The sequence below is a fragment of the Streptomyces sp. NPDC007971 genome, from assembly GCF_042958635.1.
Classification (GTDB): Bacteria; Actinomycetota; Actinomycetes; order Streptomycetales; family Streptomycetaceae; genus Streptomyces.
Map to the genome: position 1 here is coordinate 1 of NZ_JBIBJK010000006.1, position 57,671 is coordinate 57,671.

Below are 57,671 nucleotides of genomic sequence, written 5' to 3' on the forward strand. Positions count from 1 at the left end.
GCCAAGGAACTGACGGGCGTCTGCGCGGCGCGCGGCGCGCGCGCGCCCGGGGGGGGGGGGGGGGGGGGGGGGGGCGGGGGGGCGGGGGGGGGGGGGGGGGGGGGGGGGGGGGGGGCGGCCCCCCCCCCCCCCCCCCCACCGCGGGGGAGGAGTCAGCCTCCGGCCGGAACCTGGGTGCGCAGCAGCGTCTGCAGACGCGTCGTGCGGGGCCTGGCCGGCACCTCCGCCACCGCCTTGGGAAGGGCCTGCTCCACACCGTGCACCACCGAGAGGTGGCGCTCGGCGCGGCCGAACGCCGTGTACACCCACGGTCTGCTGAGAGTCTGGGCGGCGTCGCCCGGAAGCACCACCACCGCGGCCGGCCAGCGGCTGCCCACCGCCTGGTGCGCGGTCAGCGCCCAGCCGTGCCGTACGCACTGCTCCACCCGCTCCCGCGGCACGACGACGGGGGCGCCCGCGCACTGCAGGTGCAGGCCGTCGGCGTCGGCGTTCACCACCCGGCCCGGCACCGAACGGCCCGGTGCGGGGGCGTAGGCGATCCGGTCGCCGGGGTCGAAGCCGCCGAAGCGGCCGGGGCCGGGGTTGAGGCGTTCCTTGAGAGCGGCGTTGAGCGCACGGGTGCCCGCGGCACCCCCGTGGCCCGGTGTGATCACCACGGTCTGCTCGGGGGGCACCCCGATCGCCCGCGGCACCGAGTCGGCGACCAGCTGCACGGTCCGGTGCACCGCCTCTCCGGCGTCCCGCACCGGAACGATGACGATCTCCTTGCCGGGCGCCTCCACCTGGTTCAGCTCACCGATGCCGATGCCCGAGACCAGCTCGCCGAGCGGCCCGGGGTCGGGGATGCGGGAAGCGACCTGCGGGCACGCACGGGAGGCGAGCAGGTCGGCGAAGACCCGCCCGGGCCCGGCCGACCACAGCACCGCCGCATCGCCGCTCAGCACGAGCCGTGCCCCGTCGGGCAGCGCCTCCACCAGCATCGCGGCGCTCTCCACATCGAGTTGTGGGGCGTCCAGCACGATCAGCAGATCAAGGTCCAGGGCGCCGTCCGGGTCCCGTCCGGGCCCCTCGGCGCCGGCGAGCAGGCCCGCAACCGTGCCCGCGGCACCCTCCCCGGCCTCCTCGCCCGGCAGCGCGGTGAGGCGGCTGCACCCGTCGGGGGTGTGGCAGACAGCGAACGCACGCAGGCCCGCGGCACGGGCGGCGCCGAGCAGCGCGGCCGGTTCGCGACGGGACGCCTCACCGCCGGTGTGCAGCACCAGGCCGTTCTGCGCGAGGGCCCGGGCCAGCTCGGCGGCACTGCCCGACGCCCCGGCCGCGGCCGCCTCCCACCGCTCGGCGTCCTCGGGGGACAAGGAGTTGAGCAGGCGGGCCAGGCCGTCGGCGAGGCTCTCCTCGGCGAGCGCATAGCGCTCCAGGCCGACCAGGACACGGACCGGTGGCTCCTCGTCCCCGTCCTCCTCGCCGCCGCCCGCGGGCGGCGGCGCGCCCGGCTCTTCCAGAGCGTCCTGGAAGGCCAGCGCCTCGCCCTCCGCGAGCGTGCTCTGCACGGCCGCGTCCGGGTCCGGCACGCCCAGCTGGGCCAGTGCCGCGGTGAGCGCCGGCAGCTCCAGAGCGGTGTGCCCGGCGAGCGCCGCCTGCTCCAGCAGCCGGCCGGTCAGCGCGCGGCCGCGCCGCTCGTCGTCAGGGCCGCATGCCGCCCCGAGCAGGGCTCGCGCGAATCCGTCGGCCTGCTCCGGCCGTACACCGGCGACACGCAGCAGCTGCCAGGGGTCCTCCCGGAGCGCGGTGGCCGCACCCTCGCCGAGGGCCGCGGCCACCTGGGGCGCCAGGGTCTCGGGTGCCCCGCCCTCGCCCAGGACCCGCCGGACGGCCTCGACGGCCTCGGGGCCGAGGGCGGCGGGCGCGACTGCGGCGGGGGTGGGGACGGGGGCGGGCTGCGGCCGGGGTACCGGCGCGGGGGCGACGGGGCGAGGGACAGCCTCGGGCTTGGTCTCGGGCCCGGGCTCGCGGAAGACCGTGACGGCCGGCTTCCGGCCGCTCTCCACCGCCCGGACCGCGGCGAGCAGGTCGGCCGCCTTGCCGCTCAGCCCGGCACCGCTCTCGATGGGGGCCTGCTTGTCGGCCCTGCGCTGCTCGATCCGCTCCCGCTCGATCCGCTGCGCGGCCAACTCGGCCTGAGCCTCGGACAACTGCGAGGAGCCGTCGCCCGCGCCTCCTTCAGCATCCGCGGCTCCTTCGGAGCCCTCTGCACCCTCGGCCCCTTCAGCGACCGTGGCCCCCACGGCTCCCTCCGTGCCCCCGGCTCCCGCGGCTCCTTCAGCACCTGCGGCTCCTTCAGCGACCGTGGCGCCCTCCGCTCCCGTGGCTGCTTCGGTGCCCTCCGTACCCGCGGCCGCTTCGGTGCCCGCGGTTTCCCGGGCTCCGTCGGCGCCTTCGGAGTCACCAGCGCTCTCCGCAGCCCCGGCTCCGGCCGCACGGCTGTCGTCGGGCGCCGTCTCCTGTCCCTGGGCCTCCAGGACCTCCGGGGCGTCCGGGGTCCGCGGCCCGGCTTCCTCCGTGGTCTCCGGCTCCGTGCTCACAGCGTGCTCCAGTCGTGATCGGGATAGCGGTGCACCGGCGCCGACACGTCGTCGAGCGCCCGGCAGATCTCGTCAGGAAGACTAAGGGCCTCCACTGACAGAGCCGCCGTGAGCTGCTGCGCGGTGCGCGCGCCGATGATCGGGGCGGCCACGCCGGGCCGGTCCCGGACCCAGGCGAGGGCCACCTGGAGCGGGGTGACCGCGAGCCCGTCGGCGGCCGTCGTCACGGCGTCGACGATGCGGCTCGCCGTGTCGTCCAGGTACGGCTCGACGAAGGGCGCGAGGTGCTCGGAGGCACCGCGCGAGTCCGGGGGAGTGCTGTGCCGGTACTTGCCGGTCAGCACACCGCGGCCCAGCGGCGAGGAGGGCAGCAGGCCGACGCCCAGGTCGAGCGCGGCCGGCAGCACCTCGCGCTCGACGCCGCGCTGCAGCAGCGAGTACTCCAGCTGGGTGCTGGCCAGCCGGGTGCGGGTGCCCGGTGCGGCGAGCTGCCAGGTGGCCGCCTTGGCCAGCTGCCAGCCGCAGAAGTTGGAGACTCCTGCATACCGTGCGCGTCCGCTGCTGACCGCCAGGTCCAGCGCCTGGAGCGTCTCCTCCAGCGGGGTGCCGGGGTCGAAGGCGTGTATGTGCCACACGTCGACGTAGTCCGTGCCGAGGCGGGCCAGGGAGGCGTCGAGGGCGGCGAGCAGATGGCCGCGCGATCCGTCGAAGCGGCGGTCGGGATCGGGGACGCTGCCCGCCTTGGTGGAGACGACCAGGTCCCGGCGCGGCACCAGGCCTTCCATGAGCTGCCCGAGCAGATACTCCGCCTCCCCGTCGCCGTATACGTCCGCGGTGTCGACGAGGTTTCCGCCGGCCTCCCAGAACGCCTTCAGCATGTCCGCGGCGGCGTGCTCGTCGGTGTCCCGGCCCCAGGTGAGGGTGCCGAGTCCGATCCGGGACACGCGCAGGCCTGTGCGGCCGAGATGCCTCTGCTCCATGACCGCGAGATTACTGGCCAGAACTGGTGCCGTGGGTTGCCTGTGGATAACTCCGGTCACGGTGATCGACCGGGTGAACGGACCCTGATCCCGGCCGCGCTCTGCCCGAGGGCCCCGACGCCGCGCTAAGGTCTCCCGCCAAAGGACGTTACTCGTGAGTAAGGGGAATCGGCCATGCAGCTCGGGATCAACCTCGGCTACTGGGGTGCCGGGATGGACGCGGACAATCTGGCCGTGGCGCAGGAGGCCGAGCGGCTGGGCTACTCCGTGTGCTGGGCCGCCGAGGCGTACGGATCGGACGCGGCCACGGTGCTGAGCTGGGTCGCCGCCCAGACGGAGCGCATCGACGTGGGCTCGGCCATCTTCCAGATCCCGGCCCGGCAGCCGGCGATGACCGCGATGACCGCGGCGACGCTGGACTCGTTGTCCAAGGGCCGTTTCCGGCTCGGTCTCGGCGTCTCCGGACCGCAGGTCTCCGAGGGCTGGTACGGCGTCAAGTTCGACAAGCCGCTGGCGCGCACGCGCGAGTACGTGGAGATCGTGCGGAAGGCGATGACGCGCGAGCGGCTGTCGTACGAGGGCGCCCACTGGACGCTGCCGCTGCCCGGCGGCCCGGGCAAGCCGATCAGGCTGACCGTGCACCCGGAGCGCGAGCACATCCCGCTCTACATCGCCGCCATCGGGCCGAAGAACCTGGAGCAGACCGGCGAGATCGCGGACGGCGCGCTGGTGATCTTCCCCTCCGCCGAGCACCTGGAGGAGACCACGGTCAGCCACCTGCGCGCCGGGCGGGAGAAGGCCGGCAAGACCCTCGAAGGGTTCGACATCTGCCCGACCCTGCCGCTCGCGGTCGGCGACGACAAGGACGTGTCCCGGCTCGCCGACACCTTCCGCCCCTACACCGCCCTCTACGTGGGCGGCATGGGCAGCGCCAAGCAGAACTTCTACAACCAGCTCGCCCGGCGCATGGGCTATGAGAAGCAGGCCGCCGAGATCCAGGAGATGTACCTGTCCGGCGACAAGCAGGGCGCCGCGGCCGCCATCCCGCAGGACCTCATCGACAAGACCACGCTGCTCGGCTCGGTGGAGCGCATCGCCGACCGGATGAAGGCCTACGCCGCCGCCGGGGTCACGACCCTCAGCCTGGCCCCCGCCGGATTCACCCTCGACGAGCGGCTCGCCTCCCTGCGGGCCGGCAGCGAGGCCCTGGAGCTTGCCGGGCTCGCCTAGGCCCGCAGGATCCCGGCCGGCACCGGGACGTTTTCAGCGGCCGTGGTGGGGGCTCGGGGGTCTTCCCCGCCACGGCCGTCACGGGAGACAACGCGCCGGACGCCGCTCGGTTACGACCCGTTCGTCCTGCTGCCGGCCGAGCCGGACCGCACTGCTGTTGCGTCTCCTGTCCGTCCCCATTTGACTCGTTCTCCGTGGAACCCTGCGGAATGCGGCAGAGAGGGGTCTTCCATGCTGCCGGCCAGGAGTCTGTTCCAGGAGATCCTCGACGACGACGAGTCCTTCCGGCTGTTCTGCTCCATCGCCGCCGGCGGGGAGTCCCAGGGCGGGTGGGAGAACGGGCGCATCGCCGCACTCGTGCCGCAGAGCGAACGCGCCCTCGCCCCCAAGATCGCCCGTCACGGGGCCGACGAGGACAAGCACGGGCGCATCTTCAACGCCCTCATGAAGAAGCGCGGCCTGGAACCCGTCCCCGTCCCGCCCGAGACCGACTACGCGATGCTCCTGGAGCGCCGGGGCATCGGCCTCGCCCACGACCGGCTGCGGCGCAGTGAGCCGCTCACCGTGCGCGACATCGTCGTCTACCTCTCGCACAGCAGGGTCACCGAACAGCGCGCCGCCGACCAGATGACGATGCTCCGCGCGCGCTTCGCCGACCACCCCGAGGTCGGCAGGGCCGTCCGCATGGTCTCCCACGACGAGGACAACCACCTCGCCTACACCCACGAGGAACTGCTGCGTCTGGCCGCCGCCGGGCACGGCCGGCTGATCCAGCACACCCTGCGCGTCTGCGTGCTCGCCGAGATCCGCGTCCACCGGGACGTCAGCCTCGCCGTCATGGCCCGCATGGGCCGCGTCCTCGGCTGGCCGAGGACGAAGTCCGCCCTGCTCGTGGCAGGCATCCACGCCGTGTACGGCTATGAGCGCCTCAGCGGCTGGCGCCGCATGGTGACCCTGCGCATGCCCGAGCGCCGCAACGCCCTCGGCGGCCCCACCCCCGCCCCCGAGTTCGCCTGAGCGGCCCTCACAGCCAGCCGCGCCGCTTGAACTGGCGGTACAGCAGCACCTCCAGGGCCACCAGCACCACGATCACCGTCGGGTAGGACCACAGCCAGTGCAGCTCGGGCATGTGGTCGAAGTTCATGCCGTAGATGCCCGCGACCATCGTGGGGACCGCGGCCATGGCCGCCCAGGCCGAGATCTTCCGCATGTCGTCGTTCTGCCGCACGCTCATCTGTGCCAGGTGGGCCGACAGGATGTCCGAAACCAGCCGGGCCAGGGCCTCCACGGACTCGTTCACGCGCGCGAGATGGTCGTTCACGTCCCGGAAGAACGGCCGCGCCTTGTCGTCCACGAACGGCACGGCGGCGCCGAAGGGGCCGGTGCCCGCCAGCCGGGTCAGCGGCAGCGCGAGCGGCCCGGTGGCCCGCCGGAACTCCAGGATCTGCCGTTTGAAGGTGTAGATCCGGGACGCGGTGTGGCGCGAGCCTCCGCTGCCCGGCTCGAACACCGCCGCCTCCAGCTCCTCCAGATCCGTCTGCAGCTCCGTCGCCACCTCCAGATAGTGGTCCACGACGGCGTCGGAGATCGCGTACAGCACCGCGGTGGGGCCCTTGACCAGCAGCTCCGGCTCCTCCTCCAGACGGTGCCGTACGGCCGCCAGCGGCGCGCCCTCGCCGTGCCGGACGGTCACCACGAAGGCGTTGCCGACGAAGACCATGACCTCGCCCGCGGAGACGGTGTCGCTCTCGGGCTCGTACACGACCGGCTTGAGGACCATGAACAGCGAGTCGTCGTAGATCTCCAGCTTGGGCCGCTGATGCGCCTTGAGGGCGTCCTCGACCGCCAGCGGATGCAGCCCGAACTCCTCGGTGACCAGGTCGAACTCACGCTCCGAGGGCTCGTACAGACCGATCCACATGAATCCGCCCGCCGCCCGCGCCTCGGCAAGCGCGTCCGACAAGTCCTCCGGGCCCTCGCTCCGGTGCCCGTGGGTGTAGATGGCGCAGTCCACGATCACGCAGCGCATTCTCCCTTCGCGCGGCCGCCCTCGCATTTCTGCTCATGTGTGTGTACCCGCCGCTCCGGCACGGGATGCGCTTACCCTGGGCGGCATGCCCACGCTGATCCTCGTCCGGCACGGACGGTCGACCGCCAACACCTCGGGCGTGCTCGCCGGGTGGACGCCCGGCGTTGCCCTGGACGAACGCGGGGCCGCGCAGGCCGCCGCACTGCCCGCACGCCTGCGGGAGCTGCCCCTGTCCGAGGTGGTCGTCAGCCCCCTCCAGCGCTGCCAGGAGACGGTACGGCCGCTGCTCGACGCCCGGCCCGGGCTGCGCGTCCACACCGACGAGCGCATCGGGGAGGCCCATTACGGCGACTGGTCCGGCCGCAAGCTCGCCGAGCTGACGGACGAGCCGCTGATGCAGGTCGTCCAGGCGCACCCGTCGGCCGCCGCCTTTCCGGGCGGCGAGTCCATGCGGGCCATGCAGACCCGCGCCGCCGAGGCCGTACGCGAATGGAACGCGCGCGTGGAGCGCGACCACGGCGCCGACGCCGTCTACCTCATGTGCTCGCACGGCGACATCATCAAGTCGCTCGTCGCGGACGCCCTCGGACTCCATCTCGACCTGTTCCAGCGGATCTCGGTGGAGCCGTGTTCCGTCACCGCGATCCGCTACACCCGCCTGAGGCCGTTTCTCGTTCGTCTCGGCGACACCGGTGATTTCGCCTCTCTTGCCCCGCGCGAGGAACCTCCGGGGGAAGACGCACCGGTCGGGGGCGGTGCGGGCGCACCGTGATCGTCGGGCGCAGTAGGGTGAAGCGATCCGCACGGTCGCCTTCCCGTACGGCCCGCACCGCAGCAACTCTCGAATCCAATGGAGACAGGACGTGTCCCGTCAGGTGTTCCTCTACGATCCGCCGGACCGCTTCGTGGCCGGCACGGTCGGGCTGCCCGGACGCCGTACGTTCTTCCTCCAGGCCGTCGCAGGCGCCCGGGTGACCAGCGTGGCTCTGGAGAAGACCCAGGTCGCCGCCCTCGCCGAGCGTATGGACGAGCTGCTGGACGAGGTCGTACGGCGCAGTGGCGGCAGCGCGGCCGTCCCCGCGATGGCCCCCTCCGAGATCGCCGACACCGACCCGCTGGACACCCCCGTCGAGGAGGAGTTCCGCGTCGGGACCATGGCTCTGGCCTGGGACGGTGAGGAACAGCGCATGATCGTGGAGGCGCAGGCCCTCGTGGAGCTGGAGGCCGACACGGAGGAGGACCTCGCCGAGGCCGAGGAGCGGCTGCTCCAGGACGAGGAGAACGGGCCCCCGATGCTCAGGGTCCGGCTGACCGGCGCGCAGGCCAGGGCCTTCGCCAAGCGTGCCCTGGACGTCGTCAACGCCGGGCGGCCGCCGTGCCCGCTGTGCAGCCTCCCGCTCGATCCGGAAGGACATGTATGTCCGCGCCAGAACGGATACCGCCGCGGAGCGTGACCGCAGCCGACGCAGGGACCGCCACGGCCGCCGCGGAGCTGCTCGCCCGCGGTGAGCTGGCCGTGCGCGGCCGGATCCGCGAGGCGTCCAACGCGGCACTGTTCTGCACGGTCTCCCACGACGGCCGCGAAGCCTCCTGCGTGTACAAGCCCGTGGCCGGCGAGCGCCCCCTGTGGGACTTCCCCGACGGCACCCTGGCCGGCCGCGAGGTGGCCGCCTACGAGGTCTCCGAAGCCACCGGGTGGGATCTGATCCCGCCGACCGTGCTGCGCGACGGCCCGTACGGCGAGGGCATGTGCCAGCTGTGGATCGACGTGAACCCCGAGTCCGAGCTGCTCGCGCTGGTGGACGGCGAGGAGCCCGGGCCGGGCTGGAAGGCGGTCGGTTTCGCCGAGGTCGGCGAGGGCCGCACCGCGCTGCTCGTGCACGCCGACGACGAGCGGCTGCGCCGCCTCGCCGTCCTGGACGCCGTGATCAACAACGCCGACCGCAAGGGCGGCCACCTGCTGCCCACGACGGACGGACGGCTCTACGGCATCGACCACGGGGTCACGTTCAACGCCGAGGACAAGCTGCGCACCCTGCTGTGGGGCTGGGCCGGGGAACCGCTGACGGCAGAGGCCCTCGACGTGCTCAAGGGGCTGCGCAAGGGCCTCGCCGAGGGCGGGGAGCTGGCCGGGCGGCTGGCCGGGCTGATCACGGCGGCCGAGATCGAGGCCACGCGCGCGCGGGTCGAGGCGCTGCTCGCATCCGGCCGGCATCCGGAGCCGGGCGGCGAGTGGCCGGCCATCCCCTGGCCGCCGGTGTGATCACATCGCCGGCTGGCGCGCAAGAGGGCCCAACCGGTCATCCGGTCCGATCCCGTTCGTATACGCAGCTCGCGGCCGGTTAGGCTCATGTACATGCATGCCTGGCCCGCTTCCGAGGTCCCCGCCCTGCCTGGTCAGGGCCGCGACCTGAGGATCCACGACACCGCGACCGGCGGTTCGGTCACCCTCGACCCCGGTCCCGTCGCCCGTATCTACGTCTGCGGCATCACCCCGTACGACGCGACCCACCTGGGTCACGCGGCGACCTACAACGCGTTCGACCTCGTTCAGCGCGTGTGGCTCGACACCAAGCGGCAGGTTCACTACGTCCAGAACGTCACCGACGTCGACGATCCGCTGCTGGAGCGCGCGGAGCGCGACGGCGTCGACTGGGTCGCCCTCGCCGAGAAGGAGACGGCCCTCTTCCGCGAGGACATGACCGCCCTCAGGATGCTCCCGCCGCAGCACTACATAGGTGCTGTGGAGGCGATACCCGGCATCGTCCCGCTCGTGGAGCGGCTGCGCGAGATCGGCGCGGCCTACGAGCTGGAGGGCGACATCTACTTCTCCGTCGAGTCCGACCCGCATTTCGGCCAGGTCTCGAACCTGGACGCGGCCGCCATGCGGCTGCTGTCCGCCGAGCGCGGCGGCGACCCGGACCGCCCGGGCAAGAAGAACCCGCTCGACCCGATGCTGTGGATGGCGGCCCGCGAGGGCGAGCCCAGCTGGGACGGCGCCTCCCTCGGCCGGGGACGCCCCGGCTGGCACATCGAGTGCGTGGCCATCGCGCTGGACCATCTCGGCATGGGCTTCGACGTCCAGGGCGGCGGCTCCGACCTGGCCTTCCCGCACCACGAGATGGGTGCCTCGCACGCCCAGGTGCTCACCGGTGAGTTCCCGATGGCCAAGGCCTATGTGCACGCCGGCATGGTGGCCCTGGACGGCGCGAAGATGTCCAAGTCCAAGGGCAACCTCGTCTTCGTCTCCCGGCTGCGCCGCGACGGCGTCGACCCGGCCGCGATCCGGCTGGCGCTGCTCTCCCACCACTACCGCGCCGACTGGGAGTGGACCGACCAGGTCCTGCAGGACGCCACGGCCCGTCTCGGCCGCTGGCGCTCGGCCGTCTCCCGGCCCGACGGCCCGTCCGCGGACGCGCTCGTCGAGGAGATCCGCGAGGCTCTCTCGGACGACCTGGATGCCCCCGCGGCGCTCGCCGCCGTGGACCGCTGGGCGGCCCGCCAGGAGGCGGAGGGCGGCACCGATGCCGGTGCTCCCGGTCTCGTGAGCCGGGCGGTGGACGCGCTGCTCGGCGTGGCCCTGTAGCCCGGACGTGACAGAGGGGCGGTTCCCACCCGGGGAACCGCCCCTTCTTGCTGCTCAGTCCTCCGACGTGTCCTCGTCGCCGCCGTCCGGGGAGCCCTCCGAGGAGCCGTCCGGGGCATCTCCGGAGGTTCTTCCCGAGGGGCCTGCGGAGGACCCTTGGCCCGAGCCTTCGGGGAAACCTTCCGAGGAGCCTTCCGCGGTTCCGGACGCTCCGGGCTTCGGCGGCTTCGGCGGACGGGTCCTGCCGCTCGGGCTGTCCCGCAGGTACGAGGTGTCGCCGCCGTCCGCCGTCGCGTGCCCGCCCGGCGGGCTGATGTCCCGGCGCCGCAGGTAGCGCTCGAACTCGCGGGCGATCGCCTCGCCGGACGCCTCCGGCAGCTCGGCGGTGTCCCGGGCCTCCTCCAGCGTCTGCACGTACTCGGCGACCTCGCTGTCCTCGGCGGCCAGCTGGTCCACGCCGACCTGCCAGGCCCGCGCGTCCTCGGGCAGCTCGCCCTGCGGAATCCGCAGGTCCAGCAGGTCCTCCAGCCGGTTGAGCAGCGCCAGCGTGGCCTTGGGGTTGGGCGGCTGGGAGACGTAGTGCGGCACGGCCGCCCACAGCGAGACCGCGGGGACGCCCGCGTGCGTGCACGCCTCCTGCAGAACCCCGACGATGCCCGTCGGGCCCTCGTACTTGGTCTCCTCCAGGTCCATCCGCTGGGCCAGGTCCGGGTCGGAGGTGACCCCGCTGACCGGGACCGGACGCGTGTGCGGGGTGTCACCGAGCAGGGCGCCCAGGACGACCACCAGCTCCACGCCCAGCTCGTGCGCGAAGCTGAGCAGCTCGTTGCAGAACGAGCGCCAGCGCATGGACGGCTCGATGCCGCGGACCAGCACCAGGTCGCGCGGCTTGTCGCCGCCGACCCGGACCACCGACAACCTCGTCGTGGGCCACGTGATCTTGCGCACTCCGCCGTCCATGAACACCGTGGGACGGTTCACCTGGAAGTCGTAGTAGTCCTCGGCGTCCAGCGCCGCGAACACCTCGCCCTTCCACTCGCGTTCCAGATGCGCGACCGCCGTGGAGGCGGCGTCGCCGGCATCGTTCCAGCCCTCGAACGCGGCCACCATGACTGGGTCGATCAGCTCGGGAACCCCCTCCAGCTCGATCACCCAGTGCCTCCTTCCGACGTGCCCTCGCCTGACGTCCCCACCTTACGGCGTCCGGCGGGGGCGCCCGCAGCCCCCCGGCCCGGGGGATGAACGGATCACTGCCCCGTTCGTCACCTCGGAACACCCCGCCGGTGAACGAGGTGACCGACCGGTTCCGCAGGGGACTTCACGGGGTGTCACAGCGTGCTGCGCAGCCATTGCTCCACGCTCGCGATGTGCACGGTCGCCCAGGAGCGGGCCGCCTCCGCGTCGCGGTCGCGCAGCGCGGCGAGGATCGCCCGGTGCTCACGCAGCGTGCGGGCGACCGCGTCCTCCTGGGTGAGCCCCCGCCAGATCCGGGCCCGGGTGGTCGGCCCCGACAGGCCGTCCAGCAGCGAGCACAGCACCGAGTTGCCGGCGCTCTGCACGATGCTGCGGTGGAACTCCAGATCGCAGGCGACCAGCTCCTCCACCGAGGGCGTGGTCCCGAGTGCGTCCAACTGGGCGGCCAGCGCGTCCACTTGCTGCTCGTCGATGCGCACGGCGGCCATCGCCGTCGCGGCCGGCTCCAGGATCCGGCGCACCGCGAGGAACTCCAGGACCGTGTCGTCGCGGTGGAAGTCCACGACGAAGCTCATGGCCTCCAGCAGCAGTTGGGGATCGAGGCTGGTGACGTAGGTGCCGTCGCCCTGCCGCACGTCCAGGATCCGGATCAGCGACAGGGCGCGTACGGCCTCCCGCAGCGAGTTGCGGGACAGGCCCAGTTCGGCGGCGAGTTCGCTTTCCTTCGGCAGCCGGTCGCCCGGGCGCAGGGCACCGGAGACGATCATGCCCTTGATCTTCTCGATCGCCTCGTCGGTGACTGCCATGACCGGCCTCCCTGTCGCCCAGACATCGGATGTCTCAGCACATTATGCGGGCGCGGTCGGAGGCTGTTCCGGCGAGCGCGGAAAGCCCGTCAGCCGAAGACCTTGACGGCCTGGTAGTACGTCCACGCCGTGCTGGTGCAGGCGGTCTTCGTGGCGCCGCTGGAGGCGTCGCACACGCGCTTGAGGTCCTCGTACAGGGCGCTGCGGGTGACGATCAGGTGCCGGTCCATGCCGCACTCGTCGGTCCCGAGCACGAGGAACGCCCCGTCGCCGATCTCCGCCACGGACGTCCGTCAGGGCTCGGGCAGCACGATCCCGTGCCGGGACTCGAAGGCCCGCACCGCCTGACGGCCGAGGGCCGGCTCCCCGCCGTCGCCGTCGCCGTCAGCGAACGCCTCGCGCAGGCAGGCCGGTTCCGGGATCCGCGTGATCGGTGTTCATCAGGCCATGGATATCGGCCGGCACCGGCACCCGGGCACAGGAGAGGGGCGGCTCCATCGGCGTGGAGCCGCCCCTCCCGTCGTGTCCGGCCCCGGTGCGGCGGGGCCGTCCCTCATGACCGCCGGCTCCGGTCAGGGCGAAGGACCGGCGGCGGGCTCACTTCTTGTCGAGCAGGTCCTGGACCTTCGCGCGGACGTCGTCCGTGGCCAGGCCCCGGATCGTCAGGGTCGTGCGGCGGCGCAGCACGTCGTCCGTCGTCTCGGCCCACTCGTGGTCGCGGGCCCAGACGACCTGCGCCCAGATCTCCGGGGCGTCCGGGTGGACGCGCTCGGCCAGCTCCGGGCTCTCGTTCGCCAGGCGGGCGATGTCGAAGGCCAGCGAGCCGTAGTGGGTGGCCAGGTGCTTGGCGGTGTCGGCGGCCATGCGCGGGCCGGGCGCCGGGTGGTCCACCAGGAGCCGGTGGGCGACCGCGCGCGGGTTGGCGACGCCGGGCAGCGGCAGCTTCTTCGGCAGCGAGGAGATCGGCTCGAAGTCGTCGCCCAGCGGGTGGCCGGGCAGCGCCTCCAGCTTCTGCATCACCGTGCGGCCGATGTGCCGGAAGGTGGTCCACTTGCCGCCCGCGACGGACAGCATGCCGCCCTTGCCCTCGGTGACGACGGTCTCGCGCTTGGCCTTGGCGGTGTCGCCGGGACCGCCCGGCAGGACGCGCAGGCCGGCGAAGGCGTAGGTGATCAGGTCGCGCTGGAGCTGCTGGTCCCGGACGGAGAACGCGGCCTCGTCCAGGATCTGGGCTATGTCCTTCTCGTTGACCGAGACGTCCGCCGGGTCGCCCTCGAACTCCTCGTCGGTGGTGCCGAGCAGCAGCATGTCCTCCCAGGGGAGGGCGAAGGTGATGCGGTACTTGTCGATGGGCGTCGCGAGCGCGGCCTTCCAGGGGGAGGTGCGCTTGAGCACCAGGTGCGCGCCCTTGGACAGGCGGATGGAGGGCGCCGCGTTCGGGTCCTCCATGCGGCGCAGGTGGTCGACCCAGGGGCCGGTCGCGTTCAGGACCAGACGGGCGTTGACGCCGAACTCGTCGCCGGACGTCCCGTCCCTGAGGTCCGCGCCGGTGACCCGGCCCTGGGTGAAGCGCAGGCCGGTGACCTCGGCGTGGTTGAGGACGACCGCGCCCGCCTCGACGGCCGCGCGGACCGTCATCAGCGCCATGCGGGCGTCGTTCATCTGGTCGTCGCCGTAGACCGCGACGGCCTTGAGGTTCTCGGTGCGCAGCTCGGGAACGTCCTGCGCCGCCTTGGCGGGGGAGAGCAGGTGGCCCACGCCGTCGCCGAACGCGGAGAGCGCGGAGTAGGCGAAGACGCCCGCGCCGAGCTTCGCCGCGCCGTGCGGCCCGCCCTTGTACACGGGGAGGTAGAAGGTGAGCGGGTTCGCCAGGTGGGGGGCCACCTGGCGGGAGACCGCACGGCGCTCGAAGTGGTTCTCCGCCACCAGCTTCACGGCGCCGGTCTGCAGGTAGCGCAGACCGCCGTGCAGCAGCTTGGAGGAGGCGGAGGAGGTGGCGCCGGCGAAGTCGCCGGCGTCGACCAGCGCCACCCTGAGTCCGGACTGCGCGGCGTGCCAGGCGGTGGAGATGCCCAGGATGCCGCCGCCGATCACAAGAAGGTCGTACGACGCCTTGGAGAGCTGCTCCCTGGTCTCGGCCCGGCTCGGGTTGGAGCCGGAGGCCGGGTGCGTCCCCAGGGCAGGCACGGACTTCAGGGTGGACTGACTGGTCATGTCGGGTTCTTACTCCTCGTCAGAGCTGACTGGGCGGTCCGGGCCGCTCAGTCCTCGTCCTCGATCCAGCCCATGGTCCGGTCGACGGCCTTGAGCCAGTTCTTGTACTCACGGTCGCGGGTCTCCGCGTCCATGTGGGGGGTCCACTCGGCGGCCCGGCGCCAGTTGGCGCGCAGTTCGTCGGTGCTGGACCAGAAGCCGACGGCGAGACCGGCGGCGTAGGCGGCACCGAGGCAGGTGGTCTCGGCGACCATCGGGCGCACCACCGGTGCGTCCAGGACGTCCGAGAGCGTCTGCATCAGCAGGTTGTTGGAGGTCATGCCGCCGTCGACCTTCAGGGCCACCAGCTCGTCGCCGGAGTCCTTGGTCATGGCGTCGGCGATCTCCCGCGTCTGCCAGGCGGTGGCTTCCAGGACGGCACGCGCGAGGTGCGCCTTGGTGACGTACCGGGTCAGACCGGCGATCACACCGCGGGCGTCGGAGCGCCAGTGCGGGGCGAACAGGCCCGAGAAGGCCGGTACGAAGTAGGCGCCGCCGTTGTCCTCGACCGAGAGCGCGAGCGTCTCGATCTCGGCGGCGGTGGAGATCAGGCCCATCTGGTCGCGCATCCACTGCACCAGCGAGCCGGTGACGGCGATCGAGCCCTCCAGCGCGTACACCGTCGGCTGCTCACCGATCTTGTAGCCGACCGTGGTCAGCAGGCCCGCGTAGGAGTTGATGATCTTGTCACCGGTGTTCATCACCATGAAGGTGCCGGTGCCGTAGGTGGACTTGGTCTCGCCCTCGGAGAAGCAGGTCTGGCCGAACAGGGCCGCCTGCTGGTCGCCGAGCGCGGAGGCCACCGGGATGCCGCCGAGCAGGTCGCCGAGCCTGCCGCCGGTGACCTCGCCGTAGACCTCGGCGGAGGACCGGATCTCGGGCAGGATCTGCAGCGGCACACCGATCGACTCGGCGATCTTCTCGTCCCACTGCGTCGTGTGCAGGTTCATGAGCATGGTGCGGGAGGCGTTGGTGACGTCGGTGACGTGCTTGCCGCCGTTGACACCGCCGGTCAGGTTCCAGATGACCCAGGTGTCCATGGTGCCGAAGAGGATGTCGCCCGCCTCGGCGCGCTCCTTGAGGCCCTCGACGTTGTCGAGCAGCCAGCGGGCCTTGGGCCCGGCGAAGTAGGAGGCCAGCGGGAGGCCGGTCTCGCGGCGGAAGCGGTCCTGGCCGACGTTGCGCCCCAGTTCCCTGCACAGGGCGTCGGTGCGGGTGTCCTGCCAGACGATGGCGTTGTGGACCGGCTCACCGGTGTTCTTGTCCCACAGCACGGTGGTCTCGCGCTGGTTGGTGATGCCGATGGCCTTGATGTCGTCGCGGGTGATGCCGGCCTTCTGGATGGCTCCGGCGACGACCTCCTGGACGTTGGTCCAGATCTCGTTGGCGTTGTGCTCGACCCAGCCCGGCTTCGGGAAGATCTGCTCGTGCTCCTTCTGGTCGACGGAGACGATGCGGCCGTCCTTGTCGAAGACGATGCAGCGCGAGGAGGTCGTGCCCTGGTCGATCGCCGCGATGAACGGGCCGGTGGTGTGGGCGTCGGTCACTGTGTGCTCCTGAAGTTCCGTGGTGATGGGGCTGTACGTACGGCGCGTGCTCGGGGAGCTTCTTAAGCGAAGGCGACGTTGTAGATGCCTGCAGCGATCGCGCCGCCGATCAGCGGACCGACCACCGGGATCCAGGCGTAGCTCCAGTCGGAACCGCCCTTGTTGGGCAGCGGCAGCAGGGCGTGCACGATGCGCGGACCGAGGTCACGGGCCGGGTTGATCGCATAGCCGGTGGGGCCACCGAGCGAGAGCCCGATGGAGACGACGACCAGCGCGGTGATCAGGGCGCCCAGGGTGCCCAGGCCGTTGCCCTTGTCGTTCAGTCCCTGCGTGAGGACGGCGAGCACCAGCACCACGGTGCCGATGATCTCGGTGAGGAGGTTCTGCACCGCGTTCCGGATCTCGGGACCGGTGGAGAAGATGCCCAGGACCGGGCCGGCGCCCTTCTCCTGCGCCTCGACGGCCTTGGCCGCCGTGGCCTGCGCACCCGGACCGCCGACGATCTCCTTGTCGGTGAGGTGCGCGTGGAACTGGCCGTAGTAGGCCACCCAGACCAGAGCCGCGCCGATCATGGCGCCGAGCAGCTGGCCGCCCCAGTAGACGGGGAGGTTGCTGAAGTCCTTGTCCTTGATCGCGAGCGCGAGCGTCACGGCCGGGTTCAGGTGGGCGCCGGAGAGCGGCGCCGAGGTGTAGACGGCCGTCAGGACGGCGAAGCCCCACCCGAAGGTGATGGCGAGCCAACCGGCGTTACGGGCCTTGGAGGCCTTCAGGGTCACAGCGGCGCAGACGCCGCCGCCGAGCAGGATGAGTATGGCGGTACCGATGGTCTCGCCGATGAAGATGTCGGAGCTGGACACCCGCGACTCCTTTGTCCTTCGTCCAGGGGACCGAACCCCGGGTCCCTCCGGAGGTTCGAGCTGCCCTCGGGGGTGAGAGCGATGCCGGCCCTTGGCGTTGTCACACTCTAGCGCGTATTGCCGGTAGGTGTTCGACAATGCCGACCGATGGACGGGAGTCTTGCTTTGGCGTTACGCGTGCGTCAAGAGTTCTGTTATCGAAAACAGGATCGTTATTGATCGCTGCTGGTTGTCGTTCTTCGTGCGCCCACGCACGGTCTCGCCCCATATGTCCATTTCAGGGTAGGGCGATAGCCGGGACGCCGCCTTGCGTCCCGGTCGTCACCGTATGAAGCGCCCCCGTGGGGACCGCTCAGAACCGCCCCGCGCCGAGGTCCCGGGAGACCGCGCGGGCGCAGTCGCGCACCGAGGCGATCACTTCGGGGCGCAGCTCTCCGTCACGGCACAGCCGCTCCACCGCGCCCGTGATGCCGACCGCGCCCACCGGCATGCGGCGCCGGTCGTGGATGGGTGCGGCGACCGACGCCACGCCCTCCCAGGTCTCCTCCACGTCGGCCGCGTACCCACGCGCGCGCGTGATGTCGAGGAGGTGCTCGAAGTCCGTCGGATCACACACCGTGCGGTCCGTGAACGGCTTGCGGTCGGCCTCCAGCGCCTCGCTGTGCGCCACCGGGTCGTACGCCGAGAGCACCTTGCCCAGTGCCGTGGAGTGCAGCGGCTGCATCGCCCCTATCTCCAGCACCTGCCGGCTGTCGTCCGGCCGGAAGACGTGGTGCACGATCAGCACGCCCTGCTGGTGCAGGACGCCCAGGTACACGCTCTCCCCGCTGGCGCGGGCCAGGTCGTCGGTCCATACCAGGGCCCGTGCCCGCAGCTCGTGGACGTCCAGGTAGGTGGTGCCCAGGCGCAGCAGCTCGGCGCCCAGCTGATAGCGGCCCGAGGCGTCGTCCTGCTCGACGAAACCCTCCTGCTGGAGGGTGCGCAGGATGCCGTGGGCAGTGCCCTTGGCGAGGCCCAGCGACGAGGCGATGTCCGAGAGGCCCAGTCGCCGCTCGCCGCCCGCGAGCAGCCGCAGCATCGCGGCCGCCCTTTCGAGCGACTGGATGTTCCGTGCCATCCCCGTCCTGCCTCCGTCCCCTTCGACCGTCGACGAACAGCATGGAACACATACCGTTCGGCAATGTCGAACACTACCGGTCCATGTCGACCTACCGCCAATGGTCGGACGACACTTGTTACATCTGCCGTGGCCCACCCGTCGTGCCTCGGCCATCCGGGTTCACCACCTGCGTCCGCCACGTGGACGCCGGTGCCCATCCAAGCCCACTCCCGGTTACCCTGACGCCGTGCCCCTTGCCCGGTCCGCGCCGGGGAAGCCGCATAGCCGACAGCCGTCGCACCTCAGGGAGCCCCTTCATGGCCTCGTTGCCAACGTCCCCTCACGCCGACAGCCGGACCCGTGTGTCCGCACTCCGAGAAGCGCTCGCCACCCGCGTGGTGGTCGCCGACGGGGCCATGGGCACCATGCTCCAGGCCCAGGACCCGACGCTCGAGGACTTCCAGCAACTCGAGGGCTGCAACGAGATCCTCAACCTCACCCGCCCCGACATCGTCCGCTCCGTCCACGAGGCGTACTTCGCCGTGGGCGTCGACTGCGTCGAGACCAACACGTTCGGGGCCAACCACTCCGCCCTCGGCGAGTACGACATCCCCGAGCGTGTCCACGAGCTCTCGGAAGCGGGCGCCCGTGTGGCCCGCGAGACCGCCGACGAGTTCACCGCCAAGGACGGCCGGCCCCGCTGGGTCCTGGGCTCCATGGGCCCCGGCACCAAGCTGCCCACCCTCGGCCACGCCCCCTACACCACCCTGCGCGACGCCTACCAGCGCAACGCCGAGGGCCTGGTCGCCGGCGGCGCCGACGCACTGCTCGTCGAGACCACCCAGGACCTCCTCCAGACCAAGGCGGCCGTCCTCGGCGCCCGCCGCGGCCTCGCCGCCCTCGGCCTGGACATGCCGGTCATCGTGTCGGTCACCGTCGAGACCACGGGCACCATGCTGCTCGGCTCCGAGATCGGCGCGGCCCTGACCGCGCTGGAGCCGCTCGGCATCGACATGATCGGCCTGAACTGCGCCACCGGCCCGGCCGAGATGAGCGAGCACCTGCGCTACCTCGCCCGCAACGCCCGCATCCCGCTGTCCTGCATGCCGAACGCGGGCCTGCCGGTCCTCGGCAAGAACGGCGCCCACTACCCGCTGACCGCACCGGAGCTGGCCGACGCCCAGGAGACCTTCGTCCGCGAGTACGGCCTCTCGCTGGTGGGCGGCTGCTGCGGCACCACGCCCGAGCATCTGCGCCAGGTCGTGGAGCGCGTGAGGGGCCTCACCCCGCCCGAGCGCGACCCGCGGCCCGAGCCGGGTGCCGCCTCCCTCTACCAGACGGTGCCGTTCCGCCAGGACACCTCCTACCTGGCCATCGGCGAGCGCACCAACGCCAACGGCTCCAAGAAGTTCCGCGAGGCCATGCTGGAGGCCCGCTGGGACGACTGCGTGGAGATGGCGCGCGAGCAGATCCGCGAGGGCGCACACCTGCTCGACCTGTGTGTGGACTACGTCGGACGGGACGGCGTCGCCGACATGGAGGAACTGGCCGGCCGCTTCGCGACCGCGTCCACGCTGCCGATCGTCCTCGATTCCACCGAGGTCGACGTCATCCGGGCGGGCCTGGAGAAGCTCGGGGGCCGCGCCGTGATCAACTCCGTCAACTACGAGGACGGCGACGGCCCCGAGTCCCGTTTCGCCAAGGTCACCGAACTCGCGCAGGAGCACGGCGCCGCGCTGATCGCGCTCACCATCGACGAGGAGGGCCAGGCCCGCACCCCCGGGAAGAAGGTCGAGATCGCCGAACGGCTGATCGACGACCTCACCGGGAACTGGGGCATCCGTGAGGAGGACATCCTCATCGACACCCTGACCTTCACCATCTGCACCGGTCAGGAGGAGTCCCGGGGAGACGGCATCGCCACCATCGAGGCGATCCGCGAGCTGAAGAAGCGGCACCCGGCCGTGCAGACCACGCTGGGCCTGTCCAACATCTCCTTCGGCCTCAACCCGGCCGCCCGCATCCTGCTGAACTCCGTCTTCCTGGACGAGTGCGTCAAGGCGGGCCTGGACTCCGCGATCGTGCACGCCTCCAAGATCCTGCCGATCGCCCGCTTCGACGAGGAGCAGGTCACCACCGCACTGGACCTCATCTACGACCGCCGCGCCGAGGGCTACGACCCCCTGCAGAAGCTGATGGCCCTCTTCGAGGGCGCCACGGCGAAGTCCCTGAGGGCCGGCAAGGCCGAGGAACTGGCCGCCCTCCCGCTGGAGGAGCGCCTCAAGCGCCGCATCATCGACGGCGAGCGCAACGGCCTGGAAGCCGACCTGGACGAGGCCCTGCAAAGCCGCCCCGCCCTCGACATCGTCAACGAGACCCTCCTGGACGGCATGAAGGTCGTCGGCGACCTCTTCGGCTCCGGCCAGATGCAGCTGCCGTTCGTCCTGCAGTCCGCCGAGGTCATGAAGGTGGCCGTCGCCCACCTCGAACCGCACATGGAGAAGTCGGACGCCGAGGGCAAGGGCACCATCGTGCTGGCCACCGTGCGCGGCGACGTGCACGACATCGGCAAGAACCTCGTCGACATCATCCTGTCCAACAACGGCTACAACGTCGTCAACCTGGGCATCAAGCAGCCGGTCTCCGCGATCCTGGAAGCCGCCGAGGAACACCGGGCCGACGTCATCGGCATGTCCGGCCTCCTGGTCAAGTCCACGGTGATCATGAAGGAGAACCTGGAGGAGCTGAACCAGCGCGGCCTCGCCGCCCGCTTCCCGGTCATCCTCGGAGGTGCCGCCCTCACCCGCGCCTACGTCGAGCAGGACCTGCACGAGATCTACGAGGGCGAGGTCCGCTACGCCCGCGACGCCTTCGAGGGCCTGCGCCTGATGGACGCCCTGATCGGCGTCAAGCGGGGCGTGCCCGGCGCCCAGTTGCCCGAGCTCAGGCAGCGCCGGGTCCGCGCCGCCGCCGTCGAGATCGAGGAGCGGCCCGAGGAGGGCCACGTCCGCTCCGACGTCGCCGTCGACAACCCCGTGCCGGCCCCGCCGTTCTGGGACACCCGCGTCATCAAGGGCATCCAGCTCAAGGAGTACGCCAGCTGGCTGGACGAGGGCGCCCTGTTCAAGGGCCAGTGGGGCCTGAAGCAGGCCCGCACCGGGGAAGGGCCGACGTACGAGGAACTCGTCGAGACCGAGGGCCGTCCCCGCCTGCGCGGTCTGCTCGACAGGCTCCAGACGGAGAACCTCCTGGAAGCCGCCGTCGTCTACGGCTACTTCCCCTGCGTCTCCAAGGACGACGACCTGATCATCCTGGACGAGCGGGGCAACGAACGCACCCGTTTCACCTTCCCGCGCCAGCGCCGCGGACGCCGCCTGTGCCTGGCCGACTTCTTCCGCCCGGAGGAGTCGGGCGAGACGGATGTCGTCGGCCTCCAGGTGGTCACCGTCGGCTCCCGCATCGGCGAGGAGACCGCCAAGCTCTTCGAGTCCAACTCCTACCGCGACTACCTCGAACTGCACGGTCTGTCCGTGCAGTTGGCGGAGGCGCTCGCCGAGTACTGGCACGCCCGCGTCCGCTCCGAACTCGGATTCGCCGGCGAGGACCCGGCCGGTATCGAGGACATGTTCGCCCTCAAGTACCGCGGCGCCCGCTTCTCCCTCGGCTACGGCGCCTGCCCGGACCTGGAGGACCGCGCCAAGATCGCCGAGCTCCTGCAGCCCGAGCGGATCGGCGTCCACCTGTCCGAGGAGTTCCAGCTGCACCCCGAGCAGTCCACCGACGCGATCGTGATCCACCACCCGGAGGCGAAGTACTTCAACGCACGCTGAACCGGCAGCTACGCCGGCTCCGGCAGCTCCGGCAGCTCCGGCAGCTCCGGCAGCTCCGGCAGCTCCGGCAGCTCCGGCTGGTCCGACCCGGCTCCGGCGCCTCCGGTGGCTCCGCCGGTACCGGTGGCTTCGGCGGTACCGGTGGTTCCGGTGACTTCGGCGGGCGCCGACCCGCCCGTGCCGGTCACATTGAGGCGTTTACCCGCCGAGGGTCGTACACTGGTCGGTCCACCACAGGCCGGTTCCCTGTCCGGGAACCGGCCTGGTCGTCCCTCAAGGAGGTGCGCCAGGATGACCAGCACGGTCCCCGCGCTCGGAACCCGTACGGCCGAAGGATCAGCCCTGCAGGCCGTGCTCCTCGACATGGACGGCACCCTGGTGGACACCGAGGGCTTCTGGTGGGACGTGGAGGCGGAGGTCTTCGCCGGCCTCGGCCACACCCTGGACGAGACCTGGCGCCACATCGTGGTCGGCGGTCCCATGGCGCGCAGCGCCGGGTTCCTGATCGAGGCCACCGGCGCCGACATCACCCTCGCCGAGCTCACGACACTGCTCAACGACGGGTTCGAGGACCGCATCGGCCGCGCCCTCCCGCTGATGCCGGGCGCCGCCCGGCTCCTCGCCGAGCTGTACGAGTACGAGATCCCGACCGCCCTGGTCTCCGCCTCGCACCGGCGGATCATCGACCGCGTGCTGGACTCACTGGGGCCCCAGCACTTCGCCCTGACCGTGGCCGGCGACGAGGTGTCGCGCACCAAGCCGTACCCGGACCCGTACCTGCTCGCCGCCGCCGGGCTCGGCGCCCACCCCGCCCGGTGCGCGGTGGTCGAGGACACCGCCACCGGCGTCGAGGCCGCGGAGGCCGCGGGGTGCCGGGTCGTCGCCGTGCCCTCGGTGGCCCCGATCGCACCGAGTGCCCGCCGCACCGTCGTGACCTCCCTGGAAGAGGTCGACCTGGCATTTCTGCGCGGCCTGATGACGGAAATGCGCTAGCTGTTCACCCAGCGTGCAATGATCATTGGACGGGATGGACAAAAATCCCGGTCAGTACACCGGGGCGGAATTCCCGTCGGCCCGCCCGGCTGAATTCCGGCAACTCCCCACCCGGTTCGGAGTGTGAGGTTGCCCACGTCCGCAGGCCTCGACAACGTTGCCCCGGTGTGTAGGTGACCCCCGATCGGGACGGTTCGACGTGCCCTTGTGTCCCGATTGATGGGACGCTGCACTAATCCTGCCGCTGTCGGGTTTTCGGTGTGTCCGCACCCGGTTTCACTGCGTGATGAGGCCTCAACTCGCGGGGCTGTGAACGGTCCTGCGGGCGCGGACTAATCTCATCGCGAGAACATCGCCGCAACCCCCGTGATCCGCCGCGCCACCCCTGCATGCCGGGTACACGGACACGAACAGCTCTGGAGAAACTCCCGCATGAACCGCAAGACTTTGGTGCTGCCGGCGGTGGCCGGCCTGCTCACGCCGGTTCTCGCTGCCTGTGGCGGATCCGACAGCGGGAGCAAGAGCAGCGATGCCATCGTCGTGGGCACCACCGACCGGTTCACCGCCACCAGCGACGCCCCCGCGCCTCTCGACCCGGCCTACGCCTACGACGTCGGCACCTGGAACATCCTGCGCCAGACCGTGCAGACCCTGATGACCCAGCCCAAGGGCGAGGGCGACCCGGTCCCGGACGCCGCCGAGAGCTGTTCCTTCACCGACAGCGGCAGCGAGCGCTACGCCTGCAAGCTGCGCTCGGACCTGAAGTTCGCCGACGGCGACGCCGTCACCGCCTCGGACGTCAAGTACTCCATCGAGCGGGCGCTGCACATCAAGGCCGACTCGGGTGTCTCCGCCCTGCTGAACAACATCGACACGGTCGAGACCCAGGGCGACCGCGAGGTCATCTTCCACCTCAAGACGGCCGACGCCACCTTCCCGTACAAGCTGTCCACTCCGGTCGCGGGCATCATCAACCCCAAGGACTACGAGAAGGGCAAGCTGCGCGACGGCTTCGAGGTCGACGGCTCCGGCCCGTACACCTTCAAGGCCGACGTCAAGGACAACACGATCGTCTCCGTCACCTTCGACAAGAACCCCTCCTACAAGGGCTATGTGAAGGTGGAGAACAACGAGGTCGTGATGCGCAGCTACGACGACGCGGCCGCCATGGGCACCGCGATCGCCGACGGCAAGATCGACGTCATGACCCGCACCATGTCGCCGTCGCAGATCCAGAAGCTCGACAGCGGCGCCGACGCGAACGTCGACCTGGTCGACATGCCGGGCCTGGAGATCCGCTACCTGGCCTTCAACACCAACGCGCCCACCGTGAAGAGCAAGGCCGTCCGTCAGGCCATGGCCCAGCTCATCGACCGCGGCGAGATCGTCTCCAAGGTGTACGGCACCCAGGCCGAGCCCCTGTACTCGCTGGTCCCGGCCACCCTCACCGGCCACTCCAACTCGTTCTTCAACAAGTACGGCAACCCCAGCAACTCCAAGGCGAAGGAGCTGCTGACCAAGGCCGGCATCACCACCCCGGTCAAGCTGACGCTGCACTACACGACCGACCACTACGGCTCGGCCACCAAGCAGGAGTTCGAGATCCTGCAGAAGCAGCTCAACAACAGCGGCCTGTTCGACGTCAGCCTCCAGGGTCACCCCTGGTCGGCCTTCCGTCCCGCCGAGCAGAAGGGCCAGTACGACGTCTACGGCATGGGCTGGTTCCCCGACTTCCCCGACGCCGACAACTTCCTCGCGCCCTTCCTCGACAAGGACAACTTCCTCGGCTCGCCGTACTCGAACAGCACCATCCAGCGCACGCTGATCCCCGAGTCCCGGCGGGAGTCCGACCGGCTCAACGCCGCGAAGAGCCTGACCGAGATCCAGGACACCGTCGCCGAGGACGTCCCCGTGCTGCCGCTGTGGCAGGGCAAGCAGTACGTCGCCGCGCGGGACGACATCACGGGCGTCTCCTACGCCCTCAACTCCTCCTCGACGCTCCAGCTGTGGGCGCTCGGCCGCGGCGTGAGCGGCTGACATCACCCGCAGGGGTGTCCTCCGGGCCCAGTCGGCGGGAGCGACGGTGCGTCCTGCTCGACCGAGCGGGGTGCGCCGACCCCGTGTCGCCGACGGCGGCCCGCACGACACCCCTTCCGTCCGGGGCACGAAACGGGGGCCTCGGATCGACGAACCGACGACAAGGCACATGCAGTGAAGATGCGAAACCAGTGGCCGGTCCTGCCCCTCGTGGCGGGGCTGGCCTCCGGCCTGTTGACCGGCTGCGGCTCGGAGAGCGGGGAGTCGGGGGGAACCGGCTCCTCCGTGGTGATGGGGATGTCCGACGACGTCCTCGCCACGGACCCCGCCTCGGGCTACGACCCCGGATCCTGGCTGCTGTTCAACAACGTCTTCCAGTCGCTGCTCAGTTTCCCCAAGGGCGCCACCCAGCCCGAGCCGGAGGCGGCGAAGGACTGCTCCTTCAGCGACGACCGGGCCACGGTCTACAAGTGCGAACTCAAGCCCGGCCTGAAGTTCAGCAACGGCGACCCGCTCACCGCCGAAGACGTGAAGTTCTCCTTCGACCGGATGCTGAAGATCAACGATCCGGCCGGCCCGGCGATCATGTTCCCCTCACTGGACAAGGTCCAGACCCCTGACGCGAAGACCGTCGTGTTCAGGCTCAAGGTGCCCGACGCCACCTTCCCGAGCAAGATCGCCTCCGGTGCCGGCTCCATCGTGGACCACCGCCAGTACGACGCGGGCGGCCTGCGCACCGACGACAAGGCCGTCGGCTCCGGCCCCTACAAGCTGGACTCCTTCGACAAGGACCGCGCGGTCTTCTCGGTCAACTCCGACTACCAGGGAACCGCCAAGGCCAAGAACTCCGGCGTGACCCTGAAGTTCTTCCACGGCGACCGCGCCGCCCTGAAGAAGGCTCTCGAAGGCGGCGACATCGACCTCGCCTACCGAGGCCTGACCGCCACCGACATCGCCCAGCTCGACCAGCAGGACGACACCAAGGGCGTCGACGTCGTCGAGGGCACCAGCGCCGAGGTCCAGCACCTGGTCTTCAACATGAAGGACCCGGTCGCCGGCAAGATCGGCGTCCGCAAGGCCATGGCCTACCTCATCGACCGCGACGCCCTCGTCAAGAACGTCTACCAGGGCACCGCCACCCCGCTGTACTCGATCATCCCGGCGGGCATCGTCGGCCACAACACAGCCTTCTTCGACACCTACGGCGCTCGCCCCTCCAAGGAGAAGGCCGCCGCCGCGCTGCGCGCCGACGGCATCAACGGCAAGGTCAGGCTCACCCTCTGGTCCACGCCCTCGCGCTACGGCCCCGCCACCGACCAGGAGCTGAAGGCCATCGCCGGCCAGCTCAACGCCAGCGGACTCTTCCAGGCCGACGTCAAGTCCGTCGCCTTCGGCCAGTACGAGAAGGACATCGCCCAGGGCCGGTACGGCGTGTACGTCAAGGGCTGGGTGCCCGACTACCCGGACGCCGACAACTTCACCGCGCCGTTCTTCGGCAAGGACAACGTGCTGGGCAACCACTACGCCAACGGCACGATCACCGGCACCCTCATCCCCGCCACGGCCGCGCAGAGCGACCGCGCCGCGACCGACCAGAACTTCGGCAAGCTGCAGACCATCGTCGCCGACGAACTGCCCGTGCTCCCGGTCTGGCAGGCCAAGCAGTACGCGGTCGCCCGCGACGGGGTCTACGGCCTGGAGTACTGCCTGGACGCCTCGACCGTGTTCCGGTTCTGGGAACTGAGCAAGAGCTGAGCGGACCATGCACCGAGGGCGCTGCCTCCCCGAGGGGGAAGCAGCGCCCTCTGCCGTGTCCGACGACGTCCTGCCGCTCGGTGCACCAGCTCCTGCCGCGCCGTGCGCGGCCGCCTACTGGGCGCCGGGCCGCACCAGCCCGCTCTCGTACGCGTACACCGCGGCCTGCACCCGGTCCCTCAGGCCCAGCTTGGTCAGCACATGCCCGACGTGCGTCTTCACGGTGGTCTCGCTGACGAACAGGTCGGCGGCGATCTCCGCGTTGGACAACCCGCGCGCCACCAGCTTCAGCACCTCCACCTCACGGTCGGTGAGGGTGTGCAGGGTGTCCGGCACCGGCTCCTCGCCCGAGGGCAGATGCGTGGCGTACTTGTCCAGCAGACGACGCGTGATGCTCGGAGCCAGCAACGCCTCGCCGGCCGCGACGACCCGGATGGCCTGCACCAGCTCATGGGCGGGCGCGTCCTTCAGCAGAAAGCCGCTCGCCCCGGCCCGCAGCGCCTCCACCACGTACTCGTCCAGGTCGAACGTGGTCAGCACCAGCACCTTCGCCGGACCGTCCCGCCCCGGCCCGGTGATCTGCCGGGTCGCCTCCACCCCGTCCATCCGCGGCATCCGGATGTCCATCAGCACGACATCGGGCTGCAGCGCTCGCACCTGATCGAGGGCCTGCAGGCCGTCACCGGCCTCACCGACGACCGCAAGATCCTGCTCGGCCTCCAGGATCATCCGGAAACCCGTACGCAGCAGGGGCTGGTCGTCGACCAGTAGGACGCGGATGGCCACGTGACACTCCTTCGCTAGTCCGGGCCCATTCTGCCCTGCGACGCGGTCCCCGACTCAGCCGCCCTCACCGGCTGCGACCGTGCTTCCCGGGGCAGACCCCTCGGAACCCCCGGCCGCACGCCCGTCGTCGGCCCCCGCCGGCCGCGGCTGCGCTTCCCTGGGGACATCCTCCGTACCCCCGGCCGCACGTCCGCCGGCCGCCCTCACCGGCAGCGGATACGGCGGGGGAGTGCCGCCGAACTCCGGACAGTGCGCCTGGTGGTCGCACCAGCCGCACAGCTTGGTCGGCCGCGGCCGCCACTCACCTGACTCCGTCGCCCGCCTGATCGCCTCCCACAGGGCGAGCAGCTTGCGCTCCACACGCTCCAGATCGGCCAGGACGGGGTCGTAGGTCAGCACGTCCCCGCTGCCGAGATAGACCAGCTGGAGCCGGCGCGGGACGACCCTCTTCAGCCGCCACACCACCAGGGCGTAGAACTTCATCTGGAACAGGGCGCTCTCGGCGTACTCCGCACGCGGCGCCTTCCCCGTCTTGTAGTCGACGATCCGCACCTCACCGGTCGGCGCCACATCCACCCGGTCGATGATCCCGCGCAGCCGCAGACCCGAATCCAGCTCTGCCTCCACGAACAGCTCCCGCTCGGCCGGCTCCAGCCGCGACGGATCCTCCAGCGTGAACCAGCGCTCCACCAGCTGCTCCGCCTCACCGAGCCAGCGGGCGAGCCGCTCGCCGTCCGGATCGTCGGTGAACAGCTCCGTGACCTCCGGCCTGCTCTCCCGCAGCCGGTCCCACTGCCCCGGGATCAGCGACTTGGCGCGCGGCGCCGTCCGCTCCGCGGCGGGCGCGTCGAACAGCCGCTCCAGCACCGCGTGCACCAGCGTGCCCCGCGTCGCCGCCTCGCTCGGTTTCTCCGGCAGCCGGTCGATCACCCGGAACCGGTACAGCAGCGGGCACTGCATGAAGTCACCGGCGCGGGAGGGGGACAGCGAGGTGGGCGCCGTGGCCGCACGCTCGCCCGCCGGCTCCGCCGCACCGCTGCCGGCGGCCGCCCCCGCGTCCGTCTCCGCCTCGCCCGCCGGCCGGGCCGCGCCGCCCGCCGCCATGGCCGCGTCCTCCATGCTGCTGTCCATGACCACAGACCATACGGCCCGGCACTGACAGTGACCCAGCCGTGTGCCGAACCGGCCGTGCGACGGCGGGGCAAACACAGGGGGTGCCGGGGCGGAACGTGCCACCACGGACGCATACCATCGACCAGAGACCCTTCCGGCCCACACGGCACGGAAGACGCTTCGAACGAGGGGACACCGTGGACGTGAGCGGCGGGAGCGGACAGCCGCGGTCCGGCAACGACGAGCAGGCCGAGCACCCTGCAGCACCTACGGCCCCGGCGACCGGACCCACCGACCACCCCGGGCCGGAGCCCCACGACGCCCCGGCACCCCCGCCACAACCGACAGCCCCACGGCCGACCCCCGACGAACCCGAGCAACGCGGCAAGCCCGACGAGTCAGAGCAGCGCGGCAAGCCCGACGAGCCCGAGCAACAAGGGAAGCCCGAAGAGCCCCGGGAGCCCGACGGGCCCGGGGAAACCACAGGCCAGGGTCCGCGAGCCGCCGAGAAGTCACCCGCCGGCGATCAGAAGCCGACCCCTGACCGGGCGACTCCCACCACCGGTCAGGAGCCGACGGCCGACGCCGCCAAGGAGACGTCCGCCGGTCGGCCCGGGCCACGTACCGGCCTCGACGCCCCGGCAGCCCGGCCGGACCCGCAGGCCGGGCACCCCCCCGCCGCGGACAGCGATCCCCACACGGGCGAGCACCGCTCCCTCGCCCACTCCGGGATCGCCAAGGGCGAACCGCCCCAGCCACGGCCCAAGGAACCCGGCGGCGGTCTGCTGATGGGCCGGCCCTTCGGCGTACCCGTCTACGTCGCGCCGAGCTGGTTCCTCGTCGCCGCCCTGATCACCTGGGTCTTCGGCGGCCAGCTCGACCGCGTCCTGCCCGAACTGGGCGCCGCCCGCTACCTGGTGTCCCTCTTCTTCGCCGTCGCCTTCTACGCCTCCGTGCTCGTCCACGAACTGGCCCACACGGTCGCCGCGATCCGCTTCGACCTGCCCGTCCGCCGTATCCAGCTCCAGTTCTTCGGCGGCGTCTCCGAGATCGAGAAGGAGGCCGAGACCCCCGGACGGGAGTTCGTCCTGGCCTTCGTCGGCCCGCTGCTCTCCCTCGTCCTCGCCGGACTGTTCTACCTGGCCATGAAGCCCGTGGAACCCGACACCGTCCCCGGCGTCCTGCTGGCCGGCCTGATGATCTCCAATCTCATCGTCGCCGCCTTCAACCTGCTGCCCGGACTGCCCCTCGACGGCGGCCGCATGCTCCGCGCCGTCGTCTGGAAGATCACCGGCAAGCCCATGAGCGGCACCATCGCCGCAGCCTGGGTCGGCCGCGCCCTCGCCCTCTCCGTCCTGGTCGGCCTCCCGCTGCTCAACCAGTCCGGCGCCTTCGGCGGAGGCAACCAGGACATCAGCGGCATGGACACCGTCACCGACGCCCTGCTCGCCGCCATCCTCGCCGCGATCATCTGGACCGGCGCCGGCAACAGCCTGCGCATGGCCCGCCTGCGCGAACACCTCCCCGAACTGCGGGCCCGCACCCTCACCCGCCGCGCCGTGCCGGTGCAGACCGACACCCCGCTCTCCGAGGCCCTGCGCCGCGCCAACGCCGCCGGCGCCCGCGCCCTGGTCGTCGTCGACGCCGACGGCCACCCCCTCTCCCTCGTCCGCGAGGCCGCCATCGTCGGCGTACCCGAACACCGCCGCCCCTGGGTCGCGGTCAGCGGCCTCGCCCAGGAACTGACCGACGGCATGCGCGTCTCCGCCGAGCTGGCCGGGGAAGCACTGCTCGACGTCCTGCGGGCCACCCCCGCGACCGAGTACCTCGTCGTCGAGGAGACCGGCGAGATCTACGGCGTCCTGTCCGCCGCCGACGTCGAGCGCGCCTTCGTGCGGGCGATGGCACGCCCGAGCTGACCGTCCGGCCTCCCGCCCCGCGTGGTCGGCGGCCCCCTCAGGTGCCGGTACGCTGGTCACATGTCCGAACCGACCGGTGCCGCCCGCAGGCGCGGGCCCTTCAAGGTCGGGGACCAGGTTCAGCTGACCGACCCCAAGGGCCGCCACTACACGTTCACGCTCGAAGCCGGGAAGAACTTCCACACCCACAAGGGCTCCTTCCCGCACGACGAACTGATCGGCGCTCCCGAGGGCAGCGTTGTCCGCACCACCGGCAACGTCGCCTACCTCGCGCTGCGCCCCCTGCTCCCCGACTACGTCCTGTCCATGCCCCGCGGGGCAGCCGTCGTCTACCCCAAGGACGCGGGGCAGATCCTCGCCTTCGCCGACATCTTCCCCGGCGCCCGCGTCGTCGAGGCCGGCGTCGGCTCCGGCTCGCTCAGCAGCTTCCTGCTGCGCGCCATCGGCGACCAGGGCATGCTGCACTCCTACGAGCGCCGCGAGGACTTCGCCGAGATCGCCCAGCAGAACGTCGAGCGCTACTTCGGCGGCCCGCACCCCGCCTGGCAGCTCACCGTCGGCGACCTCCAGGACAACCTGTCCGACACCGACGTCGACCGCGTCATCCTCGACATGCTCGCCCCCTGGGAGTGCCTGGAGGCCGTCTCCAAGGCACTGGTCCCCGGCGGCATCCTGTGCTGCTACGTGGCCACCACCACCCAGCTCGCCCGGACCGTCGAGTCCATCCGGGAGATCGGCTGCTTCAACGAGCCGACCGCCTGGGAGACGATGATCCGCAACTGGCACATCGAAGGCCTGGCCGTCCGCCCGGACCACCGGATGATCGGCCACACCGGCTTCCTGCTCACCGCCCGCCGCCTCGCCGACGGCGTCGAGCCGCCCATGCGCCGCCGCCGCCCCGCCAAGGGCGCCTACGGCGAGGACTACGCAGGACCCAACGCCGACGGCGGCTCCGGCCGCTGACCGGCTCCCGGCGAGCACAACGCGAGGGCGCCGTGCCCGAGTTCCCCACCGATCCCGGGAACCCGGACACGGCGCCCGCCCGTTGACCGGACACCAGGACGCGTACGCCCCCCCCGCGCGTGCTCCCCGCCTGCGGAAGTCCGTACCGACCCCGCCGTTCCCCCGCTCCGTGACGTGTGGCAGCATGCTGGCCACCCCACCGGCACAGCCCTCACAGGAGACACTCCTAGTGCAGCCATCCGCCGTTCCGGAGCTCGCCCACACCCACAGCCACCCCATCCACTGGGTCGCCACCGCCACCGCCGTCTCCGGCGTCGTGGCCCTGTCCGCCCTCCTCCAGCCCGGATCGGCCACCGCCGCCCAGCCGGCCCCCGGCGCCGAGGTCAAGTCGGCCCCCGCCGCCGTCGCACCGCCCGGCACGGCAGGCGTGGCCTTCCCCCTGGCGTGCGGCCCGGTGAAGGCGGTAGTGGTGAAGAAGGCCACCGGAGACCTGGACGGGGACGGCCGACCGGAAACCGTCGCCGTCGTGCACTGCGACGCTCCCATGGGCACCCCACCGGACGGCGTCTACGTCCTGACCCGTGGCACCGACGGCGGCAGGGCCCGCGTCGTCGCCACCCTGGTCGACCCCAAGGACCGGCTCACCGTCACCGACTTCTCCCTGCACGCAGGAACCGTCGGCGCCACCCTGCTCGGCTACTCCTCGGACGACGTGCCCAGTTGCTGCCCCGACGTGAAAACCCCGGCCAAGTGGCAGTGGAACGGCAGCGCGTTCCTCCGCTCCACCCCGACCGGGGACCACAGCGTCTGACCCGCCCGGGGCCGGCCCGCACTCAGCCGGCGTCGGGCCCGTACACCTCGACCCTGTCCGAAACCCGGCGTACATGGATGCACTCGCCGGGACACTCCTTCACCGAGTCCACGACATCCACGAGGAGCGGCAGCGGCACCGGCACCGTGGCCCCCCTGTCCTGAAGCAGCTCGTCGTCCGAGCCCTTCACATAGGCCAGCCCGTCGATGTCCAGCTCGAACACCTCCGGGGCGTACTGGGCGCAGATCCCGTCGCCGGTACACAGATCCTGGTCGATCCAGACCTCCAGCGCCTCGCCCCCCGGGGCCTCCTGCTGCACGGTCATCTCTCCTGCCGTCGGTTCGCCGGACCGTACCGCCGGCACCGAGGCCAGCCGGGTCCGCTCCAGCGGCTGTTGAACACCCCGACCCTACCTCCGCCCGCATTCCGGCCGTCTTCGACGGGTGCGGGGTTTCCGCCCCGCCCCCCTCGGGTAGAGCCGCCCGACCGGGGATCACGGCCCCGCAGACCGCAGGCGAACACTTCACGCCACCCCACGGTGACGCCCACCGCCCGGACCGTCGCTCAGTGTGATGAGCGCGCGCCTGCCCTCACGCCTGCCCGCGAACCGGCCGACCGCCCCGCAACAGACAACTCCGGCCACTCCTGAAGGGTTTTGACCACCACTGACAAGGAACAAGCCGCTTCCGAATCACGTTGAGTGGGTATTCCCTCCGTGCGAGAGGGAGCGCACCGGGTGACCGACGACACACCTTGACAGTCAATGTGATCTAGGGGTTTCAATCGTCACCCACCCAGGTAGGGTCTGGAAGCGTCCAGCTCCCCTTGGAGGAGGTGAGGACCGTGGCAGCCCACGACGACGACATGAACCGCGGCATCCGCCCGGGACGAGGGTCCGACGACCCGGCCGGGCAGATCGCCTACCTTGAGCAGGAGATCGCCGTCCTGCGACGCAAGCTCGCCGACTCTCCGCGGCACACGAGGATTCTCGAAGAGCGGATCGTCGAACTGCAGACCAACCTGGCCGGCGTCTCCGCACAGAACGAACGCCTGGCCAACACCCTCCGCGAGGCCCGCGACCAGATCGTGGCCCTCAAGGAAGAGGTCGACCGCCTCGCCCAGCCGCCGGCCGGCTTCGGCGTCTTCCTGCAGGCCAACGAGGACGGCACCGCCGACATCTTCACCGGCGGCCGCAAACTGCGGGTGAACGTCAGCCCAAGCGTCGAGGTCGACGACCTCAGGCGTGGCCAGGAGGTCATGCTCAACGAAGCGCTCAACGTGGTCGAGGCCATGGAGTACGAGAGCGTCGGCGACATCGTCACCCTCAAGGAGATCCTCGAGGACGGCGAGCGAGCCCTCGTGCTGGGGCACACCGACGAGGAACGGGTGGTACGGCTCGCCGAGCCGCTGCTGGACGTCACCATCCGCCCCGGCGACGCCCTCCTGCTCGAACCCCGCTCCGGCTACGTCTACGAGGTCGTGCCCAAGAGCGAGGTCGAGGAACTGGTCCTCGAAGAGGTCCCCGACATCGGCTACGAGCAGATCGGCGGCCTCGGCAACCAGATCGAGGCCATCCGCGACGCGGTCGAGCTGCCCTACCTCTACCCGGACCTGTTCAAGGAGCACGAGCTGCGCCCGCCCAAGGGCGTCCTGCTCTACGGCCCCCCCGGCTGCGGCAAGACACTCATCGCCAAGGCCGTCGCCAACTCGCTCGCCAAGAAGGTCGCCGAGGTCACCGGCCAGGCCGCGGGCAAGAGCTTCTTCCTGAACATCAAGGGCCCCGAGCTGCTCAACAAGTACGTCGGCGAGACGGAGCGGCAGATCCGCCTCGTCTTCCAGCGTGCACGTGAGAAAGCCAGCGAGGGCACCCCCGTGATCGTCTTCTTCGACGAGATGGAGTCCCTCTTCCGCACCCGCGGCTCCGGCGTCAGCTCGGACGTGGAGAACACCATCGTCCCCCAGCTCCTCGCCGAGATCGACGGTGTGGAAGGCCTGGAGAACGTGGTCGTGATCGGCGCCTCCAACCGCGAGGACATGATCGACCCCGCCATCCTGCGCCCCGGCCGGCTCGACGTGAAGATCAAGATCGAGCGCCCGGACGCCGAGGCCGCCAAGGACATCTTCGGCAAGTACCTCACCGAGCGCCTCCCGCTGCACGCCGACGACCTCGGCGAGCACGGCGGCAGCAAGGAAACGACCGTCCAGAGCATGATCCAGACGGCCGTCGAGCACATGTACGCCGAATCCGAGGAAAACCGCTTCCTGGAAGTCACCTACGCCAACGGTGACAAGGAAGTCCTCTACTTCAAGGACTTCAATTCCGGCGCCATGATCGAAAACATCGTGGGCCGCGCCAAGAAAATGGCGATCAAGGACTTCCTGGAGAAGAACCAGAAGGGCCTCCGCGTCTCCCACCTCCTCCAGGCCTGCGTGGACGAGTTCAAGGAGAACGAGGACCTGCCCAACACCACCAACCCCGACGACTGGGCCCGCATCTCCGGAAAGAAGGGCGAACGGATCGTCTACATCCGTACCCTCATCACCGGAAAGCAGGGCGCGGACACCGGACGCTCCATCGACACGGTGGCGAACACCGGACAGTACCTGTAGAACCGGGGCGGCTGCGGGTGCCCTCGCCGGGGTACCCGCAGCCGCTGTTTTTCCGGCCACGACCGGAGCAGGCAATGACGCAAATGATCTCCCCACCAGCGCAAAGGCGTTCTAGGCTCTTTCCTACCGCCGAGTCGCGCAGTGCGGGGACGGGCACCGCACACGCACCGGAGCGCCAGCGGTACGTGAGCGGCGCCCACGACCGAGGGCGCCGCCGGGCAAGGAGGGCCGCATGACCGTACGGCGAGTAATGGGCATCGAGACGGAGTACGGGATCTCCGTCCCCGGCCATCCCAACGCCAATGCCATGCTCACCTCGTCCCAGATCGTCAACGCCTACGCGGCGGCGATGCACCGGGCCCGCCGGGCCCGCTGGGACTTCGAGGAAGAGAACCCGCTGCGCGACGCACGAGGCTTCGACCTCGCCCGGGAGGCCGCCGACGCCAGCCAGCTCACCGACGAGGACATCGGCCTCGCCAACGTCATTCTCACCAACGGCGCTCGCCTCTACGTCGACCACGCCCACCCCGAATACAGCGCCCCCGAGGTCACCAACCCCCGCGACGCCGTGCTCTGGGACAAGGCCGGCGAACGCATCATGGCCGAGGCCGCCGAACGCGCGGCCCAGCTGCCCGGCGCCCAGCAGATCCACCTCTACAAGAACAACACCGACAACAAAGGCGCCTCCTACGGCACCCACGAGAACTACCTGATGAAGCGGGAGACCCCCTTCTCGGACATCGTGCGCCACCTCACGCCCTTCTTCGTCTCCCGTCAGGTCTTCGCCGGAGCGGGCCGCGTCGGCATCGGCCAGGACGGCCACGAACACGGCTTCCAGCTCAGCCAGCGCGCCGACTACTTCGAGGTCGAGGTCGGCCTGGAGACCACCCTCAAGCGCCCGATCATCAACACCCGCGACGAGCCCCACGCCGACGCGGAGAAGTACCGCCGCCTGCACGTCATCATCGGCGACGCCAACCTCTCCGAGATCTCGACCTACCTCAAGCTGGGCACGACCGCCCTGGTCCTGTCCATGATCGAGGACGGCTTCATCGCCGTGGACCTCGCCGTCGACCAGCCCGTACGCACCCTCCACCAGGTCTCCCACGACCCCTCGCTCAAGCGCCTGGTCACGCTCCGCAGCGGCCGCACACTGACCGCGGTCCAGCTCCAGATGGAGTACTTCGAGCTGTCCCGCAAGTACGTCGAGGAACGCTTCGGGGCCGACGCCGACGACCAGACCAAGGACGTGCTCTCCCGCTGGGAGGACACCCTCAACCGGCTGGAGAACGACCCGATGAGCCTCGCCGGCGAACTCGACTGGGTCGCCAAGCGGGAACTGATGGAGGGCTACCGCCGCCGCGACGGCCTCGACTGGGACGCCGCCCGGCTCCACCTCGTCGACCTCCAGTACGCCGACGTACGCGCCGAGAAGGGCCTCTACAACCGCCTGGCGGCCCGCGGACGCATCAAGCGGCTGCTGGACGAGGCCGAGGTCGACCAGGCCCGCACGAAGCCGCCGGAGGACACCCGTGCCTACTTCCGCGGCCGCTGCCTGGAGCAGTACGCGGACGACGTGGCCGCGGCCTCCTGGGACTCGGTCATCTTCGACCTTCCCGGGCGCGACTCCCTCCAGCGCGTTCCAACCCTCGAACCGCTACGCGGAACGCGAAATCACGTCAAGGAACTGCTGGACCGCTGCCGCACAGCAGAAGACCTGGTCAGGGTCTTGTCGGGCGGCTGAACGCGGTCGGCGGGCACACGTACCGTCCCGGGCGGACAGGGTGGAAACCCCACCGCCCGGGAATCATCGAGATGGCCCCCGCACGTTGTCGAAACTGCGGGGCCGATGTCGGACCCGGCTTGTAGGGTCTGATCATCACCGATCGGCAGGAATGCCGACCCGTCGACCATGTCGGGCGAACTGAGCGGGGTGAGGGATATGGCAACCAAGGACACCGGCGGCGGCCAGCAGAAGGCCACACGCTCCACCGAGGAGGTCGAGGAGCAGGCGCAGGACGCGCAGGCCTCCGAAGACCTCAAGGAGCGGCACGAGAAGCTGAGTGACGACGTGGACTCCGTCCTGGACGAGATCGACGACGTCTTGGAGGAGAACGCGGAGGACTTCGTGCGCTCGTTCGTTCAAAAGGGTGGACAGTAGTCACATCCATGAACGACGGGGGATCGAAGAAGTGCTCGACGTGCCAGAAGGTACTTTCGGTCGGCGCATTCGCGGGCAACAGGTCTCGGCCTGACGGCCTGCAGGCCAATTGTCGCGAGTGCGCTGCCGAGTACCACCGGCGACGACAGGAAGCACAGGGCAAGACGGTGCGCGAGAAGGCGGACGTGCCCGACGGGTACGAGCTCTGCCGGTCGTGCGGCGAGATCAAGTCCCACAGCGAATGGCACCGTAACGCGACCGCTTCCGATGGGCGGTCGACGCGATGCAAGGCTTGCCGGGCCGTCCGTGGGCGGGCGGACCACCTCAAGCGCAACTACGGCCTCACCGAGTCCGAACGCGACGCGATGGTCGCCGCTCAACGCGGCCTCTGCGTGATCTGCCTGGATGCCCCCGCCGCGCATGTGGATCACTGCCACAAGACGGGTAGGGTCCGTGGCGTACTGTGCTTCAACTGCAATTCGGCCATCGGCAAGTTGGGTGACAACCCCGACGCCGTGCGCCGGGCAGCCGCCTATCTGGAAGGAAACTCGTGGAAGCCAATACTCGTGGCACCGGGCGTCTACCAGCTGCCTTCCTGACGCCTGGGTCCTCTTCGTTCATGGACTTCCTGTCGGAGCACCAGCCGGAGATGCTGCCCGGCAACCGGCAGCTGCCTCCCACCCGGGGGGTGATCGAGGCCCCGCACGGCACGACGATCGTCGCGGTGACCTTCCCCGGCGGCGTGGTGCTCGCCGGTGACCGCCGGGCGACCATGGGCAATGTCATCGCCCAGCGGGACATCGAGAAGGTCTTCCCGGCGGACGAGTACTCGGCCGTGGGCATCGCCGGCACCGCCGGTCTGGCCGTCGAGATGGTCAAGCTCTTCCAGCTGGAGCTGGAGCACTTCGAGAAGGTCGAGGGCGCCCAGCTGTCGCTGGAGGGCAAGGCGAACCGGCTGTCGACGATGATCCGTTCCAACCTCGGCATGGCCATGCAGGGCCTGGCCGTGGTGCCCTTGTTCGCCGGGTACGACCTGGACCGGGAGAAGGGGCGCATCTTCTCCTACGACGTCACGGGCGGCCGCTCCGAGGAGCACAACTTCGCGGCGACGGGTTCCGGCTCGGTCTTCGCGCGTGGTGCCATGAAGAAGCTGTTCCGTGACGACCTGTCCGAGGAGCAGGCCACGACCCTGGTGGTCCAGGCCCTGTACGACGCGGCAGACGACGACTCGGCGACCGGTGGTCCCGATGTCGCCCGCCGGATCTACCCGATCATCACCGTGATCACCGAGGACGGTTTCCGCCGGCTCACCGAGGACGAGTCCTCCGGGCTGTCCCGTGCGGTGCTGCAGCAGCGTCTGGAGGAGCCGGACGGCCCCAAGGCCGCCCTGCTCTGAGAGCGGGCCCGCTTCTTATCAAGGTGATCCAGTGACCATGACAGAAAGGGACGGATAACCGGTGTCGACGCCGTTCTATGTCTCACCTCAGCAGGCCATGGCCGACCGGGCGGAGTACGCCCGCAAGGGCATCGCCCGGGGCCGCAGTCTGGTTGTGCTGCAGTACGCCGACGGCATCGTGTTCGTCGGCGAGAACCCGTCCCGTGCGCTGCACAAGTTCAGCGAGATCTACGACCGGATCGGTTTCGCGGCCGCCGGCAAGTACAACGAGTACGAGAACCTCCGGATCGGCGGCGTTCGCTACGCAGACCTGCGGGGGTACACCTACGACCGGGGCGACGTGACCGCCCGCGGTCTGGCCAACGTCTACGCCCAGACCCTGGGCACGATCTTCTCCAGTGCGGCAGAGAAGCCGTACGAGGTGGAGTTGGTCGTGGCGGAGGTCGGGGAGACCCCGGAGGGCGACCAGATCTACCGGCTGCCGCACGACGGCTCGATCGTCGACGAGCACGGTTCGGTCGCGGTCGGCGGCAATGCGGAGCTGATCAGCAACTATCTGGACCAGCGCCACCAGGACGGCATGACGCTGGCCGAGGCGCTGAAGCTGGCCGTGCAGGCCCTGTCCCGCGAGTCGAACGGCAGCCAGCGGGAGATTCCCGCCGAGCGCCTGGAGGTCGCGGTGCTGGACCGCACGCGCCCGCAGCAGCGCAAGTTCAGGCGCATCGTCGGCCGTCAGCTCTCCCGGCTCCTGGAGGAGGGCGGCGCGGCCACCGAGGCGGAGAGCTCCGAGGAGGGCGGCTCCGAGGAGGAGTAGTCCCGCCTCTCTTCTGCCCACCCTGTCCCGCTCATGGTGCCCCGGCCGGTTCTCCGGTCGGGGCACCACGCGTGTCAGGGGCTGCGGGGAGGTGCCGTCGAGCCGCGTACGACGAGTTCGACCGGGATGTCCCCGCCGTCCGGCTCCCGGCCCTCCAGGACGGCCAGCAGGGCCTCCATTCCGCGTTCCCCGAACCGTTCGGCGTCCAGTCGTACCGTCGTCAGTTCCGGGTCGAGGGCGGTGGCCAGGGCCAGGTCGTCGAGGCCGGTCACCGAGACGTCGTCGGGGACGCGCAGGCCGAGGCGGCGCAGGGCCTTGTAGGCGCCGGCGGCGAGTTTGTCGTCGTCGCAGACCACGGCGGTGGGCCGGGGCCCGGGTGCGGTGAGGGCGGCCACGGTGGCGGTCAGGGCGCCCTCGATGGAGATCGGGGCGGCGGCGGTGCGGATCTCGGTGCCGGGGACGCCGGCCAGGCGTGCGGCCAGCTGACGGGCGCGCATCTCGAAGGTCCAGGAGGGTACGTCGGCGGCGAGGTGCAGGATGCGGCGGTGGCCGAGCCCCAGGAGGTGTTCGGCGACCTGCCGGACGCCGTCGGCGATGTCCAGGTTGACGGTCGCCGCGCCGAGGCTGCCCTCGGGGTCGCTGTCGAGCATGACCAGGGGGAGCTGGTCGCCGCGGATCGCGGTGAGTGCGTCGGCGGCCATGGAGGAGGCGATGACGCCGTCCAGGGCGGCCTGTGCGGAGGCGAAGGGGTTGCGGGCGGGGCCGATGCCCTCGGGGGAGGGGTAGAGCACGACGCCGAAGCCGTGCCGGGCGGCGACGCGGGCGGCGCCGGTGTAGACGCCGGCGAAGAACTCGGTGGTCAGTGCCGGCACGACGAGCAGGACGGTGCGGGTGCGGCCCAGGCGCAGGTTGCGGGCGGCGAGGTTGGGCCGGTAGCCCAGTTCCCGCGCGGCCTCGCGGACCCGCTCGGCGGTGGTTTCGGAGACGCGGCCGCGCCATTTGTCGCCGAGGACGAGGGAGACGGCGGCCTGGGAGACTCCGGCCGCCTGGGCGACGTCACGGCTGGTCGGGCGCGTGCTGCTGCGTGCCACCGTGGGCGTGCTCCTGTTCGTGTGGTCGTTCGCCTCCGGGTGCTGCGGCCGGGGCGGGGTCCCGGTCGTGCTCGGCCCTTCGGGCTCTGGCGCGCTCGTGGCCCCGGCACCGGCGGGCCCGTCGGCTCGCTCCTGGTCGTCTGGACGTGTGAACAGCGCACATGGTACGTATGGATGAGGACGTTATACGTAACACGGGGAGGTTGGGCATGGCTGCCGGATACCTGGAGATCCTCAGGGCGAGGCACGCGGCCCGCCTGCTGACCGGCACTCTGGTGGGGCGGCTTCCCAATGCGACCGCCGCGATCGCCCTGGTGCTGTTCGTCCGTGCCGAGGGCGGCACCTACAGCCTGGCGGGCGCCCTCGCGGCCGTGTACGGCGTCGCCAACGCCGTGGGCCAGCCGGTCCTCGGGCGGCTGGTGGATCTCTACGGGCAGCCGCGTGTGCAGCTGCCCGCGGCCGTCGTCTCCGCTCTCGCCATGGTGGCCTTCGCCTTCGCGGGCACCGATCCGCTGCCGCTCGCGTATGCCGCCGTCGCGGTGGCGGGCCTGTTCACCCCGCCTCTGGAGGGCGGTCTGCGCGCGCTGTGGCCCTCCGTGCTGCGCCGTGAGGAGCAGGTGCACACGGCCTACGCGATGGACGCGATCGCGCAGGAGGTCATGTTCACCGTCGGGCCGCTGCTGGTGACCCTGTGCGTGTCCCTGTGGTCGGAGCGGGCGGCCCTGCTGGTGCTGAACGCCGTCGGTGTCCTCGGTGCGCTCTCGGTGGTCGTCTCGCCGCCCTCGCGCGCGTGGCGTTCGGCGCCGCGCGAGGCACACTGGCTGGGTGCTCTGCGTTCGCGCGGCCTGCTGGTGCTGCTCGGTGCCTTCCTGTTCATCGGCATCGCGCTCGGTTCCATCACGGTGGCCTCGGTGTCGTACGCCGACGCGCACGGCGGGGACGCGGTCTACGGCTGGATGATGGCCGCGCTCGGTCTCGGTGCCCTGGTGGGCGGCACGGTGTACGGCGCGCGGCAGTGGGGTGGCTCGCCGGAGCGGCGACTGCGCGTCCTGGTGGCTCTTCTGGCGGTGTGTTATCTGCCGCTGATGCTGATGCCGGGTGCGGTGGCCATGGTGGTGCTCGCGGCGGTGTCCGGGGTGTTCCTCGCCCCCTGCATCGCCTGTGCGTTCATCATCGTGGACCGGCATGCGCCGAGCGGAACCGTCACCGAGGCGTTCTCCTGGCTTGTGACGACGTTCACCGTGGGTGCCTCGGTCGGAACGGGCCTGGCGGGCCCGGTCGTCCAGGGGGGCGGCGCCCTGTGGGGTTTCGCGCTGCCGGGTGCGGCGGGAGCCGTGTCGCTGCTGGTCCTGCTCGCCACCGGACGGGTCCTCGCAGCTCCCGCGTGGGGCGGGGTTGTTGCGGCTTCATCGGAAACTGATCCAAATCGTGCTGTCGAACCCCGTTTCAGCTCAGGGGATCGGGCGTAATGTTCAGTCATGGACCGCCGCATTTTCGGGCTGGAGAACGAGTACGGCGTCACGTGCACGTTCAGGGGACAGCGCCGCCTGTCGCCTGACGAGGTGGCGCGGTACCTCTTCCGCCGTGTCGTGTCATGGGGCCGCAGCAGCAATGTCTTTCTGCGAAACGGCGCCCGGCTCTATCTCGACGTGGGGTCACATCCGGAATACGCGACACCCGAATGTGACAACGTGACCGAGCTGGTCACCCACGACAAGGCCGGCGAGCGCATTCTCGAGGGACTCCTGGTGGACGCGGAACGACGCCTGCACGAGGAGGGAATCGCGGGCGACGTCTACCTCTTCAAGAACAACACCGACTCGGCGGGCAACTCCTACGGGTGCCACGAGAACTATCTGGTGGCCCGGCACGGGGAGTTCTCCCGGCTCGCGGACATCCTCATCCCGTTCCTGGTGACCAGGCAGCTGCTGTGCGGTGCGGGCAAGGTCCTGCAGACGCCGCGCGGCGCGGTCTACTGCGTCAGCCAGCGGGCGGAGCACATCTGGGAGGGCGTCTCCTCGGCGACGACGCGTTCCCGGCCCATCATCAACACCCGCGACGAGCCGCACGCGGACGCCGAGCGCTACCGCCGACTGCATGTCATCGTGGGCGACTCCAACATGTCCGAGACGACCATGCTGCTCAAGGTCGGCGCGACCGATCTGGTGCTGCGCATGATCGAGGCGGGCACGGTGATGCGTGACCTGACCCTGGAGAACCCGATCAGGGCGATCCGCGAGGTCAGCCATGACATCACGGGTCGGCGCAAGGTGCGGCTGGCCAGTGGCCGGGAGGCCTCCGCGCTGGAGGTGCAGCGCGAGTACTTCGACAAGGCCGTGGACTTCTGCGACCGCCGGGGCATCCGTACCGGCACGGTCGCACAGGTCCTGGAGCTGTGGGGCCGTACGCTCGACGCGATCGAGACGGAGGAGCTGGACCGGATCGGCACCGAGATCGACTGGGTGATGAAGTACAAGCTCATCGAGCGGTACCGGGCCAAGCACAACATGACGATGTCGCATCCGCGGGTCGCTCAGATAGACCTCGCCTACCACGACATCCACCGCCGTCGTGGGCTGTACTACCTGCTGGAGAAGAAGGGGCAGGCGACGCGGATCTGCAACGACCTGAAGATCTTCGAGGGCAAGTCCGTTCCTCCGCAGACCACTCGGGCCCGGCTGCGCGGGGACTTCATCCGCCGGGCGCAGGAACAGCGGCGGGACTTCACGGTCGACTGGGTGCACCTCAAGCTCAATGACCAGGCGCAACGCACCGTGTTGTGCAAGGACCCGTTCCGTTCGGTGGACGATCGGGTGGAGAAGCTGATCGCCGGAATGTGACCGAAGCGGGCGAGTCAAGTGTTTCGGCACCGAAATGCCGGAACGCCACACGGGCGTCGTACGTTTACCGTACGGCGCCCTTCTCGCGTCGTAGAGTTGCGCGCACGTCAATCCGCAAGATCGATCGATTACGAGGCTTCTCCGTGCGCCGACGTTCACTCCTCCTTGCCGCCGTTCCCGCAGGACTGGTCACGATCGCCGGGTGCGGCGACGACAAGTCCGACTCCAGCAAGGCCGGCGCGTCGCCGTCGCCGTCGTCCTCGGTGTCGGCGCCCCCTCCGCCCAAGATCGTGGAGGGGCCGCTGCCGGCGATCACGGCGGGCACGAAGTTCGGCGAGAAGCCGACCGTGGCCAAGGGGTCGGGGGACCCGTCGAAGGACCTCGCGGTCAAGACGGTCATTGCGGGCGGCGGCCGGACCGTCGCGGAGAACGACTTCGTCCAGGCCAACTACCTGGGCCAGATCTGGAGCACCGCCAAGGTCTTCGACAACTCCTACGACCGCCATCGTCCGCTGGTCATGCAGCTCGCCAAGGGCAGCCTCATCGACGGCTGGCTGTATGCGCTGGAGGGCAAGAAGACCGGCAGCCGGGTGCAGATCGCCGTCCCGCCCACCTGGGGGTACGGCAAGTCGGGCAACACCCAGGCGGGGATCAAGGGCACCGACACCCTGGTCTTCGTCATCGACCTGATCGACTCCTTCAACTCGAAGAGTTCCGTCAAGGGCACGCCGGTCCCGCAGAGCGACGCCGCCCTGCCGACGGTCGGCACCAACACGGACGGCGCCGAACCGAAGATCACCGTCCCGAAGTCCGACCCGCCGAAGAAGCTGGTGTCGAACTACGTCCTGGAGGGCGACGGAGCCGAGCTGAAGGGCGACCAGACGATCCTGTGCCAGTTCAAGGGCGTGGTCTGGGACAGTGGCAAGACGTTTCAGCAGACGTATGGCTCCGGGCGGCTGAGCCAGTTCTCGCTGGAGCAGATGCAGCAGGTCGTCAAGGGCCTGTCCCAGGGCCTGGCCGGCAAGAAGGTGGGCAGCAGGGTTCTGGTCGTCGTACCGCCGGACCTGGGCTACGGCGACAACCCGCCGAGCGGCGGCCCCGTCAAGAAGGGCTCCACTCTGGTGTTCTCGGTGGACATCCTCGCGGCGATGTAGCCAAGCGGCGGCGTGGCAGGCGGTGGACCTGCGGAGATGACAGACTGTCCGTGATTCGTGTCGTATCACAAGCAGGAGCTTTTGACGTGAACATCGACAAGCCCGAGATCGACTTCCCGGACGGCCCGGTCCCGGCGGACCTCGAGATCAAGGAGATCTGGGAGGGCGACGGCGAGGTTGCGAAGGCCGGCGACTTCGTCAAGGTCCACTACGTGGGCGTCGCGTTCTCCACCGGCGAGGAGTTCGACGCCTCCTGGAACCGCGGCACCCCGCTGGAGTTCCAGCTCGGCGCCGGCCAGGTCATCCAGGGCTGGGACAACGGCGTGGCGGGCATGAAGGTCGGCGGGCGCCGCAAGCTGACCATCCCCCCGCACCTCGCCTACGGCGACCGTGGCGCGGGTGGCGGCCGGATCGCCCCGGGCGAGACGCTGATCTTCGTCTGCGACCTGGTGGGCGTCGGCAAGCGCTGACCGTTCCTGGTCGAAGAAGGGCCCGTGCTGTCTGCACGGGCCCTTCTTCTGTGCTCTGTGCTGTCCGCATGATCCCTCCTTGTCTGCTCCGGCTTTTGCCGCGACACCCGGGAGCGGTACGGTCAACGGTCGGAAGCACCATGAGGAGGCGAAGGGCGTCGATGGCCATTGCCAAGGCCGAGCGGCTGATGAACCTGGCGCTGTGTCTGCTCGGGACGCGGCGACCGCTCAGCAAGCGCGAGCTGCGCGGGTCCATCGAGGCGTACCTCGAAGCGGGCAGCGACGACTCCTTCAACCGGATGTTCGAGCGGGACAAGGACGACCTGCGCGAGCTGGGCCTGGTCATCGCGACCGTCGAGAACCTCGACGGCGAGGTCGGCTATCTCGCCCGCCGCGACAGCAACCGTCTGCCCCCCATCACCCTGGACGCCGAGGAGGCCGCCGCGCTCGGCCTGGCCGCCAAGGTCTGGCAGCAGGCCCGGCTGGCCGGCGCCGCCAGCGGCGCCCTGCAGAAGCTCCGCGCGGCCGGCCTGCCCGAGGACGTCGACCCGTACGAGGCGCACGGCGCCCTGGAGCCGCGCATCCCCGTGCACGAGGCGGCCTTCGAGCCGCTGATGCTGGCCTGCCGCGACCGCCGCCCCGTCGTCTTCGACTACCGCAAGGCCGCCGCCGCCCACCCCGAGCCGCGGCACGTCGAGCCGTGGGCGCTGGAGTGCTGGCGCGGCCACTGGTACCTGGCCGGCTGGGACCGCGACCGGGGCGCCGAGCGCGTCTTCCGGCTCTCCCGGATCACCGGCAGGGTCCGCTCGCGCGGGACGGGCTTCACCGCTCCCGTGCCCGACGTCGTCACCGTGCGCGAGACCGTCGCGAGCTGGGCGGGCGAGATCGCCGACCGTTCGGCGCTGATCCGGCTGCGGGCCGGTGCCGGCTACCCCCTTCGGGCGAAGGCCACCAAGGTCCGGGAACTCGGCGACGGCTGGGACGAGTTGGAAATCCCGTACGGGCACGGCCTGGACGCCTGGCTGGTGGAGTTCGGGCCGGTCGTGGTGGTCCTGGAGCCGGCCGAGCTGCGGGCCGATGTGGTGGACCGGCTGCGTGCCGTGGCCAAGGGCTGAGGGGGAGCGGAGCAGGACTATGGCAGGCAAACCGGTCAGGCCCGTGAACGCCATCGACCAGACCCGGCGGATGCTCTCCCTGGTGACCTACCTCAGGGAGCGCCCCGGCGCGCGGATCGCCGATGTCGCACGCGCCTTCGGCATCACCGAGGACGAGCTGGTCTCCGACCTCGATCTGCTGCCCATGTGCGGCACCAGCTTCCGCGGCGGCGATCTGCTGGACATCGACACCGACGGCGAGCGCATCTGGTGGCACAACCCGGCCGCGCTCGGCGAGGAGGCCGCCGAGCCGCTGCGGCTGGCCGCCGACGAGGCCACCGCCCTGCTGGTGGCCGCCCGCGCGGTCTCCACGCTGCCCGGTCTCAGGGAGGGCGACCGGCAGGCCCTGCTGCGGGCGACCGCCAAGGTGGAGACCGCGGCCGGGGAGGCGGCGGGCGCCAGCTCCCGGCTGTCGGTGACCTTCGAGTCCGAGGGCGGTGTCTTCGCCGACGTCGACCGGGCGATCGCCGAGCGCCGTCGGCTGTGGATCCGCTACTACTCGCCGGCCCGCGACGAGGTCACCGAGCGCGAGATCGACCCCATCCGTCTGGTCAGCGTCGGGCACACCTATGTCGAGGCCTGGTGCCGCCGCTCCGAGGCGCGCCGTACCTTCCGGCTCGACCGGGTCGCCGAGATCAGGATCCTGGACGAGCCGTCGGCCCCGCCGGAGATCGAGCTTCGGGATCTGTCCGAAGCGCTGGTGCAGCCGGCCGCCGAGGATCCGGAGGTCGTGATCGAGGTCGGCCCGGGCGGCCGCTGGGTGGCCGAGTACTACCCGCACGACAGCGCGGATGAGCTTTCCGACGGCGGTCTGCGTATCACGCTGCGCACCCCCGATCCGGCCTCTCTCAGACGGCTGGCGCTGCGGCTCGGCCGCGACGGCCGGATCGTCTCGCCGCCCGAGCTGGCCGACAGCGCCCGACGGGCGGCTCGCGAGGCGCTGGCGGCGTACGACACACCGGCGGGCGCGGTGCGTGGTGGGCACGACGGGCGGGACGACAGGCAGCGGTGAGCCGCCGCGGTGCGGGGCCCCGGGGTCCCTCCGCCGTGAGCGTGTCCGGACGTGGGGAGCGCACAGGCTCCAGGGGCTGAGCGCGGCCGGTCTTTCGGCACCGGCCGTGGCGCCCCGACGGCGAACGACCAGAATCGAGGAGCGAGGGCTTTGAGCGAGTCTCCGGTGTCCGGTGCGAGGGAAATGACGGTGGCGGCCGCCTTCGCCGGGATGAAGAGAGCGGTCCCCGTGGTGTTCAGGGCCGGCTGCCCGGACTGCCGGGGCCGCTTCGAGCTCGCCGCGAGCGCCCTGCGTCTGGCCATCGGCGGCTCCAGCCGGACGACCTTCTACTCCTTCACCTGCCCCGACTGCGGCGTCTGTGTCCGCAAGCCCGCGGGGGAGCGCATCGTCGAGCTGCTCACCGGCGGCGGGGTCAGGACCCTGCGGCTGCACTCCACGGTGTAGGACCGTCTAGGCTCGGCACCATGTTCTGGCCGATGTTCGCGGTTGCCGTGGGTTTCCTGGGTCTCGCCGTCCTGGGGGTGCTCGCCGTCCGGGTCTTCCTGGAGGCGCGGCGCCTGGGACAGCAGGTCGCGGATTCCGCGAGCCGTATCAACAGGGCGGCCGAGGACCTGGAGCGGGCTGCGGCCAGCGCGGCCCGCGCCGTGGACACGCTGTGAGGGGCGCTGCGAGCGGCCGTGCCAGGCCCGAGTGAAGCGGTTTGCGTCACTTCGCCCTGTCATGGTGCCCACCGGGACAGGTACGCTGCTGATCGCGGTGCGAAGAACGAGGCGCGTACCGTGGACCGGGAGTACGCACGGGGATTGCCTCACGTTTACCCCTGAGCGTTACGATCGCTGCCAGCACGACTTCTCGGACAGATGTCCGACTGGTCGGACAGCTCCCCACTCAGCCGCCTCCGTGAGAAGGTAAAGACTTATGTTCGGAAGGCTCGGAGCCCCCGAGATCATTCTCATCCTCGTCGTCATCGTGCTGCTCTTCGGCGCGAAGAAGCTTCCGGACATGGCCCGCTCCCTCGGCAAGTCCGCGCGCATCCTCAAGAGCGAGGCCAAGGCGATGAAGGAGGACGGCAACGCCTCCGCCCAGGCGCCCGCCTCCAACGAGCAGCCCCCGGCCCAGCGCACCATCCAGGCGGCCCCCGGTGACGTGAACAGCTCGCGCCCGGTCAACGAGCCGACGGACACCACCCAGCGCTGACACAAGGCCGGAGCCCCCGGCCTGCCGCACGAGATGAGGACGTGGGTTGCCCAAGTCTGCCCGCAAGAAGGAGACAGATCCCGAGGGGCGCATGCCCCTTGCGGATCACCTCCGTGAGCTCCGCAACCGGCTCGCGAAGGCCTTGCTGGCCATCGTCGTCGTGACGATCGTCGCCGCCTTCTTCTACAACGACATCATCAACTTCCTGACCAAGCCGATCCTCGACTCGGTCGGTTGCGCGCAGACCTTCGAACAGTTGGCGAAGGCCTCGAACAAGCACCAGTGTGCGGAAATCACGATCAACGGGCTTCTCGCCCCCTTCACGCTGGCCCTCCAGGTCTCGCTGATGGCGGGCGTCGTCGCCGCCTCGCCGATCTGGCTCTACCAGCTGTGGGCCTTCGTCGCGCCGGGTCTGCACCGGCACGAGAAGAAGTACGCCTACGCCTTCGTCTTCACCGGTGCGCCGCTGTTCTTCGCCGGAGCCTTCTTCGCGTACGAGGTGCTGCCCACCACCGCGAAGGTGCTGATCGACTTCACGCCGAACGGCAACATCAAGAACCTGCTGCCGCTCGACGACCTCCTGCAGCTGGTCACCCGCATGGTGATCGTCTTCGGTCTCTCCTTCGAGCTGCCGCTGCTGCTGATCATGCTCAACCTCACCGGGATCCTCACCGGCCAGCGCATGCTCGGCTGGTGGCGCGGCATGATCCTCGGTATCACGGTCTTCGCCGCCGTCGCCACGCCGAGCACCGACCCGCTCTCCATGCTGGCGCTCGCCGGGCCGATCTGGGTGCTGTACTTCGGCGCAGTGGCCTTCTCGCTGCTCAACGACAAGCGCAAGCGCCGTCGCGAGGCGGAGGGCCCGGCCGACGACGAGGCCTCCGAGCTGGACCTGACGCCCGACCACATCGGCGACATCGAGCCCGTCTCCGCCACCCGGGCCCTGCCCGAGCAGACGAGCACCGACCGGGTCAACGGTTACGACGACATCACCTGACGTCACGCGCCGTGAGCCGAGCCGGCCGCGCACCGCACACCGCGATGCCCCCGTCCCTTGAGGACGGGGGCATCCGTCGTTGTCGATCAGCCCAAGATCCGGATAATGATCGTCCTGTTGTCAGTGGCGCCCGGTACGCTCGAAAGCACGATGACAGAGGACCTCTCACCGGCCGAGCGGTACGCGGCAGCCCGGAGACGGGCAGCCGAGCAGGCCACCGCGCTCGCGTCCTTCCGCGAGATGTACGACTTCGGCCTCGACCCCTTCCAGATCGAGGCCTGCCAGGCGCTCGAAGCGGGGAAGGGTGTGCTGGTGGCCGCTCCCACCGGCTCGGGCAAGACGATCGTGGGCGAGTTCGCCGTCCACCTGGCCCTGCAACAGGGCAAGAAGTGCTTCTACACGACGCCCATCAAGGCGTTGTCGAACCAGAAGTACGCCGACCTGTGCCGCCGTTACGGCGCGGAGAAGGTCGGCCTGCTCACCGGCGACAACAGCGTCAACTCCGACGCCCCGGTGGTCGTGATGACCACCGAGGTGCTGCGGAACATGCTCTACGCCGGCTCCCAGACCCTCCTCGGCCTCGGCCATGTGGTCATGGACGAGGTGCACTACCTCTCCGACCGCTTCCGCGGCGCCGTCTGGGAGGAAGTGATCATCCACCTGCCCGAGTCGGTGACCCTGGTGTCCCTGTCGGCGACCGTGTCCAACGCCGAGGAGTTCGGTGACTGGCTGGACACCGTCCGCGGCGACACCGAGGTGATCGTCTCCGAGCACCGGCCGGTCCCGCTGTTCCAGCACGTCCTGGCCGGCCGCCGGATGTACGACCTGTTCGAGGAGGGCGAGGGCCACAAGAAGGCCGTCAACCCCGACCTCGCCCGCCTCGCCCGCATGGAGGCGACGCGGCCCTCGTACCAGGACCGCAGACGCGGCCGGGCGATGCGCGAGGCCGACCGCGAGCGCGAGCGCAGACAGCGCTCGCGCGTGTGGACGCCGGGCCGGCCCGAGGTCATCGAGCGCCTCGACTCCGAGGGGCTGCTGCCCGCGATCACCTTCATCTTCAGCCGCGCCGCCTGCGAGGCCGCCGTCCAGCAGTGCCTGTACGCCGGCCTCAGACTCAACGACGAGGAGGCACGGGAACGGGTCCGGGCGCTGGTCGAGGAGCGCACCGCCGCCATCCCGTCCGAGGACCTGCACGTCCTCGGCTACTACGAGTGGCTGGAGGGCCTGGAGCGCGGTATCGCCGCCCACCACGCGGGCATGCTGCCGACGTTCAAGGAGGTCGTCGAGGAACTGTTCGTGCGCGGACTGGTCAAGGCCGTGTTCGCCACCGAGACCCTCGCGCTCGGCATCAACATGCCCGCCCGCTCGGTGGTGCTGGAGAAGCTCGTCAAGTGGAACGGCGAGCAGCACGCCGACATCACCCCCGGCGAGTACACCCAGTTGACCGGCCGGGCCGGGCGCCGCGGCATCGACGTGGAGGGACATGCGGTCGTGCTCTGGCAGCGCGGCATGAGCCCCGAGCACCTCGCCGGTCTCGCGGGCACGCGCACCTACCCGCTGCGCTCCAGCTTCAAGCCGTCGTACAACATGGCGGTCAACCTGGTCGAGCAGTTCGGGCGGCACCGCTCGCGCGAGCTGCTGGAGACTTCCTTCGCCCAGTTCCAGGCCGACAAGTCGGTCGTCGGGATCTCCCGGCAGGTGCAGCGCAACGAGGAGGGTCTGGAAGGCTACAAGGCCTCCATGACCTGCCACCTCGGCGACTTCGAGGAGTACGCACGGCTGCGGCGCGAGCTGAAGGACCGGGAGACGGAACTGGCCCGGCAGGGCGCGAACGAGCGGCGCGCGGAGGCCGCCGTCGCCCTGGAGAAGCTCAAGCCGGGCGACGTCATCCACGTGCCCACCGGCAAGTACGCGGGCCTCGCCCTGGTCCTGGACCCGGGCCTGCCCGCCGGCCGCTCCAACGGCCACCGCGGCTTCGACCACCACGACGGTCCGCGGCCGCTGGTGCTGACCGCCGAACGGCAGGTCAAGCGGCTGGCGTCGATGGACTTCCCGGTGCCGGTCGAGCCGCTGGACCGGATGCGGATCCCGAAGAGCTTCAACCCGCGCTCCCCGCAGTCCCGTCGGGACCTCGCCTCCGCGCTGCGCGCCAAGGCCGGGCACATCCCGTCGGAGCGGGCCCGCAAGAAGCGGTCGCAGGCCGCCGACGACCGCGAGATCGCCCGGCTGCGCACTGCGATCCGCGCTCACCCCTGCCACGGGTGCAACGACCGTGAGGACCACGCCCGCTGGGCCGAGCGCTACCACCGTCTGCTGCGCGACACCTCGCAGCTGGAGCGCCGCATCGAGGGCCGTACGAACACCATCGCGCGGACCTTCGACCGGATCGTGGCGCTGCTGACCGAACTGGACTACCTGCGCGGCGACGAGGTCACCGAGCACGGCAAGCGGCTCGCCCGGCTCTACGGCGAACTCGACCTGCTGGCCAGCGAATGCCTGCGCGAGCGCATCTGGGAGGGCCTCGGCCCGGCCGAACTCGCCGCCTGCGTCTCGGCGCTGGTGTACGAGGCGCGGGTCGGGGACGATGCCATGGCGCCCAAGCTGCCCTCCGGCAAGGCGAAGGCCGCGCTCGGCGAGATGGTCCGTATCTGGGGCCGGCTGGACGCGCTGGAGGAGGACTTCCGGATCAACCAGACCGAGGGTGTCGGCCAGCGGGAGCCGGACCTCGGCTTCGCCTGGGCGGCCTACATGTGGGCCTCCGGCAAGGGCCTGGACGAGGTGCTGCGCGAGGCGGAGATGCCGGCGGGCGACTTCGTGCGGTGGTGCAAGCAGGTCATCGACGTGCTCGGGCAGATCTCGGCGGCTGCTCCTGTGGAGGGCTCGACCGTGTCGAAGGTCGCGCGCAAGGCCGTCGACGAGTTGCTGCGGGGTGTGGTCGCCTACTCGTCGGTGGGCTGATCCTGCGCTTGCGGGCGCGGGTGAACTGTCGCTGGTCGCGCAGTTCCCCGCGCCCCTTCCTGCGTTCGGCCCGGCCACTGAGCCTGTGCCTGTTTGCCTGCGCCTGCGCCTGCGTCTGTGTTCTTGGGCGTGGGTGGTCTGTGGCCGGTCGCGCAGTTCCCCGCGCCCCTTCGGGCGCTTGTCAGGGTCTCGGTCTGTTACTGGTCCTGCGCCTGCGGGTGAACGGTCGCCGGTCGTGCAGTTCCCCGCGCCCTTCGGGCGCGCGGGTGGGCTGTGGCTCGTTGTGCGGTTCCCCGCTGGCCCTCGGGGCGCCATCGTTTCTCTGGTCCGTCGAGGTCCGGGCCGTCCCGAAGTTCTCTTTTTCACTCATCACGGTGAGTTGCTTTCGCATGCCCGTTCACCGTCACGGGCCGTGTTCGAATGATCTCCGAGCGTGCAAATGGAGCCGAGCGTACCCCTGTCGCGCGGGCGATTTCAGGTGCTTGCCGAATATGACACGGCGATGATCCGGTCGGACTAAGCTCGCCCGCGGCGCACCGAGTTGAGGTGAATTCGTGCGCCTGTTCCCAAACACCCAGAAGATCCCGTCAGTTCCATGAACCTTCCCCCCGAAAGCCCCTCTGACACCCAGCCGATTCGTCCCAGAAGGCATCCATGGTGAGTGTTCGAAAGCCGACCGGCGGCCGTGAACGTCCTTACGCGCGCGTGCTGTTGCTCCCGGCCATAGTGATGGCCGCGGCGACCGGGGCCGCCGCCGCCCTGGTACCGGCCACGGCCCGGATCGCCGTCGGCGGGTGCGGGGCGGTGGCCGTGCTGCTGGTCGTCGCCACGGGCGCCGAAGCCCTGCGTCGCGGACGCAAACTCCGCGAGGCGCAGGCCGAGCACGCCCGTCACACCGCGTATCTGGAGCGGCGCCTCGCCGCCCATGACGAGGAGATCGTCCGCCTCGGTACCGACGTCCTGCCCACCGCGCTGCACCGGCTGCGCTACGGAGAACCGCTCCGCGAGGTGATGCGCAAGGTCATCGACCTCGACCCCGAACTGCGCCACATCCCCGAGTCGCAGCGCACCCTGCTGCACAACGCGCTGCGCGGCGCCGACCACGAGATCTCGATGCGCGACGCGACGGAGCGCTCCTTCGTCAGCATCGCCCGCCGCATCCAGGCCATCGTCCACCAGCAGGCCAACGAACTGCGCGAGATGGAGGAGGACCACGGCCGCAACCCGGAGGTCTTCGACGACCTGCTGCGCCTCGACCACGGCACCGCGCTGATCGGCCGACTCGCCGACACCATCTCCGTGCTGGGCGGCGGCCGCCCCGGCCGTCAGTGGCCCCTGCCCGTCTCGCTGTACAGCGTGCTGCGCGGTGCCATGTCGCGCATCCTGGAGTACCGGCGCATCGAGCTGAACTCCATCGTCAACATCAACATCAAGGGCACGTCCGTCGAGCCGATCATCCACGCGGCCGCCGAACTGCTCGACAACGCCACCCGCTACTCGCCGCCGTCGACCAAGGTGCACGTCACCGCCGCCGAGGTGCAGACCGGCGTGGTCATCGAGATCGAGGACGCCGGCGTCAGCCTCAGCGAGGAGTCCCGCGCCCGCATCGAGAAGGCGATCACGGACGCCATGGCGGGCGACGACGCGGACAACCTGGGCCCCAGCCCGCGCCTCGGCCTCGCCGTCGTCGGCCGGCTCTGCAAGGCCTTCGACATGCAGGTCTCGCTGCGTGCCTCCGCCTACGGCGGCGTCCGCGCGATCCTCGTCGTACCGAGCGTCATGACGACCACCGAGCCCGGTGTCGGTGCCGCCCACGGCATCGGTGCCACCGCCGTGCCCAAGCCCGAGCTCGGCGCGGTCGAGGGCCCGAAGCGCCCGCCCAAGAAGCGCCGCCCCACCAGTCCCCGCATCCCGGCCGGGATCTCCATGGAGGACGACGTCCCCGAGGTCACCGAGTGGACGGCGGGCGGACTCCCGCAGCGCCGCAGCCGGGTGAAGACCCCGCTCAGCCAGCGGATCGCCGAGCAGGCCGCCATCGAGCGCGCCGAGCGCGAGGGCCGGCCGACCATCTGGTCGCAGCACAAGCCCAAGCCCGAACCCGAGCCCGAGATGGACCCCGAGCTGAAGAAGCTGCGGGAGCGGCCGCCGGGCATGTGGGTGGACGACTTCTGGAACGGCCTGAAGAAGGGCATGCCCGAGGGTGCCACCGCGGCCGAGCTGACCGACTTCACGCTGAACCCCACCGCGTACCAGCACCTGCTCAACGATTCGGACACCGTTACCGAGGCCGCCACCGAGGCCGACGACGAGGGGGACCTCAAGTGATCCAGCAGCGAGGCAACTTCGACTGGATGCTCAAGCAGCTCAACGACGGCGTACCGGGCATCGAGATGATCGTGGTCCTCTCCGCCGACGGACTGCGCATCGCACGTCACGGCGGCGACCCCGACGCCGCCGACCGGGTCGCCGCCGCCTGCGCGGGCGTACAGAGCCTCGCCGGCGCCATCATCCAGGAGATCCCCGGCGCCGGTGAGATGAAGCTCGTCGTCATCGAGATCGACGGCGGCTACTTCTACCTCATGAACGCGGGCGCCAACGCCTACCTCGCGGTGCTCGCGGACGTGACCTGCGAGCCGGGCCGGATGAGCGGCATGATGCGCGACCTGGTCGTCCGAGTGGGCGCCCATCTCACCAGTCCGCCCCGGCGGAACGGGCAGACCGTATGACTCCTCCGCAACGCAAACGGCGTCAGCCGCAGCCGCGGCCGCCCGCACCGTCACCGTCCGCGCCCCCTCGGCCCGCGCCGCCTCCGTCGCCCCCGTCGGCGGGCGGCGAGGAACCGCGCAGGTACCCCGAGCGGCTGTACACCATCGCCGGTACCGACGACGGCGGCCGGGCCGAACTGGACCTGGTCACCTTGATCGTGGCGCGCGCCGCGCCGCCGCCGTCCGCCTCACCGGAGGAGGCGGCCGTGCTCCGGCTCTGCGGTGCCCCCCTGTCCGTGGCCGAGCTCTCGGCCTACCTCAATCTGCCGTTCAGCTCGATGACCGTCCTGATCACCGAGCTGATCACGACCGAACTGGTGCAGGCGCGCGCCCCGATCGTCCGCAAGGCGGTCGCCGACCGTTCCATCCTCGAAGCGGTGATGCATGGACTTCAACGGCTCTGACAACCTCCCCGGACCACGCACCGAGGACCATCTGCCGCACTCGGCGCAGTCCGCGGTGAAGATCGTGATCGTGGGCGGCTTCGGCGTCGGCAAGACCACGATGGTGGGTTCGGTCAGCGACATCAGGCCGCTGACCACCGAGGAGACCATGACCCAGGCCGGGATCGGGGTCGACGACAACTACGGCTCCGACTCGAAGACGGCCACCACCGTGGCCATGGACTTCGGCCGCATCAGCGTCACCGACAAGCTGGTGCTCTACCTCTTCGGCACCCCCGGCCAGGAACGCTTCTGGTTCCTGTGGAACGGCCTGTTCGAAGGAGCGCTCGGCGCGGTCGTCCTGGTCGACACCCGGCGCCTGGAAGTCAGCTTCGACGTCATGGGGCGCCTGGAGGAACGCGGGGTCCCCTTCGTCGTGGCCATCAACTCCTTCCCGGACGCGCCCCGTTACCCGACGGACGAACTGCGCACCGCGCTCGACCTGGCTCCGGAGATCCCGATCATGGAGTGCGACGTGCGCCGCCGGGCCTCCAGCAAGGACGTGCTGATGACCCTGATGCGCTTCCTGCACTCGCTCGCCCTGTCCGGCGCCCTCACCTGACCGGCACCCTGCCCTGTCCCCCCCACACACACCTTCCGTCTTCCGTCCCGGAGCGACACTGTGACGCCTGAACCCCAGTCCCTGACCGGCACAGACCCCACCTCCGGCCCGCCGCCGGGCTGCCCGGCGCACGGCCGGGGCCCCGGGGGACTGCACCGGCTCTACGGTCCCGACGCGGCCGACCTGGGCGACCTCTACGAGTGCCTGCGGGAGGAGCACGGTGCCGTGGCACCCGTGCTCCTGCACAACGACGTACCGATGTGGGTGGTCCTCGGGCACGCCGAGAACCTGCACCTGGTGCGCAGTCCCTCCCAGTACACCCGCGACAGCCGGATCTGGACCCCGCTGCAGGAGAGCATGGTCAAACCCGACCACCCGCTCATGCCGCACATCGCCTGGCAGCCCATCTGCTCGCACGCCGAGGGCGACGAGCACCAGCGGCTGCGCGCAGCGGTCACCGGCGCCATGTCGACCATCGACCACCGCAGCATGCGCCGTCACATCGGCCGCTACACCCAGGAACTGGTCAACGGGTTCTGCGAACGGGGCCGGGCCGACCTGGTCTCCCAGTTCGCCGAGCACCTGCCGATGGCCGTCATGTGCGAGATCCTCGGCATGCCCGAGGAGTACAACGACCGGATGGTGCAGGCCGCCCGTGACGCACTCAAGGGCACCGAGACCGCCATCGAGAGCCATGCCTACGTCATGGACGCGCTGAGCCGGCTCACCACCCGCCGCCGCACCCGGCCCGACGACGACTTCACCAGTCACCTCATCACCCACCCCGCGGGGCTGACCGACGACGAGGTCCGCGAACACCTGCGCCTCGTCCTGTTCGCGGCCTACGAGGCCACCGCCAACCTGCTCGCCAACGCGCTGCGCATGGTCCTCACCGAGCCGGGATTCCGGGCCCAGCTCAACGGCGGCCAGATGACCGTGCCGGAGGCGATCGAGCAGTCCCTGTGGGACGAGCCGCCGTTCAGCACCGTCCTCGGCTACTTCGCCAAGCAGGACACGGAACTCGGCGGCCAGCGCATCCGCAAGGGGGACGGGCTGCTCTTCGCGCCCGCCCCGGGCAACGTCGACCCGCGCGTGCGCCCCGATCTGTCCGCCAACATGCAGGGCAACCGCTCGCACCTCGCCTTCGGCGGCGGCCCGCACGAGTGCCCCGGCCAGGACATCGGCCGTGCCATCGCCGACGTCGGCGTGGACGCCCTGCTGATGCGGCTGTCCGACATCCAGCTGGACTGCCCCGAGGAGGACCTGAGCTGGCGCTCTTCCATCGCCTCCCGGCATCTGGTGGCCCTGCCGGTGCACTTCGAACCGAAGCCCCAGCAGGATGTGCAGCGGCCGCCCAGCCCCGCACCCATCCCCTCGCAGCGTTCCACCTGGCAGGTCGGCACCCCCGTTGCGGACCCGGTGTCCGTCGCCGAGCCCCTGCCGGCGGCGGCCCCGCCCGCTCCCGAGCCTCCCGCACCGCAGCCGGCCCGCCGCCCGAACCCGTGGCGGCGCCTGCTGCGCTGGTGGCGCGGCGACTGAGCGGGCAGGTGCGGCGCTGCCCCTGAGCAGACGGGGAGGCGTCGCCCGGGAGCACACCGAGAGGTGGCGCCGCCCGCGAGCAGAGCGGCGGGCGGTGCCACCCGTGAGCACGCCGAGGGGCGCCGCCACCCGTGGGCG

49 protein-coding genes and 1 pseudogene are annotated in these 57,671 nt (G+C 70.6%); 35 read left to right on the forward strand and 15 right to left on the reverse strand.

Annotated elements, in window-relative coordinates; genetic code table 11:
• Positions 1-152 precede the first annotated feature (152 nt).
• On the reverse strand, positions 153-2,582 hold the full coding sequence (locus tag ACFZCP_RS13520) for a helix-hairpin-helix domain-containing protein (RefSeq protein ID WP_391426930.1): 2,430 nt from the start codon (positions 2,580-2,582) through the stop codon (positions 153-155).
• Positions 2,579-3,562 carry an aldo/keto reductase gene (locus tag ACFZCP_RS13525; protein WP_362697997.1) on the reverse strand — a complete coding sequence of 328 codons (984 nt, stop codon included), beginning with the start codon at positions 3,560-3,562 and terminating at the stop codon, positions 2,579-2,581. Before ACFZCP_RS13525 ends, ACFZCP_RS13520 begins: the two co-directional genes overlap by 4 nt.
• 174 nt (positions 3,563-3,736) lie before the next feature.
• Between ACFZCP_RS13525 and ACFZCP_RS13530 the strand changes: the two genes are divergently transcribed.
• Both ACFZCP_RS13530 and ACFZCP_RS13535 read left to right on the forward strand, forming a co-directional pair.
• Positions 3,737-4,792: an LLM class F420-dependent oxidoreductase gene (locus ACFZCP_RS13530; RefSeq protein ID WP_391426932.1), complete on the forward strand. Its 1,056-nt coding sequence runs from the start codon at positions 3,737-3,739 to the stop codon at positions 4,790-4,792.
• Positions 4,793-5,023: 231 nt separating this feature from the next.
• Positions 5,024-5,809, forward strand: a complete 786-nt coding sequence (locus ACFZCP_RS13535) for a ferritin-like domain-containing protein (RefSeq protein WP_391426934.1) — start codon at positions 5,024-5,026, stop codon at positions 5,807-5,809.
• A gap of 7 nt (positions 5,810-5,816) precedes the next feature.
• Here the strand turns inward: ACFZCP_RS13535 and corA are convergent, their stop codons facing one another.
• A complete protein-coding gene (gene corA, locus ACFZCP_RS13540; protein WP_391426936.1) occupies positions 5,817-6,812 on the reverse strand; it encodes a magnesium/cobalt transporter CorA in 996 nt (331 codons plus the stop codon).
• 94 nt (positions 6,813-6,906) lie between these two features.
• Between corA and ACFZCP_RS13545 the strand changes: the two genes are divergently transcribed.
• The 4 genes from ACFZCP_RS13545 to mshC all read left to right on the forward strand — a co-directional run bounded on the left by ACFZCP_RS13545 (position 6,907) and on the right by mshC (position 10,407).
• Entirely contained in the window at positions 6,907-7,593 is a 687-nt protein-coding gene (locus tag ACFZCP_RS13545) for a histidine phosphatase family protein (RefSeq protein ID WP_362697985.1), read from the forward strand.
• A gap of 91 nt (positions 7,594-7,684) precedes the next feature.
• Entirely contained in the window at positions 7,685-8,275 is a 591-nt protein-coding gene (locus ACFZCP_RS13550) for a DUF3090 domain-containing protein (protein WP_362697982.1), read from the forward strand.
• Positions 8,239-9,084 (forward strand): SCO1664 family protein, encoded by an 846-nt coding sequence (locus ACFZCP_RS13555; RefSeq protein ID WP_391426939.1) that lies wholly within the window; start codon positions 8,239-8,241, stop codon positions 9,082-9,084. Before ACFZCP_RS13550 ends, ACFZCP_RS13555 begins: the two co-directional genes overlap by 37 nt.
• Positions 9,085-9,177: 93 nt before the next feature.
• The gene (gene mshC, locus ACFZCP_RS13560; protein ID WP_391426941.1) at positions 9,178-10,407 is read left to right on the forward strand and encodes a cysteine--1-D-myo-inosityl 2-amino-2-deoxy-alpha-D-glucopyranoside ligase; all 1,230 of its coding nucleotides are present in this window, start codon (positions 9,178-9,180) and stop codon (positions 10,405-10,407) included.
• Positions 10,408-10,461: 54 nt separating this feature from the next.
• On the opposite strand, the gene ACFZCP_RS13565 is transcribed toward mshC, so the two are convergent.
• From ACFZCP_RS13565 to ACFZCP_RS13595, 7 genes and pseudogenes are all read right to left on the reverse strand, one after another.
• A complete protein-coding gene (locus tag ACFZCP_RS13565) occupies positions 10,462-11,559 on the reverse strand; it encodes a PAC2 family protein (RefSeq protein ID WP_362697973.1) in 1,098 nt (365 codons plus the stop codon).
• A 176-nt stretch (positions 11,560-11,735) separates the two neighbouring features.
• Positions 11,736-12,407 carry an FCD domain-containing protein gene (locus ACFZCP_RS13570; protein ID WP_391426944.1) on the reverse strand — a complete coding sequence of 224 codons (672 nt, stop codon included), beginning with the start codon at positions 12,405-12,407 and terminating at the stop codon, positions 11,736-11,738.
• A gap of 89 nt (positions 12,408-12,496) precedes the next feature.
• Positions 12,497-12,610, reverse strand: a pseudogene (locus tag ACFZCP_RS13575) (phospholipase A2); the annotation flags it as partial.
• Between the two features lie 394 nt (positions 12,611-13,004).
• Entirely contained in the window at positions 13,005-14,621 is a 1,617-nt protein-coding gene (locus ACFZCP_RS13580) for a glycerol-3-phosphate dehydrogenase/oxidase (protein WP_362697967.1), read from the reverse strand.
• 47 nt (positions 14,622-14,668) lie between these two features.
• Positions 14,669-16,207: a glycerol kinase GlpK gene (gene glpK, locus ACFZCP_RS13585; RefSeq protein WP_391426946.1), complete on the reverse strand. Its 1,539-nt coding sequence runs from the start codon at positions 16,205-16,207 to the stop codon at positions 14,669-14,671.
• 62 nt (positions 16,208-16,269) lie between these two features.
• Positions 16,270-17,064 carry an aquaporin gene (locus ACFZCP_RS13590; RefSeq protein ID WP_391426949.1) on the reverse strand — a complete coding sequence of 265 codons (795 nt, stop codon included), beginning with the start codon at positions 17,062-17,064 and terminating at the stop codon, positions 16,270-16,272.
• Positions 17,065-17,416: 352 nt separating this feature from the next.
• Complete coding sequence (locus ACFZCP_RS13595) at positions 17,417-18,181, reverse strand: IclR family transcriptional regulator C-terminal domain-containing protein (RefSeq protein WP_391426951.1); 765 nt, start codon at positions 18,179-18,181, stop codon at positions 17,417-17,419.
• A 299-nt stretch (positions 18,182-18,480) separates the two neighbouring features.
• On the opposite strand from ACFZCP_RS13595, the gene metH reads away from it, so the two are divergent.
• Entirely contained in the window at positions 18,481-21,993 is a 3,513-nt protein-coding gene (gene metH / locus ACFZCP_RS13600; RefSeq protein ID WP_391426953.1) for a methionine synthase, read from the forward strand.
• An 8-nt stretch (positions 21,994-22,001) separates the two neighbouring features.
• On the opposite strand, the gene ACFZCP_RS13605 is transcribed toward metH, so the two are convergent.
• Positions 22,002-22,181 (reverse strand): hypothetical protein, encoded by a 180-nt coding sequence (locus tag ACFZCP_RS13605; RefSeq protein WP_391426955.1) that lies wholly within the window; start codon positions 22,179-22,181, stop codon positions 22,002-22,004.
• Between the two features lie 103 nt (positions 22,182-22,284).
• Between ACFZCP_RS13605 and ACFZCP_RS13610 the strand changes: the two genes are divergently transcribed.
• The 3 genes from ACFZCP_RS13610 (at position 22,285) to ACFZCP_RS13620 (ending at position 26,778) form a co-directional block, all read left to right on the forward strand.
• Positions 22,285-22,986 carry an HAD-IA family hydrolase gene (locus ACFZCP_RS13610; RefSeq protein ID WP_391426957.1) on the forward strand — a complete coding sequence of 234 codons (702 nt, stop codon included), beginning with the start codon at positions 22,285-22,287 and terminating at the stop codon, positions 22,984-22,986.
• A gap of 432 nt (positions 22,987-23,418) precedes the next feature.
• A complete protein-coding gene (locus ACFZCP_RS13615) occupies positions 23,419-25,023 on the forward strand; it encodes an ABC transporter substrate-binding protein (protein ID WP_391426960.1) in 1,605 nt (534 codons plus the stop codon).
• Between the two features lie 174 nt (positions 25,024-25,197).
• Positions 25,198-26,778, forward strand: a complete 1,581-nt coding sequence (locus ACFZCP_RS13620; protein ID WP_391426962.1) for an ABC transporter substrate-binding protein — start codon at positions 25,198-25,200, stop codon at positions 26,776-26,778.
• A gap of 114 nt (positions 26,779-26,892) precedes the next feature.
• Here ACFZCP_RS13620 and ACFZCP_RS13625 read toward each other — a convergent pair whose 3' ends face one another.
• Positions 26,893-27,564: a response regulator transcription factor gene (locus tag ACFZCP_RS13625; protein WP_066996369.1), complete on the reverse strand. Its 672-nt coding sequence runs from the start codon at positions 27,562-27,564 to the stop codon at positions 26,893-26,895.
• A gap of 54 nt (positions 27,565-27,618) precedes the next feature.
• Positions 27,619-28,695: a PD-(D/E)XK nuclease family protein gene (locus ACFZCP_RS13630; RefSeq protein ID WP_391426965.1), complete on the reverse strand. Its 1,077-nt coding sequence runs from the start codon at positions 28,693-28,695 to the stop codon at positions 27,619-27,621.
• A gap of 179 nt (positions 28,696-28,874) precedes the next feature.
• On the opposite strand from ACFZCP_RS13630, the gene ACFZCP_RS13635 reads away from it, so the two are divergent.
• From ACFZCP_RS13635 to ACFZCP_RS13645, 3 genes are all read left to right on the forward strand, one after another.
• Positions 28,875-30,596 carry a site-2 protease family protein gene (locus tag ACFZCP_RS13635; RefSeq protein WP_391426967.1) on the forward strand — a complete coding sequence of 574 codons (1,722 nt, stop codon included), beginning with the start codon at positions 28,875-28,877 and terminating at the stop codon, positions 30,594-30,596.
• A 60-nt stretch (positions 30,597-30,656) separates the two neighbouring features.
• Positions 30,657-31,559: a tRNA (adenine-N1)-methyltransferase gene (locus tag ACFZCP_RS13640; RefSeq protein WP_067031713.1), complete on the forward strand. Its 903-nt coding sequence runs from the start codon at positions 30,657-30,659 to the stop codon at positions 31,557-31,559.
• Positions 31,560-31,788: 229 nt separating this feature from the next.
• Positions 31,789-32,370: a hypothetical protein gene (locus ACFZCP_RS13645; RefSeq protein ID WP_391426970.1), complete on the forward strand. Its 582-nt coding sequence runs from the start codon at positions 31,789-31,791 to the stop codon at positions 32,368-32,370.
• 22 nt (positions 32,371-32,392) lie between these two features.
• Here ACFZCP_RS13645 and ACFZCP_RS13650 read toward each other — a convergent pair whose 3' ends face one another.
• Positions 32,393-32,695, reverse strand: a complete 303-nt coding sequence (locus ACFZCP_RS13650; protein WP_362697930.1) for a ferredoxin — start codon at positions 32,693-32,695, stop codon at positions 32,393-32,395.
• A gap of 518 nt (positions 32,696-33,213) precedes the next feature.
• Here ACFZCP_RS13650 and arc point away from each other — a divergent pair.
• From arc to prcA, 6 genes are all read left to right on the forward strand, one after another.
• Positions 33,214-34,980, forward strand: coding sequence for a proteasome ATPase (arc, locus tag ACFZCP_RS13655; RefSeq protein WP_361129105.1), 1,767 nt, complete (start codon positions 33,214-33,216; stop codon positions 34,978-34,980).
• Between the two features lie 232 nt (positions 34,981-35,212).
• On the forward strand, positions 35,213-36,724 hold the full coding sequence (gene dop, locus ACFZCP_RS13660) for a depupylase/deamidase Dop (protein ID WP_391426974.1): 1,512 nt from the start codon (positions 35,213-35,215) through the stop codon (positions 36,722-36,724).
• A 198-nt stretch (positions 36,725-36,922) separates the two neighbouring features.
• Complete coding sequence (locus tag ACFZCP_RS13665; protein ID WP_030608326.1) at positions 36,923-37,141, forward strand: ubiquitin-like protein Pup; 219 nt, start codon at positions 36,923-36,925, stop codon at positions 37,139-37,141.
• Positions 37,142-37,149: 8 nt separating this feature from the next.
• Positions 37,150-37,740 carry an endonuclease domain-containing protein gene (locus tag ACFZCP_RS13670; RefSeq protein WP_391426976.1) on the forward strand — a complete coding sequence of 197 codons (591 nt, stop codon included), beginning with the start codon at positions 37,150-37,152 and terminating at the stop codon, positions 37,738-37,740.
• Positions 37,692-38,537, forward strand: a complete 846-nt coding sequence (prcB, locus tag ACFZCP_RS13675; protein ID WP_391426978.1) for a proteasome subunit beta — start codon at positions 37,692-37,694, stop codon at positions 38,535-38,537. Before ACFZCP_RS13670 ends, prcB begins: the two co-directional genes overlap by 49 nt.
• A 61-nt stretch (positions 38,538-38,598) precedes the next feature.
• The gene (gene prcA, locus ACFZCP_RS13680) at positions 38,599-39,351 is read left to right on the forward strand and encodes a proteasome subunit alpha (RefSeq protein WP_362697916.1); all 753 of its coding nucleotides are present in this window, start codon (positions 38,599-38,601) and stop codon (positions 39,349-39,351) included.
• 74 nt (positions 39,352-39,425) lie between these two features.
• On the opposite strand, the gene ACFZCP_RS13685 is transcribed toward prcA, so the two are convergent.
• Positions 39,426-40,442 (reverse strand): substrate-binding domain-containing protein, encoded by a 1,017-nt coding sequence (locus tag ACFZCP_RS13685; RefSeq protein ID WP_391426981.1) that lies wholly within the window; start codon positions 40,440-40,442, stop codon positions 39,426-39,428.
• Between the two features lie 209 nt (positions 40,443-40,651).
• On the opposite strand from ACFZCP_RS13685, the gene ACFZCP_RS13690 reads away from it, so the two are divergent.
• From ACFZCP_RS13690 to ACFZCP_RS13765, 16 genes are all read left to right on the forward strand, one after another.
• Positions 40,652-41,911: an MFS transporter gene (locus tag ACFZCP_RS13690; protein ID WP_391426983.1), complete on the forward strand. Its 1,260-nt coding sequence runs from the start codon at positions 40,652-40,654 to the stop codon at positions 41,909-41,911.
• Positions 41,912-41,920: 9 nt separating this feature from the next.
• Entirely contained in the window at positions 41,921-43,282 is a 1,362-nt protein-coding gene (gene pafA, locus ACFZCP_RS13695) for a Pup--protein ligase (RefSeq protein WP_020938995.1), read from the forward strand.
• Between the two features lie 143 nt (positions 43,283-43,425).
• Positions 43,426-44,436, forward strand: coding sequence for an FKBP-type peptidyl-prolyl cis-trans isomerase (locus tag ACFZCP_RS13700; RefSeq protein WP_391426986.1), 1,011 nt, complete (start codon positions 43,426-43,428; stop codon positions 44,434-44,436).
• 86 nt (positions 44,437-44,522) lie between these two features.
• Positions 44,523-44,906 (forward strand): FKBP-type peptidyl-prolyl cis-trans isomerase, encoded by a 384-nt coding sequence (locus ACFZCP_RS13705; RefSeq protein ID WP_391426988.1) that lies wholly within the window; start codon positions 44,523-44,525, stop codon positions 44,904-44,906.
• Between the two features lie 161 nt (positions 44,907-45,067).
• Positions 45,068-46,021 (forward strand): WYL domain-containing protein, encoded by a 954-nt coding sequence (locus ACFZCP_RS13710; RefSeq protein ID WP_391426990.1) that lies wholly within the window; start codon positions 45,068-45,070, stop codon positions 46,019-46,021.
• Positions 46,022-46,040: 19 nt separating this feature from the next.
• The gene (locus ACFZCP_RS13715; protein WP_362697896.1) at positions 46,041-47,072 is read left to right on the forward strand and encodes a WYL domain-containing protein; all 1,032 of its coding nucleotides are present in this window, start codon (positions 46,041-46,043) and stop codon (positions 47,070-47,072) included.
• A 150-nt stretch (positions 47,073-47,222) separates the two neighbouring features.
• Positions 47,223-47,516, forward strand: a complete 294-nt coding sequence (locus tag ACFZCP_RS13720) for a hypothetical protein (RefSeq protein ID WP_362697893.1) — start codon at positions 47,223-47,225, stop codon at positions 47,514-47,516.
• A gap of 20 nt (positions 47,517-47,536) precedes the next feature.
• On the forward strand, positions 47,537-47,731 hold the full coding sequence (locus ACFZCP_RS13725) for a hypothetical protein (protein ID WP_362697890.1): 195 nt from the start codon (positions 47,537-47,539) through the stop codon (positions 47,729-47,731).
• A gap of 259 nt (positions 47,732-47,990) precedes the next feature.
• Entirely contained in the window at positions 47,991-48,269 is a 279-nt protein-coding gene (gene tatA / locus ACFZCP_RS13730) for a Sec-independent protein translocase subunit TatA (RefSeq protein ID WP_362697887.1), read from the forward strand.
• Positions 48,270-48,315: 46 nt separating this feature from the next.
• Entirely contained in the window at positions 48,316-49,266 is a 951-nt protein-coding gene (gene tatC, locus ACFZCP_RS13735; protein WP_391426994.1) for a twin-arginine translocase subunit TatC, read from the forward strand.
• A gap of 105 nt (positions 49,267-49,371) precedes the next feature.
• Complete coding sequence (locus ACFZCP_RS13740) at positions 49,372-52,224, forward strand: DEAD/DEAH box helicase (protein ID WP_362697881.1); 2,853 nt, start codon at positions 49,372-49,374, stop codon at positions 52,222-52,224.
• A gap of 654 nt (positions 52,225-52,878) precedes the next feature.
• A complete protein-coding gene (locus tag ACFZCP_RS13745) occupies positions 52,879-54,549 on the forward strand; it encodes an ATP-binding protein (RefSeq protein WP_391426997.1) in 1,671 nt (556 codons plus the stop codon).
• A complete protein-coding gene (locus tag ACFZCP_RS13750) occupies positions 54,546-54,950 on the forward strand; it encodes a roadblock/LC7 domain-containing protein (protein ID WP_361124329.1) in 405 nt (134 codons plus the stop codon). The genes ACFZCP_RS13745 and ACFZCP_RS13750 overlap by 4 nt, the downstream gene beginning before the upstream one ends.
• The gene (locus ACFZCP_RS13755) at positions 54,947-55,393 is read left to right on the forward strand and encodes a DUF742 domain-containing protein (protein WP_391427000.1); all 447 of its coding nucleotides are present in this window, start codon (positions 54,947-54,949) and stop codon (positions 55,391-55,393) included. Before ACFZCP_RS13750 ends, ACFZCP_RS13755 begins: the two co-directional genes overlap by 4 nt.
• Positions 55,374-55,994, forward strand: a complete 621-nt coding sequence (locus ACFZCP_RS13760) for an ATP/GTP-binding protein (protein ID WP_391427002.1) — start codon at positions 55,374-55,376, stop codon at positions 55,992-55,994. The genes ACFZCP_RS13755 and ACFZCP_RS13760 overlap by 20 nt, the downstream gene beginning before the upstream one ends.
• Before the next feature lie 60 nt (positions 55,995-56,054).
• Positions 56,055-57,533: a cytochrome P450 gene (locus tag ACFZCP_RS13765; protein ID WP_391427004.1), complete on the forward strand. Its 1,479-nt coding sequence runs from the start codon at positions 56,055-56,057 to the stop codon at positions 57,531-57,533.
• The last annotated feature ends 138 nt before the right edge of the window (positions 57,534-57,671 follow it).

What these genes read in the sequence shown, in the direction of transcription:
- ACFZCP_RS13595 (WP_391426951.1), bottom strand. Translation starts at nt 18,181, where the DNA reads ATGGCACGGAACATCCAGTCGCTCGAAAGGGCGGCCGCGATGCTGCGG.
- ACFZCP_RS13545 (WP_362697985.1), top strand. Translation starts at nt 6,907, where the DNA reads ATGCCCACGCTGATCCTCGTCCGGCACGGACGGTCGACCGCCAACACC.
- ACFZCP_RS13715 (WP_362697896.1), top strand. Translation starts at nt 46,041, where the DNA reads ATGGCAGGCAAACCGGTCAGGCCCGTGAACGCCATCGACCAGACCCGG.
- ACFZCP_RS13525 (WP_362697997.1), bottom strand. Translation starts at nt 3,562, where the DNA reads ATGGAGCAGAGGCATCTCGGCCGCACAGGCCTGCGCGTGTCCCGGATC.
- ACFZCP_RS13665 (WP_030608326.1), top strand. Translation starts at nt 36,923, where the DNA reads ATGGCAACCAAGGACACCGGCGGCGGCCAGCAGAAGGCCACACGCTCC.
- ACFZCP_RS13670 (WP_391426976.1), top strand. Translation starts at nt 37,150, where the DNA reads ATGAACGACGGGGGATCGAAGAAGTGCTCGACGTGCCAGAAGGTACTT.
- ACFZCP_RS13580 (WP_362697967.1), bottom strand. Translation starts at nt 14,621, where the DNA reads ATGACCAGTCAGTCCACCCTGAAGTCCGTGCCTGCCCTGGGGACGCAC.
- pafA (WP_020938995.1), top strand. Translation starts at nt 41,921, where the DNA reads ATGGACCGCCGCATTTTCGGGCTGGAGAACGAGTACGGCGTCACGTGC.
- ACFZCP_RS13570 (WP_391426944.1), bottom strand. Translation starts at nt 12,407, where the DNA reads ATGGCAGTCACCGACGAGGCGATCGAGAAGATCAAGGGCATGATCGTC.
- ACFZCP_RS13740 (WP_362697881.1), top strand. Translation starts at nt 49,372, where the DNA reads ATGATCGTCCTGTTGTCAGTGGCGCCCGGTACGCTCGAAAGCACGATG.
- ACFZCP_RS13650 (WP_362697930.1), bottom strand. Translation starts at nt 32,695, where the DNA reads ATGACCGTGCAGCAGGAGGCCCCGGGGGGCGAGGCGCTGGAGGTCTGG.
- ACFZCP_RS13690 (WP_391426983.1), top strand. Translation starts at nt 40,652, where the DNA reads ATGGCTGCCGGATACCTGGAGATCCTCAGGGCGAGGCACGCGGCCCGC.
- ACFZCP_RS13530 (WP_391426932.1), top strand. Translation starts at nt 3,737, where the DNA reads ATGCAGCTCGGGATCAACCTCGGCTACTGGGGTGCCGGGATGGACGCG.
- ACFZCP_RS13535 (WP_391426934.1), top strand. Translation starts at nt 5,024, where the DNA reads ATGCTGCCGGCCAGGAGTCTGTTCCAGGAGATCCTCGACGACGACGAG.
- mshC (WP_391426941.1), top strand. Translation starts at nt 9,178, where the DNA reads ATGCATGCCTGGCCCGCTTCCGAGGTCCCCGCCCTGCCTGGTCAGGGC.
- tatA (WP_362697887.1), top strand. Translation starts at nt 47,991, where the DNA reads ATGTTCGGAAGGCTCGGAGCCCCCGAGATCATTCTCATCCTCGTCGTC.
- ACFZCP_RS13630 (WP_391426965.1), bottom strand. Translation starts at nt 28,695, where the DNA reads ATGGACAGCAGCATGGAGGACGCGGCCATGGCGGCGGGCGGCGCGGCC.
- ACFZCP_RS13555 (WP_391426939.1), top strand. Translation starts at nt 8,239, where the DNA reads ATGTCCGCGCCAGAACGGATACCGCCGCGGAGCGTGACCGCAGCCGAC.
- ACFZCP_RS13760 (WP_391427002.1), top strand. Translation starts at nt 55,374, where the DNA reads ATGGACTTCAACGGCTCTGACAACCTCCCCGGACCACGCACCGAGGAC.
- dop (WP_391426974.1), top strand. Translation starts at nt 35,213, where the DNA reads ATGACCGTACGGCGAGTAATGGGCATCGAGACGGAGTACGGGATCTCC.
- ACFZCP_RS13610 (WP_391426957.1), top strand. Translation starts at nt 22,285, where the DNA reads ATGACCAGCACGGTCCCCGCGCTCGGAACCCGTACGGCCGAAGGATCA.
- ACFZCP_RS13755 (WP_391427000.1), top strand. Translation starts at nt 54,947, where the DNA reads ATGACTCCTCCGCAACGCAAACGGCGTCAGCCGCAGCCGCGGCCGCCC.
- ACFZCP_RS13640 (WP_067031713.1), top strand. Translation starts at nt 30,657, where the DNA reads ATGTCCGAACCGACCGGTGCCGCCCGCAGGCGCGGGCCCTTCAAGGTC.
- ACFZCP_RS13615 (WP_391426960.1), top strand. Translation starts at nt 23,419, where the DNA reads ATGAACCGCAAGACTTTGGTGCTGCCGGCGGTGGCCGGCCTGCTCACG.
- metH (WP_391426953.1), top strand. Translation starts at nt 18,481, where the DNA reads ATGGCCTCGTTGCCAACGTCCCCTCACGCCGACAGCCGGACCCGTGTG.
- ACFZCP_RS13710 (WP_391426990.1), top strand. Translation starts at nt 45,068, where the DNA reads ATGGCCATTGCCAAGGCCGAGCGGCTGATGAACCTGGCGCTGTGTCTG.
- ACFZCP_RS13725 (WP_362697890.1), top strand. Translation starts at nt 47,537, where the DNA reads ATGTTCTGGCCGATGTTCGCGGTTGCCGTGGGTTTCCTGGGTCTCGCC.
- ACFZCP_RS13745 (WP_391426997.1), top strand. Translation starts at nt 52,879, where the DNA reads ATGGTGAGTGTTCGAAAGCCGACCGGCGGCCGTGAACGTCCTTACGCG.